This window comes from Micromonospora sp. DT43, assembly GCF_049841645.1.
Lineage (GTDB): Bacteria > Actinomycetota > Actinomycetes > Mycobacteriales > Micromonosporaceae > Micromonospora.
On record NZ_JBNCKR010000003.1, the window covers coordinates 398714 to 454156 of the forward strand.

Sequence of the window (55443 nt, forward strand, 5' to 3'; positions counted from 1 at the left end):
GGCTCGACGACGCCCGGCTGACCTTCGAGAAGATGCTCACGTACAGCACGCCGCTGGGGCTGTACTCGGAGGAGATCTCTCCCAACGGTGAGCAGATCGGCAACTTCCCGCAGGCTTTCAGCCACCTCTCGCTGATCAGCACGGCCGATCACCTCAACGACCTCCTCGACCGCGAGCGGTGACCGGGGGCGTACCTGCTCAGAAGAGGGTGAGGGGTTCGACAGGTATCGGTTCGGGCAGTGCGTCGAGGCCGGGCACGCGCGCGCGTACCTCGTCGTGGAAGCGGCGGGCGAGCCTCGGCGCGTCGGCGTTGTCCGGCGTGTGGACGAACACGGTGGGGGAGCGCCCCTCGCGCAACCAGTCGGCGGCGACCTCCACCCAGCGCTGCCAGCCCTCTACCGTCCGGTCGCTGTCGTCGCGGCCCAGGTAGCGGACGATCGGACGGTCGGTGAGCGCGACCGACCGCAGCGGCACCCGTGGTTTCTTGGTCCAGGCGTCGCGCTCCGCGTCGCTGGTCGGCGGAGTGGCGAAGAACGCCGTGGTGTCGAAGGGAATCCACTCGGCCGAGGCCGCGGTGAGGGTCTCCTCGAGCAGCCGCACCGCGCGGGGCTCGGTGAAGAACGCGGGATGGCGAACCTCCACGGCGTACCGGTGGGAGCGCGGGAGTCGGCCGAGGAACCGGCCGAGGGTGGGCACGTCGGCGGGCGAGAACGACCCCGGGAGCTGGATCCACAGAGCGTGGGCGCGTGGACCGAGAGGCTCGATCGCGTCGAGGAAGGCGCGCAGCGGGTCGTCGGCGTCGGCGAGCCGGCGTTCGTGCGTGACGACCTTGGGAAGTTTGAGGACGAACCGGAAGCCCGGGTCGGTCTGCGCCGCCCAGGACGCGACGGTGTCCCGGGCCGGCGTCGCGTAGAACGTCGTGTTCCCCTCGACGGCGTCGCACCAGCTCGCGTAGTGCCGTAGGCGTTCCTGCGGCGTACGTGGCTGCGGCCACGACCGGTGGGTCCACATCGCGCACCCGACGTGCAACCGCATGACCGCCCCTCCTCCGCTGACAACCGCGCCCACGCTATACGCGTGGTCGAAGGCACCGTGGGATCCTTCAGCTCGAGCAGCCGTCAACTCGGGGTTGACGAGGGAGAATCGTCAACTTATGGTTGACGCATGACCGAGCCTTTCCAGATGAAGAACCACGTCAAGCTCGACGACCTGATCCAGGCGATCAAGAAGGCGCACGCGGACGCGCTCGACCAGCTGACCGACGCGGTGATCGCGGCCGACCACCTCGGTGAGGTCGCCGACCACCTGATCGGGCACTTCGTCGATCAGGCCCGGCGCTCGGGCGCCTCGTGGACCGACATCGGTCGCAGCATGGGGGTCACCAAGCAGGCCGCGCAGAAGCGCTTCGTGGCGAAAAGCTCCACCGAGGCCGCGGCGCTCGACCCCAACGCCGGCTTCGCCCGGTTCACCCCCCGGGCCCGAAACGTGGTGATCGCCTCGCAGGAGGAGGCCCGCGCCGCCCGGAACGCCGAGATCGGCCCGGAGCATCTCGTGCTGGGTCTGCTCGCCGAGCCCGACGGGTTGGCCGCCAAGGCGATGGCCGGCCGGGGAGCGACAGCCGAGGCGGTCCGCGAGGCCGTCGGCGCCGTCCTTCCGCCCGCAGTCGACGCGGTCCCGGACCTCATCCCCTACAACGCGCGTGGCAAGAAGGCGTTGGAGCTGACCTTCCGGGAGGCGCTGCGTCTCGGGCACAACTACGTCGGCACCGAGCACCTCCTGCTCGCCCTGCTGGAGTTGGAGGACGGCGCGGGTGTGCTCACCGACCTCGGCCTGACCAAGGAGGCCGTCGAGGCCGACCTGGCCGTCGCCCTCGCCGCCATCGTCAAGGCGCCCGCCCCCGAGGGCGACACCCAGTAGCTCCACTGCGGACGCCGGTCCGGAGGGTGTCGACCGTCCTCCGGGCCAGGCGACCGTCCATCAGGTAGCGCGTCACATCGTCCAGACAAGTCCTACATGTCCTTGCGGGACGGTATATCGAAGACTCCTCCCCTAGCCTCGGGTAGCCGAACGGTGACGTGTCGGCACATCGATACTTGGCAACGGGGGAGTGGAATGAGACGTGCCACCAGACGGGTGATACGGCGGGCCATCGGGGCCGCCACGGTGCTGATCGTGGCATCGGGAATGCTGGCCGCGCCGGCATACGCCGACCCACCGACCCCCGCGGACCGACAGCGGTGTGTCGACCTTCTGCTGACCGGCGGTCCTGAGGTTGCCCGCGCCGCCGAGTTGGCGTTGACCGGCTCGGACGCGGATCTGCGGGCCTTCCTGGACACCGGCTTGGCCGCAGCTCAGCAGCACGACGACCGGGTCCAGGTGGCGGAATACCAGGCGGCGGGCGGCAGCACCCTCCGCAGCGCCGCGGAGGCCGCCCTGGCCGGCTCACCCGCTGATGTCCGGGCCTTCCTCGACGGTGGCTACGAGGAACCGATGGACATCGACCTGCGGATCAAGCTGGGCCAGGTCATCTCCGTCGGCGGACCACAGGTCAAGGCCGCCGGGCAGGCCGCGTTGGGTGGCGGTCCGCAGGATGTCCTGAATTTCTTCTACCTCCGGCTCAACGAGGCCCGGGAGCTCGACGACAGGCTTCGGATCGCCCAGATCATCTACGCCGGCGGCCCGGCGGTCAAAGAGGCCGGCCAGCAAGCCCTCGACGGGGGCACCGACCAGGACCTGCGGGAGTTCCTGATCTCCGGGCAGAACGTGGCGCGAGCGCGTGACCAGGAGATCAGCACGCTGTCCCTGTTGGTGAGCCGGGCCAAGGAGGCGGGTGAGCTGGCCGCGGAGGAGACCGAGGCGGCCAAGCTCGCCTCGGCCCAGGCGGTGGAAGCGTCCCGGCTCGCCAAGGAGGCGGCCGAGCGCGCGAAGGCCGAGACCCAGGCCGCGCAGAATTCCGCCGACCGGGCCTCTCGGGCTGCGGCGCGGGCAGCCGACGCGGCGGCACGCGCGGCGGACGCGGCACGGACCGCGGTCAGCGCCGCGAGGGCAGCGAACAACGCCGCCCGACTGGCCTCGAACGCGGCAGCGCGGGCCGCCTCGGCCGCGACGCTCGCCGGCCAGGCGGCGTCCAAGGCGTTCGGCGCGGCCGCCTCGGCGGCGACCGACGCGACGAAGGCGGATGCGGCACGTCAGGCCGCCACAACGGCACGGAAGGTGGCGACGGACGCGCGTAAGGCAGCCGACGCCTCGAAGGCGGCGGGTGACGCCGCGCTCGCGGCCAGCGGGGCAGCCGTGAGCGCCGCGAACGCCGGTGCGAACGCGGCCGCCGCCGCGGCTGCGGCCGCCGAGGCGGGCGGCCAGTCCAACGTGGCGGCGGCGGAGGCGGCGCGAGCCCGGGCGGCAGCCGCGGCCGCGCAGCGCAACGCGGCTGCGGCGACCCGCGCGGCCAACGAGGCCGAACGGTTCGCCCGGCAGTCGGCGCAGGCAGCCAATCAGGCATATCAGGCGGCGATGGACGCGGCGGCACACGCGACGGCCGCCGCTGCGGCCGCCGATGACGCGGCAGCACACGCCGGCGACGCCGCGACCGCTGCGGCAAAGTCGACCCAGCACGCGGCGGGAGCCCTGGCCGCCGCCAACACCGCCACGGCAGCGGCGAACCAGGCCGCAGCGGTGGAGGAGGCCGCGCGAGTCGCCGACGTGGAGCGGCTGGCGGCCCAGACCGAGCTCGGCGTACAGGACGCGACGGAGGCCCGGCTCGCCGAGCAGGCGGAGCTGTCCAAGGCAGCGGAGGACGCCGCCGAGGAAGCCCGGCTGGACGCGCAGACGCGGCAGTGGTTGGCCGAGGCCAGCGCGCCGGGCGCACCCTCGGCGACGGTCCTGTCCAGCGGCCGACTCGCGGCCGCGCGACTCGCCCGCACCGGCGGTGAGTGGACCCAGAAGGCGGCCGCGGAGGCCCTCGCGGGTTCCGAGGCAGACCTGCGGTCCTTCCTCGGCAACGGCCGAGCCCTGGCGGCGGACCAGGACGACCGTGCCCGGGTGCGGCACATCGGCGCCCTGGGCAAGCCCGCCCTTCGCGACGCGGCAAACGCGGCGCTCGCCGGTGACCACGACGACGTCGAGCAGTTCCTGCTGACCCGGGAGTACGTGGGCAAGGAGCAGGACGACCGCATCCAGATCGGTCAGCTGATCACCGCGGGCGGACCGACAATGAAGACGGCGGCGCAGGCGGCGCTCAACGGGACCGACGCCGACCGGCACACGTTCCTGATGACGGGGCAGTACGCGGCGGCCGAGGTCGACGACCGGATCAAGGTCGGCCAGATCATGTCCGCCGGTGGCCCCGAGGTGAAGTCCGCAGCCCGGGTGGCCCTGGAAGGGTCACGGGCGTACCTGAAGGATTTCCTGACCGACGGTCAGTTCCGGGCACAGCGACGTGATCTGGAGGCGGCCACCCACGTGGCGCGGGTGCGGGGGTTGGTCGCCGAGGCGGCCGGCTACGCCGCCAATGCGCGCAGGGACGCCGCCGAGGCCGCGCGGGTCGCGGCGGTGGCGCGTGCGGCGGCCGCGGATGCGGCCCGCTACGCCCAGGAGGCCCAGCAGGCGGCCAGCCAGGCCGCCGGCTACGCCACGCAGGCGCAGCAGTCGGCCCAGTCGGCGGCGGCATCGGCGATCCAGGCGGCACAGTCCGCCCAGATCGCGAAGGCCGCGGCCGCCTCCGCGAGGCAGAGCGCGGAGAATGCGGCCGCGTCGGCGGCCACCGCCACGGACGCGGCAGCACGGGCCAGTTCCTACGCCAGTGCGGCCTACGACGCCGCGGACCGGGCCCGCGCCTCGGCGCTCGCCGCCGGAAAGAGCGCCGACCAGGCCGCCGCCGAGGCGTCGGCGGCGTTGGCCGCGGCGGTCACCCTGCAGCGACAGGAGGCGGCGCAGACCCCCGCCGGCCCGCCCGACGGGCCGCCGTTGGACCAGCCCGACGGCACGTCTCCGATACGACTGACGAACGATCTGTTGGGCAACAACGCACTCGCCGGGGCCGCGCTGAAACTGTGGGGCGGCGACTGCTTCACCGGTGCCAAGCAGATCATCTGCACCGGTGTGGACACGCCGAACGACCGTCCCATGACGGTCGGCGACTACCTGCTCTATCCGGGTTCCCGCGATGACCTCACACGCCGGCTGGAGAAGGACGCCGAGGATCGGGCCAAATTGCGGGCACAGGGTGTGGACGCCAGCACCTACGGGCCCAACCTTCTCGAACATGAGGCCCGGCATTCGGATCAGTGGCAGTACCTTCCGCCCGCCGGGTTCCTTTCCCTGTATTTTCTCGGCACCGGCGCGTCGTACCTTGTGACAGGCACCGACGGGAAGGGCAACCCCTGGGAGATCGGGGCCAACCCGTACATGGGCAGGTACTGGGGATACGGTGTTCCCGTGCCCACGGTCGTGGATCCGTTGCTCAGATGCCTCCTGTCGTACTGCTGGTGATGGAGAGTCGATGACGCGACCACGTACCAGGGCGGTGAGCATCCTCGTGGTGCTTGCCGCCCTGGCGGGCTTGTCCGCCTGTAGCCCGGCGGACAAGCCGGTGCTGGCGGTGCGGGCCGTCGACGGGCAGCCGGTGCTGCTCCTGGCCGAGTGTGCCGTCTTCACGGCGGACCGGATCAGCGTCTACACCATCGACGTCACGCCAGCCGCGAGCTGGACCGTCGACCGTGACGGCGGCGCCGCAGTGGCGGGCGTCACCGTCTTCGAGCTGCCGTCTGGTTGGACGATTGACGAGCAGACGCTCGTTGCCTTCGACTCCGCTACCGAATACTCGGCCGCTGCCTACGGTACGGAGCGCAATGCCGTTCCCGTTCACTTCACGCTGGGCGAGCTGACCGGGCTCGCGCCGGGCGAGGTCCTGGTGGGGGAGGCGGCCGGCAAGCGGAAGGCGGTCACCGAGGCCGCCTTCCGCAAGCGTGCCAAGAAGGTCTGCTGACCTGGTGGCTCAGGAGACGTCGGGGAAGCCGTAGCGCAGGGCGTGCTCCGGATCGGCCGGGTCGATCTGGCGCACGCCCGCGTCGGCGAGGCGCTTGTTGACCTCGTCGAGCTGCTCGCGGACGAGTCGGGCCTCCTCCTCGGTGACCCGGCCCCGGTGCGGCTTGCCGGCGTGCTCGAGCGTGCCGTAGTCGATCTTCTCGGCGCTCTTGCGGGCCTTGGGCGGGCGGACCCGCTCGGCGGTCCTCAGCAGTTGCGCCATCGGAACGTCGGTGGCCATCGCGTCGAACTCGCTTGCGGTGAGGACCACCCGACGGGGCTCACCGCCGCCGTGCCGGTCGTGGATCTCCACCACCGCCACGTCCAGCGCGGCGTCGTCGATGCTCTCCACCTCGCCCGGGGTGGCGTCGAGCTGCACGGGCCCGGCGACCAGGTCCGGGTGCTCCAGGACGACGACACGAACCACCTCGTCGTCCTGCTGCAGAACGGTGCCGGTGAAGTCGGAGACGTGGATCGTCTTCTTGCCCATGCGCGGAGCTTCTCCTGTCGTTGGCCGGGATGCCGGACCACAAGAAATTACCCGACAGGTGTGCGAATGCCGCCGCTGGTCCTCCTGCGGTGTGTCGTCCCCGGGTCGACGTCAGAGACTTCCCTTCGGCGCCACCCACTCGGTGGGTTGGCCGGTGACGGCGCTGATCCGGTCGTAGTCGGCGTCGTAGTGCAACACGGTCGCGCCGTGCTCCTCAGCGGTCGCGGCGATGATCAGATCGGGCAGCCGGAAGTTCCGGTGCTGGCTGTCGGCGGCCAGTATGCGATGTACCGCCAGGGCGCGGTCCATCGCTGCTGCCGTCACGTCAAGCCATCGATGCCCACGCAACGCCTGCCAGAGGATCTCGTACCCCTTGGGGTGGGGTGCGTTGTTGAGAAACTCCAGGCTGGTCATCTGGCAGGCAGCCAGTCGTCCCTCGGTCAGCAGCGACTCGAAGCGCCGCCGGACCGTCGCGTGGCGGCCCTGCAGCACGTAGACCGACGTGTCCGCGAGGTAGATCTGGCCGGCCATCACGCGGCCTCGGCGTCGCGCGCCTGCTCGGTGAGCCGTTCCAGATCACGTCCGCCGCCGTAGCGCCAAGCATCGGCAGACCCGGTGAAGTCCATCTCCACCTGGTCGAATGCGGCAACGATCTCGCGGGCCTGCCGCCGTACGGCGAAGGCGTGCAGTGCGGCATTAATGGTCGCCACTTTGGAGTCGGTGCCGAGCACCTCCCGCGCGGCATCCAGCCAGTCGTCGTTCACGTCCACGGTGATGCGGGTCATGACGTGAACCATACACCAAATTGGGTGCATTGAAGGCACCACTTTTAACGGCAGGTTGGTGCGTCAGTGGGTGTTGAGACCGTGCCGGCTGGAGCTTCCAGCCGGCAGCTTGTTGAGCTTCGCCCAGGAGAGCCTGCCTGTCGCGCGGGTCGCCCGGTGACGCGGTTGGGCCGGAAGGGGGCCGGCGGCCTCCGCTGCACGCCAGAGGCGCGTGGGGTCCTGGTGGAAGCGGGTGCTCGGCTGAATGGGCATGACCAATACCGTCCCAGATAAAGGTGTCCAGATATGGAAATACCTATGACGGTCGATATCGCTACCCGGTTCCCGGATCTTGGGCAGCACGCCGGCACTTCGGCGGGGCGTTCCTGATCCCGTACCACCCGGCCTCGGTGGGAAGGCCCGCCCGCGCGGGCCTCCCGGCGTACGGTGATCCACGACGTGTGGGTGACGGAGGTGCGCATGCTCGATCGGCGGCTGCAGCTGCACCTGGCCTCCTGGCTCGGCCAGTGGCCGGCCGGCCCGGGGCTGCACGTGGTCGCCTCGCAGCGCCGGGCCAGGCCAGCCTGGGACGGTCGGCTGCGTCCGGCCCTCGCCGTCGACACCGGTCGGAGCGCGGTGCTCTCCGTCGCGCCGGACCGGGTGGCGGCGATCCGGGCGTTGGTCGGGCGAGCGCCGGACCGGCTGCTCGCGGCACTGCCGCAGGCCGTCGGCCTGCCTACCTTCTCCGTGCACGACGGCTCGTTCCGCTGGAGCAGTTCTCCCGCGCCACTGCCCGACGTGGGGGAGTGGACCGAGTCGACAGCCCCCGGCCTGCCGCCCTGGCTGCGGCTGTTCGACCGACAGGTGCTCGTGGTCCGGGATGCGGACGGCACCTATCTGGCCGGAGCCGGAATCAAACGCCACGACGCGTACGGCCACGAACTGGCCGTTGGCACCGCCCCGGCGGCCCGGGGCCGGGGCCTCGCGCGTCGGCTGGTGGCGCAGGCGGCACGGCGGGTCCTGGACGAGGGCGCGGTGCCGACGTACCTGCACGAGAAGGACAACGACGCCTCGGCCCGGGTCGCGGAGGCGGCGGGCTTCCCGGACCGGGGTTGGCGGGCGTACGGGGTCTATCCGCGGTGAGGCGGGCAGCCGTCGGGCGCGGGTCCAGTGCGCGGACCGTGGATCCCGGGCCGGATCCACGGTCCGCAACCTGCCCCCAGGTCCCGGTTCTCGGGCGATGGGCCGCGTCGCTGACGGGCCGCTTCGATGGCGATCACGCTACGTATCGAATCTGCTCGGTGCAAGATGCGAGCTGTCGGGTCGGAGTGTCGAATAACGGACTTGACCTGCGACGAAGCGGAGCGGCGACGTTGCTGCGGTCAGTGACGCAGCGTACGGATGAGGTCGAACACCTGCCGGGTCACCGGGCGGAGCACCCGCAGCCGCGACAACGCGACCAGCCGGTCGATCAACGGCACCACGCCGTCGATCAACTGTCGGGTCTTGACCTGATCGGTCGACCGGTCGTGCACCCAGTAGAGGACGACGCCCATGTACGCGAGCCAGAGCAGCTCGGGCAGCTGAGGTCGCAGCTCCGCGTCGACCTTGGCGGTCGAGCCGGTCAGCACCTCGGCGAACAGGTCGATCGCCGCCTGCCGGGGGGCGGACGACTCGGCGGAGAAGGGGCTGAGCGGGGAGGTCGGTTCGGCCGCGGTCTTGAAGAAGGTCGCCGCGAAGTCGTGCGACGGGGTCAGCACGTCGATGCCGGCGTGCAGCACCCCGGCCAGCCGCGCGCCGAACGCCTCCTCCCGGTCGAGCACCGGTTGGGCCGCCGCTCGGATCTCGACCTGGGACTGGGCGTAGAACTCCTGGATGAGGTGGTCCTTCGAGCCGAAGTAGTAGTAGGCGTTGCCCACCGCCACGCCGGCTTCCTGCGCGATCGCCCGCATCGTGGTCTGGGCGTAGCCGCGCTCGCGGAACAGCCGCAGCGCGGTGTCCCGGATCAGCTGCCGGGTCTGCTCGCCACGGGCGGTCGCGGGCTCACCCGCAGTGGTCGTCGGCGCAGGTTGTTCGGTCATCGAGGTCACGGTATCCCGCCGGTTCGTCGATCGGCTCGGCCCACGGATCGCGAACCCGTTCCCGGATCGCCGAGGCGGCCGCCACCACCTGCCGGGCCAGCGGCAGCAGATGCGGTCGGGACAACCGCTCGGCCGCCGACCGGTGGTCGGCCAACGCCCAGAGGCAGGCGAACCAGGCGCCGTCGCCCGCGTACACCTCGCCGGTGTCGGCCACGACGGTCAGGTCACGCAGCGTCGCGTCGTGGTCCAGGCCGGGGAAGCGCCGCCGGGCCTCGATCGAACCCGCCGGCACGAACTCCAGGGGTACGAGTTGGGCGCGGGACGAGAGCCACCGGCGGGCGGCCCGGCAGAGCGGGCAGTTCGCGTCGAACAGGACTGTGAACCCCCGGACCCCACCGCCCCCGAACGCGGTGGGATCCGAGGGCTCGGTGGGCCCGCCAGTCGGTGCGCCGGTCATCGGGTCGCGGGGTCGGGTCCCGGCCCGTCGGCGCCGGGCTGTGCCGCGCGGGGCTGTGCGGTGCCCGGCTGTGGGCCCACCGACTGGGGCCTGGTCGGGTAGGGCCCGACCGGCTGTGCTCCGACCGGCTGTGCTCCGACCGGGTAGGGCCCGCTCGGGTATCCGCCGTGCGGTGCGGCTGGCATGGGGAGTCGGCCGATCGGAGCGATCGGGGGGTGGGGAGCGAGCTGGCGAAGTCGGTTTCGGCGGTAGCGGCCCAGTGCGAAGACGTTGAAGAAGTGCAGCGCGCCGAGCACGAGGAGCACGAGGCCGATCTTCAGGGAGAGCTCCTCCATGGCCTGGCTGGTGGAGCGCACCGGGTCGGGATGCTTCATGGCCACCGTGACGTAACCGAGGTTGAGCAGGTAGAAGCCGACCACCAGGAGACTGTTGACCGCTCGGGCGAGTCGGTCGTCGGCGAACACCTCCTCCAGGAAGACCTGCCCGTTGCGGGACAGGGCCCGGGCCACCCAGATGGTCAGGCCGACGCTGACCGCGAGGTAGATCACGTACATCCAGACCTTGATGTCCATGCGGACGCCTTTCTTGAACGTGTTCAACTACCGACGACGTCAGCCTAGAGCGCCTGTTGAACATGTTCAATAAGGAACGACAGGTGACTGTGGACACTCTGGAGTCGAGCCGGACGGCGCCGGGACTCAGTGGGCCAGGCCGAGCGCCTCAGCCGCCGCGCGGCCGTTGGCGTGGCTCGCGCCGTAGGTGGTGACGAAGGCACGTACGCCCGCCGGGCGCCACTGTGCCGGCCAGCCCATCTCCACCACTGTCACCGGGTGCTGGGCCGCCAGGTCGGCGATCAGTTCCGGGCCGCCGGGCAGCCGGTGCAGATGCCGCCCGACAAGCACGATCTGCCGGTCGCCGGCCAACTCACGCAGCATGGCCGGATCGGCCTCGGTGGCGATCACCCGGATCTCCCGCACGCCGTCGAGGTGCGGGCCGAGGCCCCACGGCACCCGTCCCTCGGCGATTGTCGACTCGGTGTGCAACTGCACCACGAGCGGCTGGTCCAGGCCGGTGAGCGAACCCTCCACTCGGACCGCGCGGCGCGCCGCGGCGTACCCCAGCTCGGGGTCATCGGTGGTCGGTGGCCCGCCGGCGGCCCCGGTCCAGGCGGCGAGCGCGGCGGCGCGTCCGGCCGCCTCCTCGACCCGCGCGATGGGCAGCCGACCGTCGGTCATCGCCTCGACGATCTCGGCGGCCACCCGCTCGACAAGCGCCGCGTCGACCTGCGCGCCGATGCAGAGCAGGTCCGCGCCGGCCGAGAGGGCCCGGACCGCGGCCGGCCCGACACCTCCGGCGGCCACCGCGGCACCCTTCATCTCCAGCGCGTCGGTGATCACCGTGCCGGCAAAGCCGTACTCGGTGCGCAGCAGGTCGACCAGGACGGCCCGGCTGAAGGTGGCCGGATCGGCGCCGGTCAGCGCCGGCACCCGGATGTGCGCGGTCATCACGGCCCGCGCCCCGGCGGCGACGACCGCGGCGAACGGTGGCAGGTCCCGGCGGCGCAGCAGCTCCAGCGGGACGTCCACAGTGGGTAGCTCGTGGTGGGAGTCGGTGACGGTGGCGCCGTGGCCGGGGAAGTGCTTGGCGCAGGCCGCGACGCCGGCGGCCTGGAGGCCGCTCACGGCGGCGGCCGAGTGGGCGGCGACCCGGACCGGGTCGGCGCCGAACGAGCGGGTGCCGATCACGGGGTTGTCGTCGGCGGTGTTCACGTCGACCGTGGGGGCGAGGTTGACGGTGATGCCGAGCGCGGCCAGCTCGGCGCCGATCGACAGGTAGACCCGGCGGGTGAGCGCCACGTCGTCGACCGCGCCGAGGGCCGCGTTGCCGGGGTACGGGCTGCCGGTGGCGTGTGCCAACCGGGTCACGTCGCCGCCCTCCTCGTCGATGGCGATCAACACGTCCGTCCGGCCGGCCCGCAGCGCGGCGGTGCTCGCCGCCACCTGGGCGGGGTCGTGCACGTTCGTGCCGAACAGGGTGTGCCCGGCCAGCCCGTCGGCCACCAGGTCGACCGCCCAGTCCGGTGGGACCGGTCCCGGGTACGCGGCGAGCAACGTGCCCAGCGCGAGCCGGCGCAGTCCTGGATCGAGCCCCACGTGATCTCCCCTTCGGTCCTCCCGGGCACGAACGTCGTACCCGTGGTGGTCATCGCCCTGCCGGGTCGGCCGAGCACTCTGCCTCCGGGTGGCCGTTACGCTACGGCTACCCGTTCGCAGGTAGGTTTACAGTTAGCAAAGTTTACTAAAACTAGAGGACGTGGCATGAGTGCGACCCGGCTGCCCGGCACCCCCCGCCTGTTGCGGGCGCTCAACGACCGTGCGGCACTGGAACTGCTCCTCGAGCGCGGGCCGCTCACCCGGGCCCGGCTCGGTGAGCTGACCGGGCTGTCCAAGGTCACCGCCTCGCAACTGGTCGAGCGGCTGGAGGAGCGCGGCCTGGTCAGCCGGGTCGGCGAGCAGGCCGGCGGGCGAGGGCCGAACGCCCAGCTCTACGCGGTGCGTCCGAGCAGCGCCCACGTCGTCGGAGTCGATGTCGGACCGGATCGGGTGGTGGCCGCCTGCGCCGACATCACCGGTGCCGTGATCGGTCGTGTGGAGCAGTCGACGCGGGACACCGACGACCCGGTGGGCGTGGTGCACAACGCCGTGGTCCAGGCCGCCAGCAGCGCCCAGGCGCAGCTCAGCAGCGTCCGGCGGATCGTGCTCGGCACGCCGGGCCTGGTCGATCCGCACACCGGCGACATCACCTTCGCCTTCAACCTGCCGCGCTGGCACAGCGGTCTGCTCGCCGCGCTGCGCGACGACCTGCACACGCCTGTGGTCTTCGAGAACGACGTCAACCTGGCCGCGGTGGCCGAGGCGCAGTCCGGCGCCGCGCAGGGAGTGGCCGACTTCGTCCTGGTCTGGGTGGGCGCCGGCGTCGGCCTGGCGATCATGCTGGGTGGTCGACTGCACCACGGCAGCAGCGGCGCGGCAGGCGAGATCGGCTACCTGCCGGTGCCCGGAGCGCCCATCCCGCGCGACGTCTCGCGTCGCGCCAAGCCGGCCTTCCAGCAGGTGATCGGCGGAGACTCGGTACGCGCGGTCGCCCGCGAGCACGGCTACCCGGACACCGACGCCGCCGAGGCCGTCCGCGCGGCCGTCGCCGGTGGCGCCGCCGGCGGCCCGATGCTCGACGAGTTGGCCCGTCGACTCGCGCTCGGCGTGGCCAGCACCTGTGTGGTGCTCGACCCGCCGTTGGTAGTGCTGGCCGGCGAGGTGGGCCAGGCCGGCGGCGCGGCGCTCGCGGACCGGGTGCAGCGGGAGGTCGCGGCGATCACCCTGGTCCGACCGAGGGTGGTGCCCACCGGCCTCACCGAGGAGCCGATCCTGCGCGGCGCGCTGCGCACCGCGCTGGACGCCGTCCGCGACGAGGTGTTCGGCTCCACCGTCGGCTGAGCCCGCTGGGGCGGTCATGTGAAGGAATATTTCACCGCAGACCAGCAGGCTGCAAGCTCTTGCCGGTGCTCGCCGGGCCGCCGCGATGAGCGGTCGGCACGCGCCGAGGCCGCCGCGCGACGAGCGGCCGGGCCGCCCGGCTCTCGGCGGGCGGCCCGGTCCGGCCCCTCAGATCAGGTCGCGGCGACGGAACACGGCGAACGCCGCCGCGGTCAACCCGCCGGTGATCGCGAGCAGCACCACCAGCGACGGCCCCCAGGTCAGGGTGTAGAAGCCCGAGCAGGGGCCGGCGCCGGGACTGCTCACGCAGAGCTGGTTGTCCCAGAAACGGACCTCGCCGTCGAGCCATGCCGCGATGTGGCTGGAGAGCATCAACCGGTCCGGTCGCCGGGCGTCGACGATCTCCAACACCAGCCGCGCGCCCAGCTCCCACACCACCGCGTACGCGGCCGCCGCGCCGAGCGCCGCCGAGGTGTGCCGGCCCAGCGTCGCGATGGCGAAGCCCAGCGCGGTGGCCAACAGCACCAGCACCAGGCCCCGGCCGTGCACGGCGCCCAGCGACCGCCAGAAGTCGGTACTGAGCCGACCGCCCAGTCCCGCGGTCTGCCCGATCACCCAGAAGGTGGCCAGGTAGACCAGGGAGGCCACCACGGCCACGGCCAACACCATGCCGAGCAGGGTGCCCAGCTTGGTGCCGAGCACCGTCAGCCGACGCGGCCGCCACAGCAGCAGGTTCACCACCCCACCGGAGTTAAGATCCGCCCCGATGTACGAGGCGCCCACCAGGAAACCGAACAGCACCAGGAACGCGATGAGGAAGTACAGCAGCGGGCGGGCCTGCTGCTCGAAGCTGAACACCCCGGACAGGTAGTCGGCCGCGATCGGCAACCGGTCCTGCCGGATCGGATCCAACTCGGAACAGTCGGCCGGGAGGTACTCGTCCGGGTCGCCGGGCGGGATCGTGCCGTCCTTCCGGGCCAGGCACCCCTGGTGGATGGCCTCCATGTTCAGCAACGCCTCGGCGGCCTGCGCCCGCGCCCCGCTGAGCTCGGCGGCGCTCGGCCGGTGCGAGCCGGCCAGGGTGGTGGCCGCGGTGACGGCGAACGCCAGCGCCAGCAGAACGACCATGAGCTGCACGAAGCGGCGCGCGGACAGCCGCTCCAACTCGGCCCGGACCAGGTTCACGCGTCCACTCCCCGTACGTCGAGATCGATCACCGCGGCACCGTCGCCCCCCGGAAGCGCCGAGTCGTCGACCTGGCGGGGCACCGACGGATGCTCGCCGGCACCTGTCAGCTCCAGGAAGACGCTCTCCAGATCGGGCCGGAGCGGCGTCAGCTCGCCCACCCACAGTCCCTGCTCACCCAGCACCCGGCTGATGACCGTCGGATCGGTCACCCCGCTCACCACCAGCGCGGTGCCCTCGACGGCGGCCGTCAGCTCCGCGTCGAGCAGCAGATCGGCCGCACGTTCCGGCTCGGCCACCCGGACCAGGAACTCGTGCCGGTCGTGGCCCGCCAGCACCTCGTCCACCCGGCCCGCCGCGACCCGCCGCCCCCGCGAGATGATCGTGACGTGGTCGCAGATCAGTTGGATCTCGCCGAGGATGTGGCTCGACACCAGCACGGTCACCCCTGCCGCCGCGAGCGACCGCATGAGGTCGCGCATCTCGCGGATGCCCGCCGGGTCGAGACCGTTCGCCGGCTCGTCCAGGATGAGCAGCTGCGGATCCTTCAGCAGCGCGGACGCCACCGCGAGGCGCTGCTTCATGCCCAGCGAGTAACCCTTCACGCGATCGTCGCCCCGGTCGCGCAGGCCCACCAGCTCCAGCGCCTCGTCCACCCGGGAGATCGACACCCCGCCGGCGCGGGCCAGCAGCCGCAGTGTGCGACGCCCGGTGAAGTTGCCGAAGAACTGCGGACTCTCCACGATCGCGCCGACGCGACCGGCCACCCGGGGCAGCAACTCCGGCGACGGCTCGCCGAGCACCGTCATCCGCCCGCCGTCGGCCCGGACCAGCCCGAGCAGGGCGCGCAGCGTGGTGGTCTTGCCGGAGCCGTTGGGCCCGAGGAAGCCGTGGATCTGCCCGGCCTCGACCAGCAGGTCGAACCCGTCGACCGCCACCCTCTTGCCCTGGCGCACGCTGCGGAACGTCTTGCGCAGCCCCTCGATCTCGATGACCGCGCTCATCCGCGCGACTCCGTACGCCGGTCGGGCATCTGTCGTCCTCCGGTTGTGGTGATCAAGGACACGGTGCCTCACCCTATGGCCGGGGCGCCGCCCGTGGGGGGCACCCCGGCGCTGCGTGGTTGGATGGTCAGGTGACTGGTGACCTGATCCCCGGCGCTGCCGGCGCCGCGCCTGCCGCCGCACCCGTGGACCCGGATCTGGTGGTCAGCCTCGACAGCGTCGGCGTACGCCGCTCCGGCACCGCCCTGCTGCAGGACCTGACCTGGCGGGTCGAGCTGGACGAGCGCTGGGTGGTGCTCGGCCCCAACGGCGCGGGCAAGACCACGCTGCTCAACATGGCCGCCGGCCGGCTGCACCCCACCTCCGGCGTCGCACACGTGCTCGGTGAGCGGATCGGCCGCACCGACGTCAACGAGCTGCGGACCCGCATCGGGCTCTCCACCGCCGCGCTCGCCGAGCGGGTGCCCGCCGACGAGCAGGTAAGCGACGTGGTGATGACCGCCGCCTGGTCGGTGGTGGGGCGCTGGCGGGAGAGCTACGAGCGCGGCGACGAGGCGCGGGCGCGGGCGCTGCTCAGCCAACTAGGCGTGGGCAACCTCGCCGAACGCCGCTACGGCACCCTCTCCGAGGGCGAACGCAAGCGCGTCCAGATCGCCCGGGCACTGATGACCGACCCGGAGCTGCTGCTGCTCGACGAGCCCACCGCCGGGCTCGACCTGGGCGGTCGCGAGGACCTGGTCACCCGGCTGGCCGAGCTGGCGTACGACCCGGACGCCCCCGCCATGGTGCTCGTCACCCACCACGTGGAGGAGATCCCGCCCGGGTTCACCCACGCGTTGCTGCTGCGCGAGGGCGCCGTCGTCGCGCAGGGGCTGCTGGCCGAGACGTTGACCGGCGACAACCTCTCCAAGACCTTCGGTCTGCCGCTGGTGGTCGAGCGGTCCGGCGACCGCTACACCGCACGCGCCGCCTGAGCGGGTGACCGTGTCGCAGACCCGGGTGGTCGTGGTGGGCAGCGCCAACATGGACCTGGTCGCGATGGCGCCGTCACTGCCCCGGCCGGGCGAGACAATGCTCGGCACCGACTTCGTGATGGTGCCCGGAGGTAAGGGCGCCAACCAGGCCATCGCCGCCGTCCGGGCCGGTGCCTCCTGCGCCTTCCTCGGCGCGATCGGCTCCGACGCGTTCGGCGTCACGCTCCGGGCCCGGATCACGGCGGCCGGCGTGGACACCGGCCACCTGCGGGTCGTCTACGGCACCTCCGGTGTGGCGCTCGTGATGGTCAACGCGCAGGGGGAGAACGCCATCCTGGTCACCCCCGGCGCGAACGACGCGCTCGTCGGCCTCACCGACGAGGAACTGGCCACCGTACGCGGGGCGGACGTCCTGGTCGCCCAGCTGGAGATCCCGGTACCGACGGTGACCGCGGCCGCGCTTGCCGCCCGCGCCGCCGGCACCCGGGTCATCCTCAACGCCGCACCGGCCCGGGACCTCCCCCCGGAGCTGCTCGGGGCGGTGGATCTGCTGGTCGTGAACGAGGGCGAGGCGCAGGCGTTCACCGGTCGGGGCCGGGAGGAGCCGCGGGCGCTGCTCGATCTGGTGCCCCGCGCCGTGCTCACGCTCGGTGACGCGGGCGCCTGGTACGTCGACCGGGACGGCGTCGAGGCGCACGTGCCCGCGGTCCGGGTCGACGTGGTCGACTCCACGGCGGCCGGCGACGCGTTCACCGCCGCCCTCGCGGTCGGCTGGGGCGAGGGGCGGGACGTCGTCGACGCGGTGCGCTGGGCGGCGGCGGCCGGCGCGGCCTGCGTCCGCAAGCTCGGCGCGTCGGTGGCGCTGCCGCGCCGCGCCGAGATCGACGAGCTGTACGCGCCGGGCTGACCCGCCGCGCCACACCGGTTCGCCGTCGGTTCGGCGCGGGCTCAGGCGGCGGGTTCGTCGCTGAGCTTCTCGCCGCGCCGCCGCAGCATGCCGAGGCCGGGGATGCCCGCCACGGCGAGCTTGAGATCACGGGTCACGTCCAACAGGTCGTGCAGGTCGGGCCCGACCCGGTCCAGCGTCGCCAGGATCGGCAGGATGTCCGCCGTCAGGTGCTCCTTGAGCTTGGGCATCTCGTCGATCAGGTGGATCGCCGCGGTGATCTCCTCGTGGCTCAGCTCCTCGACGAACCTCCCGGTCATCGGCGCGGCCCGGCGCAGCGCCGGCTCGTACGCCGCCAGCAGCTCCGCCGCCGTGGAAGCGGCCTGCGCGGCGGTTCCCACGGTGACCGCGGCGTTGCCGGCGACCGCCTCGGCCTCGGTGACCACCGTGCCGGCGACCTGCGCGACCTTCTCGGCCTCGGTGACCACCACGGCGGCGGCCGTTGCCACCTCGGTGGCCGTGTCGATGGCGGTGGTCGCGGCGGCGCTGATCACCGCCACCTCGCGGACCGCCGCCTCGGCGTCGGTGAGTACCCGGTCGGTGCGGTCCAGAGTCGTCTCGATCCGATCCACCACGCCGTTGATCCTGTCCAGCAGCGCTTCCACCCCGTCCAACACCGCGAACGCGCGGGTGGGCACGGCGGCGAACGAGGCGGCCGAGCCGAGCGCCTGGTCGAGGGCGGAGCGGGTCAGGCCGACCACCGCGCTTGGGGTGGGAAGGGGAATCGCCATGAAACCAAGTGTGCGTCGGCCCGGCCACAACCGCTCGCGGGCGACCGCCGGTGCGGTCTGCGGCGGGGCGTCCGACGGTAGGGTGCCGGCATGCCGGCCGCCTCGCCGCACCACCCGCCGAGTACCCGCGCGGCAGTCCTGCTCGCCGTGCTCGCGGCACTGGCCGCCGCGCTCGGCACGGCGGTGCTGGTCCGCGCGGACGCCGGCCTCTCCGTGCGGCAGATCACCGTCGACGGCGTGCCGATGACCGAGGTACGCGCCGGCCCGCCGACACCTGACGTTCGACGGCCCGGCGTGGTGATCGCCCACGGCTTCGCCGGCTCGGCACGACTGATGCGCCCGCTGGCCGACACCGTGGCCCGCCGGGGAGCGGTCGCGCTGCTGTTCGACTTCGCCGGACACGGTGCCAATCCGGCCCGACTCGGCCCCGACATGTCGCCCGCGACGCTCGCCGCCGACCTGGACGCCGCAGTCGGATACCTGCGCTCCCGACCCGACGTGGACCCGGCCCAGATCATGCTTGTCGGACACTCGATGGGCGCGGGGGCCGTCACCCGGTACGCGGCCGGGCACCCGGAGATCGCCCGGACCGTGGCGATCTCACTGCCCGACGCGGGCGAACTGCCTCCGGGGCGCCCGGCGGAGCTGCTGCTCATCGTGGGCGGCGCGGAGTTCCCCGCGTTCCGGCGCGCGGCCGACGACGCCGTGGGGCGCGGCGCGGCGGTGGGCCGCCGACCAGCTGTGGTGGTGCCCGGTGTGGAGCACATCTCTGTGCTGTTCGCGCCGCGTACGCACGAGGAGATAGCCGACTGGCTGCCCAGCGTCGACGGGACCGCCTCGCCCCGGCCGCTCGTCCGGCTCGCCGGGGCGGCGCTGCTGGTGCTGGCGTTCGCCATCGGCGTCGTCCCCGTGGCGGCGCTGCTCCTGGGCCGGCGGGGTACCGGCAGCCCAGCGCCGGCGGGCAGCGCAGCGCCGGCGGGCAGCGCAGCGCCGGCGGGCAGCGCAGCGCCGGCGGGCAGCGCAGCGCCGGCGGGCAGCCCAGCGCCGGCGGGCAGCCCAGCGCCGGCCGCGGAGCGGGTGCCGCTCGGTGCTCCGGCCCTGCTCGGGCTGGCGGTCGTCGCGACCGGAGCCGGCGCGGCGGCCGCGGCGGTGCTGCCGACCAACCGACTCCCGCTCGCTGTCGGCGGCTATGTCATCGGCTTCCTGCTGGTCATCGGCCTCTTGATGATCGCCGGCCAACGCTGGCTGCCCGCCGCGACGCGAGCGCCCGGTGTGACGCCAGCGCCCGGCGCGACCCTCGGCGAGACCGGACGTCGTACGCCGGCACGGACCACCGTCGCGGCGATGGCGTTGACGGCGTACGCGGTCCTCGCCGTGAGCCTGCCGATCCACCTCGGACTGACCTCGGCGCTGCCGGTCGGCGCCCGCTGGTGGCTGCTCCCGGTGGTGGTGGGGGCGTGTTTGCTCTTCCTGCTCGGCGTCGAGCAGGTAGCGGCCGGCCTGACCTGGCGTCGCCTGCTGGTCGTCGCGGTCACCGTGCTGGTGTTGAGCACGTCGGCGGTGATCGGCCTGGCGCCCGGCTTCGTGCTGCTGGTGGTGCCGTTGTTCGCCGTGCTGCTCGGCTGGCACGTGCTGTGGGCGGCCGTGCTGCGGCGGTACGCGACTCCGCGCTGGCTGCCGGCCCTCGTGGGCGCGGCCCTGCTGGGCTGGCCGATCGCCACCACCCTGCCGTTGCGCTGACCGACTCAGCCGCGACGGGTGGTCATCAACGGTCCCCCTGCTGTTCGACGGCGCGCTGCACGGCCCGGTAGATCTGCCCGAACCGTAGCGCGTCCGGCGTGCGCAGCAGCATGTGCTCCTGGCCGTGGTGCTGCACCCACAGCTCGTGCACGTGGCTGCCGCGCTCGTAGGAGCGGTCCAGCCAGCCGAGGGGAATCTCCAGGAACGGCGCCAGTGCCAGCGCTCCCACCGCACAGGCGGCGAGGATGATCAGCGCCAACTGCCAGTTGCCCCGGTCCTGTGCGGACCAGGCCAGCGAGACCACGCAGACCAGCCCGACGAGGGGCGGCAGCGACAGTAGGAGAACCAGCACACCGCGACCCAGCACCCGGCCGCGGACGGCGAGGGTCTTCTGCCCCCGTTCGTGCCAGACGAACGTCACGTCGGGCAGGGCGATCACCTGACCACCCGCCCGGATCGACTCGGAGGTCACCTGCACCGCGTCGTCCCGGTAATAGAGGGTCATCACTAAGCCTAACCACCGGCAAGCAACCCCGCAGCGCTCGCACGTGCGGCGAGGCGGCGGGAGCGAGGCTCAGCGGCGGGCTGTGGGGCGGGTGGGCTGGGTGTGCTCCATCGCGCGCTGCACCGCCCGGTAGATCTGACCGAAGCGCAGCGCGTCGCCGGTCTGCAGCAACCGCACCGGCTGCCCCCGCCAGCGGGCCCAGATCTCCAGGTGCCGGCTGCCCTTGGCGTACGAGCGGTCCAGGTGTTCGAAGAGGAAATCGGCCACCGGACCGACGGCCAGGCCGACAAGCACCGATGCGCCGACGATCGCGATCGTCACGGTGGGGGAGCGGTGCAGCCAGACGGCCAGGCCGATCCCGAGCACGGCCGCGACCAGCGGGCCGGCCAGCGCGGCGCCGAGCGCGCCCCGCCCGACAAGCACCCGCCAGGAGCGGCTGCCCCGGCGGTGCCAGACCATCGTGATCTCGGCCAGCGAGTAGCTGCGGCCGTCGACTCGGACGGCGCTGGAGGTGACCTGCACCGACCTGTCGTCGTAATACGTGATCATGGCTGGACTCCCGCCCCCGGGGCTGACACCACACTACTTACCCCAACGAGCCGGGTCGTAAGGTTGGCACGCGACTTCGACGAGGAAGTGAGGGCAGCGTGGGCGAGTTCGTTCGGCTGGAGACCACTGACGGCATCGGCACCATCCGGCTGGAGCGGCCGCCGATGAACGCGCTCAACACCCAGGTGCAGGAGGAGTTGCGCGCCGCCGCCACGGCGGCCAGCGCCGACCCCGAGGTCCGTGCCGTCATCGTGTACGGCGGGGAGAAGGTCTTCGCCGCCGGGGCGGACATCAAGCAGATGGCCGACATGTCCTACGTGGACATGGCCGAGCGGGCCGCGAACCTGTCCAGCGCGCTCGGGGCGATCGCGCGGATCCCCAAGCCGGTGGTGGCGGCGATCACCGGGTACGCCCTCGGCGGTGGCTGCGAGCTGGCGCTGGCCTGCGACTGGCGGGTGGTCGCGGAGGACGCCAAGCTCGGCCAGCCGGAGATCAAACTGGGCGTCATCCCCGGTGCGGGTGGCACCCAGCGCCTGGCCCGCCTGGTCGGGCCGGCGCGGGCGAAGGACCTGATCATGTCCGGGAGGATGGTGGACGCGCAGGAGGCGCTGCGGATCGGCCTGGCCGACCGGGTCGCCCCGGCCGGCGAGGTGTACGACGTGGCCGTCGCGCTCGTCACGCCGTACCTGAAGGGGCCTGTGCAGGCGCTGCGCGCGGCGAAGCTGGCGGTCGACGGCGGCCTGGACATGGATCTGAACTCCGGCCTGGCCTGGGAGAGTCAGCTCTTCGCGGCGCTGTTCGCGACCGACGACAGGCGTGAGGGCATGGCGGCGTTCGTCGAGAAGCGCAAGCCGGACTTCACCGGCCGCTGACGCCCGGTCCGGCAGTGAACCGAGAACGGTTCACATTATGCCTACCGGCCAGTAGCGTGGGGCTTCGATCATGAGCGACGAAGGGGAGCGGCGAATGACGGAGCGGATCGAGGGACACGGCGGAGAGTTGGCCCTCGCGGCACTACGCGCGCACGGCGTACGGGAGATGTTCACGCTGTCCGGCGGGCACGTCTTCCCGCTGTACGACGCCGCGCACAAGGCCGACTTCCCGATCTACGACGTCCGGCACGAGCAGTCCGCGGTCTTCGCCGCCGAGGCGGTGGCCAAGCTCCAGCGCCGTCCCGGCCTCGCCGTGCTCACCGCCGGCCCCGGCGTCACCAACGGCATCTCGGGCATGACCAGCGCCTTCTTCAACGCCTCCCCGGTGCTGGTGCTCGGTGGCCGCGCGCCCGCCTTCCGCTGGGGGTCGGGCAGCCTTCAGGAGATGGACCACCTGCCGCTCGTCGCCCCGGTCACCAAGCACGCCGAGACGGTGTTCAGCACCGACGACATCCCGCGTGCCGTGGACGCCGCCCTCACCGCCGCGCTCACCCCGCACCGGGGCCCGGTCTTCCTGGACTTCCCGCTGGAGACGGTCTTCTCGGTCGCCGAGGCCGACATGCCCGCGCCGTCCGGCGTCGACTCGGTCGAACCGGACCCGGATGAGGTCAGCCGGGCCGCGACGCTTATCGCCGGCGCGCAGCGGCCGGTCATCATCGCCGGCTCGGACGTGTACGCGGGCGACGCGGTCGCCGCGCTGCGCGAGGCCGCCGAGGCGCTTCAGGTGCCGGTCTTCACCAACGGGATGGGCCGCGGCTCGCTGCCCCCGGAGCACCCGCTCGCCTTCGCCAAGGCCCGCCGCGCCGCGCTCTCCGGCGCCGACGTCGTCGTGGTGGTCGGCACGCCGCTGGACTTCCGGCTCAGCTTCGGCGACTTCGGCGACGCCAAGGTCGTGCACATCGTCGACGCGCCCAGCCAGCGCGCCACGCACGTGCAGCCGGCCGTCGCCCCCGCCGGTGACCTGCGCCTGATCCTCTCCGCGCTTGCCGACCACGCAGGTGACCGGGCCGACCACAGCGACTGGATCGCCGACCTGCGCAGCGCCGAGGACGCGGCCCGCGCCCGCGACGCGGCCGAGATGGCTGCCGAGACCGACCCGATCCGGCCGGCCCGCGTCTACGGCGAGCTGCGTCGGGCGCTCGCCCCCGACGCGATCACCATCGGCGACGGCGGCGACTTCGTCTCGTACGCCGGTCGGTACCTGGAGCCCGCGCAGCCGGGCACCTGGCTGGACCCGGGCCCGTACGGCTGCCTGGGCACCGGCATGGGCTACGCGATGGGCGCCCGGGTCAGCCACCCGGACCGGCAGATCTGCGTGCTGATGGGCGACGGCGCGGCCGGGTTCTCGCTGATGGACGTCGAGTCGCTGGTCCGGCAGAAGCTGCCTGTGGTGATCGTCGTCGGCAACAACGGCATCTGGGGGTTGGAGAAGCACCCGATGCGGGCCATGTACGGCTACGACGTCGCCGCCGACCTCCAGCCCGAGCTGCGCTACGACACGGTGGTCAGCGCGCTGGGCGGTGCGGGGGAGACGGTCGCGAAGGCCGCCGATCTTCAGCCCGCCCTACAGCGGGCGTTCGACGCAGGAGTGCCGTACCTGGTGAACGTACTCACCGACCCGACCGACGCGTACCCCCGCTCGTCGAACCTGGCCTGAGTCGCACCCGCCGCCGCCGTCGCCCCTCGCGGGCGGCGGCGGCGCGGCGTCTTCCCGCAGCTAAATAGGCCGAATGTCAGCGTCGGTCGACGTAACGTCAGCGCGGGAACGGCGGGATGTCAGCCCTGTCGCCCATGGTGGTGTCATCACCCGCAGACGACAGGAGTTGCGATGGACCACGCGATCCGCGCCGAGGGTCTGGTGCGGCGTTTCGGCGCCACCACCGCCCTCGCCGGAGTTGACCTGGCGGTCCCCACGGGGACTGTCTTCGGTCTGCTCGGGCCGAACGGCGCCGGCAAGACCACTGCGGTACGGGTGCTCGCCACCCTGCTGCGCGCCGACGAGGGACATGCCACGGTGGGCGGGTTCGACGTGGTCCGCGACGCCCACCGCGTGCGTCAGCTCATCGGCCTCACCGGCCAGTACGCCTCGGTCGACGAGACCCTGACCGGCGCGGAGAACCTGCTGCTCATCGGGCGCCTGCTGGGGCTCGGTCGGGCCGACGCCAAGCGGCGGGGCCGGCAACTGCTCGACGACTTCGGGCTCAGTGACGCCGCCGACCGGGCGGTGAAGACGTTCTCCGGCGGTATGCGGCGGCGCCTGGACCTCGCCGCCAGCCTGGTCGGTCGGCCGCAGGTGCTGTTCCTCGACGAGCCGACCACGGGCCTGGACCCGCGCAGCCGCAACGACCTGTGGGACATCGTCCGCACGCTCGTCGCGGACGGGGTGACGGTGCTGCTCACCACGCAGTATCTGGAGGAGGCCGACCAGCTCGCCGGTCAGATCGCGGTTGTCGACCACGGGCGGGTGATCGCCCAGGGCACGCCGGAGGAGCTGAAGGCCAGGACCGGCGGGCAGACCCTCACCGTGCGTCCGGCCGACATCGCCGACCTCGCCACGGTCGTCGCCATCGCCGGCGAGGTGGCCGGCGTGACCCCCGACGTCGCGCAGACCGCCGTCACCGTCGCGGTGAACGATCCTCGCGTGCTGCCCGTCATGGTGGGTCGCCTCGACGCGGCCGAGATCCCGGTCGCCGAGCTGGCGCTGCGCGGCGCCAGCCTGGACGAGGTCTTCCTCTCCCTCACCGGCCACCGGGCCGAGGACGCCCCGGCCGACACCGACCTGGAAAGGACACCGGCATGACCGCCGTGACCCTCAGCCCCGCGCTCGCCCCGGCCCGTCGACTCGGCGTCGCCGCCGGGCTGCGGCACACCTTCACGCTGGCCTGGCGCAGCCTGGTGCAGATCAAACACAACCCGATGGAGCTGCTCGACCTGAGCATCCAGCCGGTGATGTTCGTGCTGCTGTTCACCTACGTCTTCGGCACCGCCATCGCCGGCTCGTCCGGCGAGTACCTCACCTTCATGCTGCCCGGCATCATGGTGCAGAACGCGCTCTTCGCCACCATGACCACCGGTTTCGGGCTGAACAACGACCTCACCAAGGGGGTCTTCGACAGGCTGCGGGCGCTGCCCATCGCCCGGTGGGCGCCGCTGGCTGGCCGGATCCTCGCCGACACCGTCAAGCAGGCGTGGTCGATCGCGCTGCTGCTCGGCGTCGGGTCGATCCTCGGCTTCCGGGTCGGCAACGGCGTGCTCGGTGTCGTGGGGGCGTTCGCGCTGCTGCTGGCGTTCACGCTCGCCGCGTCCTGGATCTCGGTGCTGGTCGGGGTGCTGGTGAGCGAACCGGACAAGGTGCAGATCTTCGGCTTCATGGTGATCTTCCCGCTGACCTTCACCAGCAACATCTTCGTCCCGACCGACCGGATGCCGGGCTGGTTGCAGAACTGGGTGGAGGTCAACCCGGTGACAGTGGTGGCCGACGCGCTGCGCGGGCTGCTGGTCGGCGGGCCGGTGGCCGGGCCGGTCCTCCAGACGCTGCTGTGGGGCGCCGGCATCGCGGTGATCTTCGCGCCGCTGGCCGTCCGCGGTCTCAAGCGTCGAGTGTGACCCGCAGCAGCTCCGGCACCCCGTCCGACCGGATGCCCCGGCCGCCCGCGTACGCCTCGGCGAACTCCGACTCGCCGAGCGCGGCGCGGGCGGCCAACGCCACCCGGATCGCGTCCAGCGCGCCCTGGTCGTCGCCGCCGCGTACCCCGTCGGCCGCGCCGAGCAGCGTGGCCGCCGCGGCCGGCTGCCCGCCGCGCAGGGCGAGGTCCGCGTAACCGACGAGCGTGATCGCGACCACCGGCGCGTCGCCGGAGGCGAGCGCCAGCTCCAGGGCCTCATCCAGACGGGTACGGGCGACCGCCAGCTCCCCCTGGGCCGCCGCGACGTGCCCGAGCGAGGTGGCCAGCATGGCACTCCACTGCGGAGCGATGCTCCGCCGCCGGACCAGCTCCGCCGCCCGATCCGCCCAGCGGGCCGCCTGCTCCCAGTCACCGCAGTCGCGCAGCAGCTCCGACCAGACGTGGGCGATGCCGGCCCGCGGTTCGTCGGCGCCCAGCCGTTCGGCCTCCTCCTGCGCCTCGGTGAGCAGCGTGCGGGCCAGCTCGTGCTCGCCCACCTGCCAGTACAGCTGAGCCAGCCGGGACCGCATCTGCGGCACGTCCTCGGCGGCGCCCAGCTCCTCGACGTCGCCCAGGGCGGCGCGGAGCTGGTCGATGGCGAAGTTCCGATCGCCGGTCCGACCGGCCAGCTCGGCCAGGGAGAAGCGCGTGGCGGAGAGGCCCCACCGGTCTCCGACGCCGCTGAACAGCTCCAACGCGGCACGGAAGTCGTCGGTCGCGCTCTCGGCCGGCGCGCCCAGGTTGAGCTGGGTGTGGCCGTGCATCAAGCGGGCTGCCCCGGCCACCCACGGGTCCTCGTCGGTGAAGAGCCTCCGCAGGGCGGCCAGCCCCCGCACCTGCGTCGCCGGGTCGAACATCAGGGTCATCGCTCCGGCCATCCGCAGCAGGGGCGAGTCGGCGCCGCCGTCGGCGAGCGTCACCACCCGGCGCATCCAGACCTGGGCCGTCTCGAAGTCGGCGTGGGCACTGAGGGTGTTCAACGCCCCGGCCAGGTACGCGGTCGCCAGCGCGGTCGCGGTCGGTGCGCCGTCGTCGCTGCCCGGCCGCCCGACGGACCGTTCGGCCAACGCCAGCACCTCCCGGGCGAGGTCCGCGCCCTCCAGTCGGTTGCCGCGCGACCACCAGTACCACCCGAGCGCACCTGTCAGCCGGACCGCCCGGGTGACCTCGCCGGCACCGATCGCCCAGCGCAGCGCGCCGTGCAGATTGTCGTGCTCCGCGCGCAGCCGCCGGACCCAGCGCAACTGGTCCTGACCGCGCAACTCCCGGTCGGCGCGCTCGGCCAGCTGGAGGAACTCGTCGGCGTGTGCCCGCCGGACCCGCTGCTCCTCACCCGCCTCGCCCAGCCGGTCGAGCCCGTACTCCCGGATCGTCTCCAGCATCTGGTAGCGCGGTTCGCCGTCATCGCTGACGATCACCAGCGACTTCTCCACCAGGGCGAAGAGCCGGTCGAGGACCTCGGGCGCGGCCAGTTCGCCGCCGGCGCAGACCCGCTCCACGGCGGCAGCCGTCGCACCGCCGGTGAAGACGGCGAGTCGCCGCCACAACGCCCGATCGGCCTCGTCGAGCAGGTCCCAGCTCCAGTCCACCACCGCACGCAGCGTCTGGTGGCGGGGCAACGCCGTCCGGCTGCCGCCGGTGAGCAGCCGGAATCGGTCGTCCAACCGGGTCGCGACCTGCTCGGCCGTCATGGCGCGCAACCGCGCGGCGGCCAGCTCGATGGCGAGCGGCATACCGTCCAGCGACCGGCAGATGCCCACCACCGGCCCGACCGTGCGGTCGTCCACCTCGAAGTCCTGTCGCACCGCGGCGGCCCGGTCGGCGAAGAGCCGCACCGACGGGTACGTCAGCGCGGTGACCGGGTCGGCCCCGATGGGCGGCTGCTCCAGTGACTCGACGGGATGCAGCGCCTCGCCGGTGATGCCCAGCGGCTCCCGGCTGGTGACCAGCACCCGTACGTCCGGGCAGGCGGCGAGCAGGCGGTCGGCCAACTCGGCGGCGGCGTCCAGCAGGTGTTCGCAGTTGTCCAGGACCAGCAGCGCCCGCCGGCTGGCCAACGCGTCGATGGCCCGTACGGTCGGCTCGGTGGCCTCCCCGGGCGGGATCCGGGATCGGCCGCCGGCGAAGAACGCCTGCTCCCGAAGGCCGAGCGGGCCCAGCAGCGCCTGCGGCACCTCGGCCGGGTCGGTCACCGGGGCCAGCTCGACGAGGCAGACCCCGTCCGGGAACCGCGCCGCCACCTCGCGGGCGGACTCGATCGCGAGCCGGGTCTTGCCGGCGCCCCCGGGCCCGGTGAGGGTGACCAGCCGAGCCCTGTCGAGCAGGGCGCCGACCCGGTCGACTGCCGCTTCCCTGCCGACGAAGCTTGTCAACGCCGTCGGCAGGGCGCCCCGGGCGCGGGCCGCCGGTGCCGGCGCGCTGGGGGGCGCCGCGTCGACGTCGGGGTCGGCCCGCTCACCGCGCAGCACCGCCAGGTGCAGGGCTGTCAGCTCCGGCCCGGGATCGGCGCCGAGTGTCTCGGCCAGGTCGGTGCGCAGCCGCTCGTACGCGGCGAGTGCCTCGGACGGGCGGCCCGCCCGGTGCAGGGCGCGGATCAGCTGGCCGGCGAGCCGCTCCCGCAGCGGGTGGACGGTGACCAGCTCCCGCAGCCAGGGCACCAGGTGCGCGGGATCCTCCAGCGCCGAGCGGGCCTCGATCAGCTCCTCGGTGGCGGTGAGCCGCAGCTCGTCCAGCCGGGCCAGCGGGGCGCGGGTGAACGGCGCGCCGGCCACGTCGGACAACGCCGATCCGCGCCACAGCGCGAGGGCCTCCTCAAGCACCTTGCGGGCGGCTCCCGGGTCGGCGGGCAGCAGCGCCCGGCCGGCGAGCACGGCAGCCTCGAACCGGTGCAGGTCGACGGCCTCCGGGCCGAGGGTGAGCTGGTAACCGCCGGGACGCGCGTCGACTCCGAGGCCGGGTACGGCCCGGCGGAGCCGGGAGATCAGCGCCTGGAGCGCGTTGGCCGCGGCGGCCGGCGGCTCGTCTTCCCAGAGGGCGTCGACCAGGTGCGCGACGCTGACCACCCGGCCGGGCGCCAGGGCCAGCAGAATCAGCAGCCGGCGCAGCCGTGCGCCGTGGATCTCGACTGTGGTCGTCGGATCGACCCTGACCTGCAACGGGCCGAGCAGGCTGATCTGCACTCCGCCGATTGTGCCGCCCGCCGGGTCGGACGCCGGCACCGGCGCGGCCGGGCTGGTGCTCACACCTCCGGCCGGTCACCCTCACGGGGCGGCTCACCGTCGCGACGGCGCAGGTCGTCCTCACGCCGGCGCAGGTCCTCCTCCCAGCGGCGGAAGAGTTCCTGGTCCTGCTGGCGGGAGCGGTCCTGCACGGAGCGGAGGAACTCCGGGTCGTCGTCGGGAGCGAGCGGGCGGCGTGGCTGCCGTTCGCTGGAGCCACCGCCGGACGACCATGCTCCGCCTGCCGCGGGGTTGGGCTCCCGTCCGGCGACGAACCAGGCGATCGACCCGACCAGGGGGAAGAACAGGATGATCAGCACCCAGGCGATCCGGGGCAGGGCACGGATCTGGCCCTCCTCGGCGGAGAGGCAACTGATCAGCGCGCAGACGGCGAGGACAATCTGCAGCAGGAAGAGGAGAACGTACAGCCGGGCCATGCACCCATCATGGCGCACCGCGTCCCGTCACCACAGTCCGCGAACCGTCACCAGCACGCCGAGCAGCGCGAGCCCAACGGTGCCCAGCGCGACAAGTGGCAACGTCCGGCCGCCGGTGCGGGCCGCCCCGGTGCCGGTGCTCCGGGGCCAGCAGAGCACGAGCGCGCCGCCCCAGACCAGGACGGCCGCACCGGCGATCAGCGCTCCGAACGGGCCGCCGCCCGATGCCAGCCGGACGGCGAGCGCGGTCACCACGGTCAGCGTCAGCAGGGTGCGCCGCCAGGCCAGCCGGGTCCGCTCCGGTTGCAGCCCGGGATCGCGTCCGGCGCTCACCGTCCGCCGATCGCCCGCGCCAGCACCGCGATGACCAGCAGCACCGCGCCGACGCCCACGGCGAGGGCGAGGACGGCGGGGAAGCGGGAGGCGGGCAACTCCTGGCCGAGCCGGATGGCCCGCTCGGTACGCGCCCAGTGGTCCACCGCGCGGATCGCGACAGCGCCGCCGAGCAGCAGCAGCGCGACCGCGATGACCTCCCGCAGGTGACTCATCGGCAACTGCGGAAGGAACTGCGCGGCGGCCAGCCCGCCACCGACAAGCGCCAGGCTGGTGCGCAGCCAGGCCAGGAAGGTCCGCTCGTTGGCCAGGGAAAACCGGTAGTCCGGCGTCTCACCGACGGCGCGCGCCTCGGCCGGGTCGAACCATCGCCTGATCGCCTCCCACATGTTGGGAGATTATCCGCTTCCCTCGGGCCTTAGCCTGGTGTGGTGACGGATCTTGATGTGACCACCCTGCGCACCGCCTACGACAACCAGCTCCGCCCGGAGATCCCCGACCCGGTCCCGGCCGGGGTGACTGTGGAGCGGGACGGTCCACTGGTCCGCATCATCGGGCTCGACGCCGGCGGGTTCCTCACCTACCGCGACCTGGGCGGCTTGACCGGGGACGCGCTGGACGAGCTGATCGCCCGGCAGGTGGCGCTGTTCCGCGAGCGCGGCCAGTCGGTCGAGTGGAAGCTCAACGAGCACGACGAACCGGCCGACCTGGCGGACCGGCTGCGCGCCGCCGGCTTCGTGCCGGAGGACCGGGAGACCGTCGTGGTCGGGCCGGTCGCGCCGCTCGCCGCCGCGCTGCCTGTCGTCCCCGAGGGCGTACGCCTGCGTGAGGTGACCTCCCGCGCCGACCTGGAGCGGATCGCCGCCATGGAGGAGGAGGTCTGGCAGGAGGACCGCTCGCACCTCGTCACGGGTCTGGCCAAGGAGATCGACGCCGACCCGAACTCGATCACCGTCGTGGTGGCCGAGGCGGACGACACGGTGGTGAGCGCCGGCTGGGTGCGGTTCCCGGCGAACACCGGCTTCGCCACCCTCTGGGGCGGCTCGACCCTGCCGCAGTGGCGGCACCGGGGCATCTACCGGGCACTTGTCAACTATCGGGCCCGGTTGGCGGAGCAGCGGGGCCGCACGCTGATGCAGGTCGACTGTTCCGAGGACAGCAGGCCGATCCTGCAGCGACTCGGCCTCGTCCCGGTCACCACCACCACCCCGTACGTCTACACTCCGTGATCATGGAGCAGCGGTTGACGGACGAGGAGCGCCTGACCCTCAAGACGGGTGCCTTCGGCGCGGTCTTCCTGGTCTCGAACGCCGACCCGGGATTGCTGGGCGTGATCCGGGAGAGCGTCGCCGCCTCCGGTGCGTTGGCCGATGCCAGTGGGGTGGTCAAGGAGGCGCTGACCACCGGGCCGCTGCCCCGGCTGCCGCGCGACTCCCAGTTGGAGATCGAGTCGGTGGTGTTGCCGGCGCTCGGCCGGGCGGTGCGGATCCTGCGCGAGAAGTCGCCGGCCGACGTCGAGGCGTACCGGTCGGTGGTGCTCACCGCTGCGGACCGGGTGGCCCGTGCGCACGACGGGGTGGCCCCGGCGGAGGCTGCCGCCATCGACTCGATCCGGGATGCGCTGGCCGAGCCTGCCTGACGGGTGAGCTGTGTCACTCTCCGTGCCCGGGAGCCGCAACCTACTGGCAGGTAACATTGCGCTCGTGGGCAACTGCACAACAGCTCACGGTTGACCTGGCGTCGACCGACGCGCGAGGCTGCGGCCCAACCGGGCGAGCCAGTCGCAACACCACACAGGAGGGTCGTCGAAGCGCGATGAACATCGTCGTACTCGTCAAGCAGGTGCCTGATTCGGGCGCGGACCGCAACCTGCGCAATGACGACAACACCGTCGACCGCGGTTCGGCGAACAACGTGATCAACGAGATGGACGAGTACGCCATCGAGGAGGCGCTGAAGATCAAGGAGGCGCACGGTGGCGAGGTCACCATCCTGACCATGGGTCCGGACCGGGCGACCGAGTCGATCCGCAAGGCGCTCTCCATGGGCCCCGACAAGGCCGTCCACGTGCTGGACGACGCCCTGCACGGCTCCTGCGCCGTGGCCACCTCGAAGGTGCTCGCCGCCGCCCTCGGTCAGCTCAACGCCGACCTGGTGATCTGTGGCGCCGAGTCCACCGACGGCCGGGTCCAGGTCATGCCGCACATGATCGCCGAGCGGCTCGGCGTCGCGGCGCTCACCGGCGCCCGCAAGCTCACCGTCGACGGCGCCACGCTCACCGTCGAGCGGCAGACCGAGGAGGGCTACGAGGTCGTCACCGCCTCCACCCCGGCCGTGGTCTCCGTGTGGGACACCATCAACGAGCCGCGCTACCCCTCGTTCAAGGGCATCATGGCCGCCAAGAAGAAGCCGGTGCAGACGTTCTCCCTGGCCGACCTCGGCGTCGCACCGACCGAGGTGGGCTTCGACGGCGCCACGAGCGCCGTCGTCGAGCACACCAAGCGCCCGCCGCGCTCCGGCGGTGCCAAGATCACCGATGAGGGCGAGGGCGGCGTCAAGCTGGTCGAGTTCCTCGCCACCGAAAAGTTCGTGTGAGAGCGGGTCTGGACATGTCTGAGGTTCTCGTCGTCGTCGAAGCCACCAAGGAATTCGGCGTCAAGAAGGTCACCCTGGAGATGCTCACCCTCGCCCGTGAGCTGGGCACCCCGAGCGCCGTGGTGCTCGGTGGCGCCGGCGCCGCCGAGGCGCTGAGCGGCAAGCTCGGCGAGTACGGCGCGGAGAAGATCTACGCCGCCGAGGGTGACGATATTGACGGCTACCTGGTGGCCCCCAAGGCCACCGTGCTGGCCGAGCTGGTCAAGCGGGTGCAGCCGGCCGCCGTGCTGCTGGCCTCGGCCCAGGAGGGCAAGGAGATCGCCGCCCGGCTCGCCGTCAAGCTGGACAACGGCATCCTGACCGACGTGGTCGGCCTGGCCGCCGACGGCACCGCCACCCAGGTCGCCTTCGCCGGCTCGACAATCGTCAAGTCCAAGGTCACCAAGGGCCTGCCGCTGGTCACCGTCCGGCCCAACTCGGTCACCCCCGCCCCGGCGGCCGCCACCCCGGCGATCGAGCAGCTCACCGTGTCGGTCACCGACACCGACAAGCTGGCCACTGTCGTCGAGCGGGTCGCCGAGCAGAAGGGCTCCCGCCCCGAGCTGACCGAGGCCGGCGTGGTCGTCTCCGGCGGTCGAGGTGTCGGCAACGCCGACAACTTCAAGCTGGTCGAGGAGTTGGCCGACCTGCTCGGTGGCGCCGTCGGCGCGTCCCGCGCCGCTGTCGACTCCGGCTTCTACCCGCACCAGTTCCAGGTGGGCCAGACCGGCAAGACGGTCTCCCCGCAGCTCTACGTCGCGCTCGGCATCTCCGGCGCTATCCAGCACCGTGCCGGCATGCAGACCTCGAAGACGATCGTCGCGGTCAACAAGGACGGCGAGGCGCCGATCTTCGAGCTGGCCGACTTCGGCGTGGTGGGCGACCTGTTCAAGATCGTCCCGCAGGCTGCCGAGGAGATCCGCAAGCGCAAGTGATCGTGTGACAGAGAAAGTGGCCGCCCGTCTTCACGGGCGGCCACTTTCTTCGTGGGGAGCTGATCGGCGGGCCGGGGAGCTGAGCCGGCCCGCCGATCAGCCCGTCAGGGTGCCCCTCAACAGGCTGTCGCCGGAGTGGCGGGTGTTGTTGTCGTACTGCTCGGCGGACACGTCGACCACCGTGTAGCTCCTGAGGTCGACGTTCGGGGGTAGGGGCAGCAGAGCGTCCGAGTCGCCACCGAGGGTGCCGATCGAGAACATCTCCATGTTCGTCGGATTGATGAGCCAGACCTCGTAGTACCCCGGCACGCGCGGGAGATTCGCCACGTGCAGATGCAATTGGCCGCTCTGCAGGACCCGCGCGTCACCCTGGGCCGACTTCGGCGTCGAGCCGAACGCCGCCAGCGGCGCGCTGGCCAGCACCGTGGGCGGCGGAGTGGGCGCCGGCTCGTCCGGGCGCAGCACCGAGACCGTGCCCACCACGCCGATCGCCGCCGCCGCCACGGCGGTCACCGCGGTGGCCGCCCAGCGCGACCAGCCGGTACGCCGACGGGCCCGTGACCTGCTGCCCGCTCCGCGGCCTCCCGCCACACCCGACCCCGAAGGGCCGCTCGCCGAGCCGCCCGGCCGCTGCCCGATCGTTGCTTGCCCGGTCGTCGCCTGCCCGGTCGTCTCGTGCTCGGCGGCCTGCTGGCGGCGGGCCCCGGTCAGCGACGGCACGGCCTCCGCCGCGCTGATCTCGGCGGCGATGCCCTGCCAGATGTGCTCCGGCGGGTCGGGCAGGTCACCCAGGCCCTGCGTCTCCACGCCGAGCCCGGCCACCTGCCGCAGGGCCGTCAGCTCCGTGCGGCAGTGCGCGCAGGTGTCGAGGTGGGTGCTCTCCCCGTCGTCCGCATCGCTCTCACCGAGCGCCAGAAAAACCAGCCGCTCGTGCTCCAGGTGCTGCACCGTCCACCTCCCATCTGCGTTTCAAGCTCGCCATGCCGCGTCGGATGTGACTCTTCACGGTGCCCAGCGGCACCCCCGTCACCGTGGCTATCTGCTGGTGTGTCAGGTCGTCGTAGAAGGCCAGCTCCAGCATGCGTCGCTGGTCGTCAGGCAGGCGCGCCAGCTCGTCCGCGATCACCAGCCGGTCCACCACCCGGTCCGGGTCCGGCGTGGTGGGCGCCGGCTCGGGCAACTGCCGGACCGTCTCCACCACTCGGGTCTCCCGCGCGCTGGCCCGCATCCGGTCGATCACCTTGCGCCTGCCGATGCCGAGCAGCCAGCCGATCAACGAGCCCTTGGCCGGATCGAAGGTGTCCCTGCCCAGCCAGGCGGCCACGAATGTCGCCTGGGTCACGTCCTCGGCGTCGGCGCGATTGGCAAGCATGGAGGTGGCCAGGTGGAGCACGGCGCGGCCGTAGCGGTCGTACGCCTCGCGCAGCGCCACCTCGTCGCCGGATCGGAACCGGGGCGCGAGGTCGTCCACCGGGGGGTCCGGTTGCTGCGGTAACGCCGTCATCGGGCGGCCAGCCTTCGATGGGGCATGCCCGACTGTAGCTGCCACAGCCTCCGCCCCACTCTCCCGGTCGATGTCATCTCACCAGCTCTTCGTCCGCCGGGCCCGGTCCGGATGCGGTCGTGGCCGGAAAAAGAAATCGCGTCGCGGACGCATCCACCCGTCGCGGAGCCGGCGTAACCCGTTCTGCAAGCCAGGCCTGACGAATCAGCACCAATCAGCAGGAGGCAGACATGCAGCTCTCGTACTTCCGTCGGGTCGCCGCGGGCGGCGCCGTCGCCGCGTTGGCCTTCGCCGGCGTCGCCGCGTTCACCGCCACCCCCGCGTATGCCGCCACCTCGAAGGTCTCGGTCGTGCACGGCATCCCGGACACTCCTGTCGACGTCTACGTCAACGGCAAGAAGACGCTCGACAACTTCAAGCCCGGTGACGTGGCCGGCCCGCTGAGCCTGGCCGAGGGCGAGTACGACATCGCCCTCACCAAGCCGGGTGAGCCGGTCGGGAGCGCGATCCTCACTGTCGACAACGCCGAGGTGCCGGGCGGGGCGAACATCAGCCTCGCCGCCCACCTCGACGCCGCCGGCAAGCCGAAGATCACGCCGTTCGTGAACGACGTCTCGAAGGTCGACGCCGGCAAGGCTCGGCTGATCGTCCGGCACACCGCCGCCGCCCCTGCTGTCGACGTGCGCGCCGGTGGCACCCCGGTCTTCAAGGGCCTGACCAACCCGAAGGAGGCGAAGGCCGACGTCGACGCCGGCACGGTGAAGGCGGACGTGGTGCTTGCCGGCACCGACACCGTGGCCATCGGCCCGGCGGACCTCAACCTCAAGGAGGGCACCGCGACGATCGTCTACGCCATCGGCTCCGCCGAGGGCAAGAGCCTCGACGTGGTGGCCCAGACGATCACCGGCCTGCACTCCGCCCCGGGCGGCGTGCCCAGCGGTGACGGCGGCCAGGCGGGCACCGGCGTGCAGACCTGGTGGTACGCGCTGACCGGTGCCGGCGTACTCCTGCTGCTCGGTGGTGGGGTGCGGATGGCGACCGCGCGGACCGGTCGCAAGTGACGGTGCGCAACCGCGGCGCGCTGGCGGCCCTGGCCGCCGGCGTTGCCGCGCTCACCGTCGCCACCCTGGTGGCGTGCAACTCCCAGCCGGCGGAGAACGTCGGCGCCGAGGAGGCGAGCACGCTGGCCGCCAGCGCGACCCCCTCGGCCGTCGCCGGCGATCCGTCGGTGCCGGTGACCGCGGGTGAGCTGCCCTCCGGCGCCCGGATCGTCCCGCCGGTCCGGCTGGTCATCCCCGAGATCGACGTCACCGCCACGGTCAACGCGGTAGGCATCAACGAACGGACAAACGAGTTCGAGGTGCCGCCGAGCGTCGACGAGATCGGCTGGTACCGCTACGGCCCCGGCCTGGAGGCGAGCGCCGGATCGGTGGTCATCGCCGGTCACGTGGACAGCGCCAAGCAGGGCAGGGGTGCGTTCTTCCGGCTGCGCGAGCTGGACCAGGGCGACACCCTGACCACGACCGGCAGCGACGGCAAGGTACGGAAGTACCGGGTCGTCGCCCGGGAGGAGTACGCCAAGACCAGGATCCCGCTGGAGCGGTACTTCGCTCGCGACGGCAAGCCGCGACTGACTCTGATCACCTGCGGCGGGCCGTTCGACGCCAAGGCCCGCAAGTACCGCGACAACATCGTCGTCACGGCGGTGCCAGCCTGACCAGGCGCGTCGGGGTGGGCGGAGCCGCTGCCCACCCCGGCCCGCATCCCGCCGGGCGTTGTGGTCCCCTCCGGCATTCGGCCCCCGACCCCTCGGCCGTACGCTGAAGGTGATGGCTTACCTGGATCACGCGGCGACGACTCCGATGCTCGACGAGGCATTGGAGGCGTACGTCGCTACCGCCCGCGAGGTCGGCAACGCGTCCTCCCTGCACGCGGCGGGTCGTCGTGCCCGTCGCCGGGTCGAGGAGTCGCGCGAGCGGGTGGCCGCCGTGCTCGGCGCCCGACCGTCCGAGGTGATCTTCACCGGTGGGGGCACGGAGAGCGACAACCTCGCGGTCAAGGGCATCTTCTGGGCCCGCCGGGGCGCCGGCCCCGACCGCCGCCGGGTGATCTCCAGTGCCGTCGAGCACCACGCCGTGCTGGACTCGGTCGACTGGCTGGTCGAGCACGAGAACGCCGAGGTCGGCTGGCTGCCGGTGGATTCCACGGGCCGCCTCGACCCGGAGGACCTGCGCGCCGAGTTGACCGCGCACGCCGATCAGGTGGCAGTGGTCACCGCGATGTGGGCCAACAACGAGGTCGGCACCGTACAGCCGGTGGCCGAGCTGGCCGCCGTCGCCGCCGAGCACGGTGTGCCCTTCCACACCGACGCCATCCAGGCCGTCGGGCAGGTGCCCGTCGACTTCGCCGCCAGCGGGGCCGCCGCGCTTACCGTCACCGGCCACAAGCTGGGCGGTCCGACCGGGGTCGGCGCGCTGCTTCTCGGCCGGGACGTGGCGGCCGTACCGCTGCTGCACGGCGGCGGCCAGGAACGCGACGTCCGTTCCGGCACGCTGGACACCGCCGGCATCGTCGCCTTCGCGGTCGCCGTCGAGACGGCCGTGAAGGGCCAGCAGGAGTACGCGGCCCGGGTGGCCGCGCTCCGCGACGACCTGATCGAGCGGGTCCGCCGGGCGGTGCCCGAGGTGGTCTACAACGGTGATCCGACCGAACGGCTGCCCGGCAACGCGCACTTCTCCTTCCCGGGGTGTGAGGGCGACGCCCTGCTGCTCCTGCTGGACGCCCAGGGCATCGCCTGCTCGACGGGTTCGGCCTGCTCGGCCGGGGTGGCCCAGCCCTCGCACGTACTGCTGGCGATGGGTGCCGACGACGACCGCGCCCGTTCCTCGCTGCGTTTCACCCTCGGCCACACCAGCAGTCAGGCCGACGTGGACGCCCTCGTCGCGGCCCTGCCGGCAGCAGTGGAACGCGCCCGCCGCGCAGCAGCCCCCCGCACCCCCCGCTGATCCCTCTTTTCTCCCGCCCCCCGCCCCCGCCCCCCCGCCCCCCCCGCCCCGTCGATCATGAAGTTATTGCCCCGTGGATCGGCGTGTCGTGGCGATAACTTCATGATCGACGGGGTGTGCCGGGGGTTTGGACGGGGTGTGTCGGGAGGGCGTGCGCGGGTTGGCGGGGGCGCGGGGATGGGGGTTGGGGTGGCGTGGTGGATAGGGTTGGGGTTGGCCTGTGGGCAGGGGGGTAGCTGGTGAGGGTTCTGGCGGCGATGTCGGGCGGGGTGGACTCGGCCGTGGCGGCGGCGCGGGCGGTGGCGGCCGGGCATGACGTGACAGGCGTGCACCTGGCGTTGGCCCGCAACCCGCAGACGTACCGGACCGGGGCGCGCGGCTGCTGCACCCTGGAGGACTCCCGGGACGCCCGCCGGGCAGCTGACGTGATCGGCATCCCGTTCTACGTGTGGGACATGGCCGACCGCTTCCACGAGGACGTCGTCGACGACTTCGTGGCCGAGTACGCCGCTGGTCGTACACCGAATCCGTGCCTGCGCTGCAACGAGAAGATCAAGTTCGCGGCGGTTTTGGACCGGGCTGTCGCCCTGGGCTTCGACGCGGTGGTCACCGGCCACCACGCCCGCCTCGGCCCGGACGGGTTGCTGCGCCGCAGCGTCGACATCGCCAAGGACCAGTCGTACGTGCTTGCGGTCCTCACCCGCGAGCAGCTGGACCGGTCGATGTTCCCGCTCGGCGACTCGACCAAGGCGCAGGTCCGCGCGGAGGCCGCCGAGCGTGGCCTGGCGGTGGCCGACAAGCCGGATTCGCACGACATCTGCTTCATCGCCGACGGCGACACCCGCGGCTTCCTGGCCGGTCGGCTCGGTGAGGCGCCCGGCGACGTCGTCGACGCGAGCACCGGCGCGGTGGTCGGCAGCCACACCGGCGCGTACGCCTACACGGTGGGTCAGCGGCGCGGTCTGCACCTGGACCGACCCGCCCCCGACGGTCGGCCACGCTACGTGCTCTCGATCACGCCCAAGACCAACACGGTGACGGTCGGTCCGGCCGAGGCGCTGGAGGTGTCCAGGGTTCGGGCCACCCGGCCGGTGTGGACCGGTGGCCCCCGCCCGGGCGCGCCTGTCGAGTGCGAGGTGCAGCTACGCGCGCACGGCGACGTGGTGCCGGCGACCGTCGACCTCGACGGCGACACGCTGCACGCCGAGCTGCGTCGGCCGGTCCGCGGTGTCGCCGCCGGTCAGGCCGTGGTGGCGTACCGCCCGGACCCGGCCGGCGACATCGTCCTCGGCTCCGCGACCATCACCGGCTGACCGCGCGGCCGCCGATCGGCAGGATCACGGTCGTCGCGCCGACGGATCGCTGTCGTCGCCGGGCTGGCGCGCCGGCGGCGCGCGGTCGCCGAGCGGTCGGCGCGTCCAGCGGGATAGCCTTCGGCCGTGACAGATCAGGCGTGGCCCTGGCCGGCCGGCGCGGCGACAGGTATCGGCTCGCTGCCCGGCACCGACATCGCCGAGGCCCAGCGGGTGGTCCTCGGTGAGCTTCCCGAGCTGCCGCACCTGCCCGAGCTGCCGGCGCGCGGCCCCGGAGCCGACCTGATCGGTCGCAGCGCCGGGCTGCTGGTCGAGCTGCCAGTCGAGCTCTACACCGGGCGGTGGCGGGTCGCCCCCCGCCCCGGGCGTGACCTGCGCCGGGCCCGCGACCTGATGGAACGCGACCTGGACCAGCTCGCCGAGCAGGCCGAGGGGTACGCCGGCCCGATCAAGGTGCAGGCCGGCGGACCACTCACCCTGGCCGCCTCCCTGGAGCTGCCGATCGGCGGCCGGCTGCTGCGTGACCCCGGCGCCGTCCGCGACCTCACCGGCTCCCTCGCCGAAGGGCTGCGCGGGCACGTCGCGGCGGTCGCCCGGCGGCTGCCCGGGGCATCGGTGCTGCTGCAACTGGACGAGCCGTCGCTGCCGACAGTGCTGGCCGGGCGGGTGCCCACCGAGAGTGGCCTGGGTGCGTACCGGGCTGTGGACGCGGCGGACGCGGCCGCCCTGCTGCGCACGGTCGTCGACGCGGTGGGCGTACCCACGATCGTGCACTGCTGCGCACCGCAGGTGCCGCTGGAGCTGATCCGCTCCACCGGCGCCGTCGCTGTCGCCCTCGACCTCGATCTGGTCACCGACCTGGACCCGCTGGGCGAGGCCATCGACGCGGGCCTCGGACTGCTGGCCGGCGCCGCGCCGACCCGGCCGCCGTCGGCCGGTGGCGCACCGACCTCCGCACAGATCGCCGATCGGGTACGCCAGATCTGGGACCGCCTCGGCTTTCCCCGCCGGCAGCTCGCCGAGCAGGTGGTCGTCACCCCGGCCTGCGGCCTCGCCGGCGCCACCCCGCAGTACGCCCGGTCGGTTCTCGCAGGCTGTCGGGACGCCGGCCGTCGGTTCACCGAGGAGTGACGTTTTCCTGTCGTACCGGCGGGGCAGGATGACGGTCATGATTGGACAGCTTCGTTCAGTGGTGATCGACTGCCCCGATCCGCGGGCGTTGGCGGCGTTCTACTCCGAGCTGCTCGGCGTGCCCTTCGCCGAGGGTGACTTCGAGGACGACTGGGTCGTGCTGGGCGGCCCACCCGGCCACCAGCCGCGTCTCGCCTTCCAGCAGGCGCTCAACCTGCGGCCGCCGGCCTGGCCCGACCCGGAGCGCCCGCAGCAGTTCCACCTGGACGTGACGGTGGACGACATCGAGAGCGCGGAGAAGGCGGCGCTCGCACTCGGTGCTCGGCGGCTGCCCGGCGAGGGTGAGGGCTTCCGGGTCTACGCCGATCCGGCCGGTCACCCGTTCTGCCTCTGCTGGGACTGACCATGGCGTGGGTTGCGGCGGCCGGGCATCATGGCCGCCGTGATCGACTCCATCCCGCTGCGCGCCACCGGCTCGCTCTTTGGTCTCGCCTACGGCGACGCCCTGGGCAAGCCCACCGAGTTCCTGACCGTCGCCGAGATTCAGCGCCGCTACGGCCCGACCGGCCCAACTGAGCTGACCGGGGAGCCGGCGCTGGTCACGGACGACACCCAGATGGCGCTGGCGGTGGGCTGGGCGCTGCACGAGGCGTCGTCGCTGACTCCGGAGGTGGTCGAGCCGCTGCTGCGGCGGCGTTTCGTGGCCTGGTCGGTCAGCCCGGACAACAACCGCGCTCCCGGGATGACCTGCCTGCGCGCCTGCGCCGACCTGGGCCGAGGGCTGCGCTGGCAGGAGGCGACCGTCGCCGACTCGAAGGGCTGCGGCGCAAACATGCGCGTGACGCCTGTGGGCTTGCTGGACGCCGACCCCGACACGCTGGCCGGGTTGGCCCAGTTGCAGGCCGGGCTGACCCACGGCCACCCGACCGGGCTGGCGGCCAGCGAACTCACCGCGTACGCGGTCTTCGCCGTGCGTGGTGGTGCCGCGCTGGCGGAGCTTCCCGCGCTCCTCACCGAGCGGGCGCGATCCCAGCGCCGGGTCTACCGGGAGCGGTGGCTGGGTGATCTCTGGCAGCGCGCCGGCTCGTCTTCTCCAGCCGACTTCATCGCCCCAGGCTGGGACGAGTGCCTCGGGGCGCTGCGCCGCCTGACCGCCGCCCTCGGCGAGCCGGACGACGGCGGCGACCCGTGTCGGGCCACCGGTGAGGGCTGGGTGGCCGAGGAGGCGCTGGCCACCGCGCTGTTCTGCGCCGTACGCCACGCCGATGACCCGGTCGCGGCCCTGGCCAGGGGAGCGACCACCGCCGGCGACTCCGACTCGATCGCCGCCCTGGCCGGCGCCTTCGTGGGCGCGGCCACCGGGACGGCCGCCTGGCCGCGCGAATGGGCCGACCGGATCGAGTACGCCGACCAGCTCGCCACCCTCGGCGCGGCCTGGGACTGACCCACCGTCCCCGGCCCGGCCGCCGGTCGGGGTGATCCACTCGGATTCCTGGAAGTCGCGGTGTTGCTGTTGGGCGGATGCCCCGGATTCCTGGAAGCCGAGTGGATCACGGCCCCGGCGCCGGTGGCTCGCTGTCAGCTGGTGGGTAGGTGGCGCAGGTTGCGGACCTTTCGCCACAGGTCGGCGTCGCAGCGGCCGGCGCGGTCGGCGAAGTCGGCCGAGCTGATCCGGATCGGCTCGACCAGGCTCAGGTAGCTGTCGTGCTCGGCGTCGGAGTCCCAGTCTCGGGTGGGAATCCGGACATGGTCGTCCCGGTCGCTCTTGTCCTGGCTGGTGATCTTCAAGACCTCGGCGCCCCGGGAGTCGGCGCGCAGCACCAGGCAGGGCCGGACCTTCGAGCCGCTGCCGTCGGCGTACGGGACGTCGGCCCACCAGATCTCGCCGGCCGCCGGCGTGCCGGCCGCTCGATCGGTGTCGCGGGAGCGCGGCGTGGTGGCCGGCCGATCGGTGCCGCGTGGCCTCGGCGGCGCGGGACGGCGACCACTCGTGCGGGTCGGGGCGCCGCGCCCAGGTCGGTCGGCTGGACGCCGGCTGGTCACCCGATGCCGCCAGTTGTTCCACGCCCAGCCGGCGGCCACCGCCAGCAGGATCGCCGCCGCCCAGAGCAACGCCTCGGTCATCGCCACCTCCGCGTCAGTGCGGCACGGGGGCCGCTTCGTCCGGCGATCGTCGCAGCGGCACCTGGGCCGCTCCGTCCGGCGATCCTCGCAGCGGCACCTGGGCCGCTCCGTCCGGCGATCCTCGCATGCCACGGCCCGCGCCGCCCGAGGACCACACCGTGACCGTCGACGCCTCCGTGGTGATCATTTCCGGCTCGGCGCCATTGCGGCATCCCGGCGTCCGGACACCCCGATCTCGCCGACCTGGAGTCGATCAGGTGCGCGGCCGACCGGTTCGGACGTCGCTGCGGACGCAGGTGGGCGTCGGATTGTCACCCCGGACCGATACCGTGCCTTAAGTAACGTGATTCAGGGGGGTCGCAGGCGTGTCCGAAGGTGGCGGGGTGTCCGAGGAGCAGATCGGTCAGCAGGTCAGCCCGGCTCAGGAGGCGGCGGCCGGCGCGGAGCCGACGCCACAGGCGCGGGAGCGGCACGCCACCCTCAGCCGGGAGCTGACCGAGCATCAGTACCGCTACTACGTGCTGGACTCGCCGATCATCACCGACGCCGAGTTCGACAAGCAGTTGCGCGAGCTGGAGGCGTTGGAGGAGGAGTTCCCGGCACTACGCACGCCGGATTCGCCGACCCAGCGGGTGGGTGGCACGTTCTCCACCGACTTCACCCCTGTCACGCACGCCGAGCGGATGCTCTCGCTCGACAACGCCTTCGCCGACGAGGAGCTGGCGGCCTGGGCCGAGCGTGTCGAGCGGGACGCGGGAGGGCCGGTGCCCTACCTCTGCGAGCTGAAGGTCGACGGTCTGGCGATCAACCTGACCTACGAGGCCGGCCGGCTGATTCGGGCCGCCACCCGGGGCGACGGCCGCACCGGCGAGGACGTCACCGCCAACGTGCGCAGCATTCGAGGCGTGCCCGGCCAGCTCGCGCCGTCCGCCGAGTTCCCGACGCTGCCCGAGCTGCTGGAGGTCCGGGGCGAGATCTACTTCCCGGTGGCCGCGTTCGCCGACCTCAACGCGAGTCTGGTCGAGCAGGGGCGGGCGCCGTTCGCCAACCCGCGCAACGCCGCCGCCGGCAGCCTGCGGCAGAAGGACCCCCGGGTCACCGCCTCCCGGCCGCTGCGCCTCGTCGTGCACGGCATCGGCGCCCGCCGGGGCTTCCAGCCCACCGCGCAGTCCGAGTCGTACGCGGCGCTGAAGGCGTGGGGGCTGCCGACGAGCGACAGGTGGCGGGTCGTCCCGGACCTGTCCGGCGTGGCGGAATACATCGCCTACTACGCCGAGCACCGGCACGACGTCGAGCACGAGATCGACGGTGTGGTGGTCAAGGTCGACCCGGTCTCCATCCAGGGTCGCCTGGGCTCGACCAGCCGTGCCCCACGCTGGGCGATCGCCTTCAAGTACCCGCCGGAGGAGGTCACCACCAAGCTGCTCGACATCGACGTCAACGTGGGGCGTACGGGTCGGGTCACCCCGTTCGCCGTCCTCGAACCGGTGCGGGTGGCCGGTTCCACAGTCGCGCTCGCCACCCTGCACAACGCCCGCGAGGTCGAGCGCAAGGGCGTGCTGATCGGCGACACGGTCGTGCTGCGCAAGGCCGGCGACGTGATTCCCGAGGTGCTCGGCCCGGTGGTCGACCTGCGGCCCGCCGACGCCCGCCCGTTCGTCATGCCGACCACCTGTCCGGCCTGCGGCACCCCGCTCGCGCCGTCGAAGGAGGGCGATGTCGACATCCGGTGCCCCAACACCCGCAGTTGCCCGGCCCAGCTCCGCGAGCGGGTGTTCCACCTCGCCGGTCGTGGCGCGTTCGACATCGAGGTCCTGGGCTACAAGGGCGCGGCGGCTCTGCTGGACGCGGAGATCATCGCCGACGAGGGTGACCTCTTCCAGCTCGACGCCGACCAGCTGATCCGGTCACCGTTCTTCGTCAACAAGGACGGCAGCCTCGGCAGCAACGCGGTCAAGCTGCTCGACAATCTGGCGGTCGCCCGGGAACGGGACCTGTGGCGGGTGCTGGTGGCGCTCTCCATCCGGCATGTCGGCCCCACCGCTGCGCAGGCGCTGGCCCGACACTTCCGCTCGATGGAGGCCATCGACGCCGCCAGCGAGGAGGAGTTGTCCTCGGTCGACGGGGTCGGGCCGACCATCGCGGCCAGCATCCGGGAGTGGTTCGCCGTGGACTGGCACCGCGAGGTGGTCCGCAAGTGGGCCGAGGCGGGCGTACGGATGGCCGAGGAGGCCGTCGACGAGGGTCCGCGCCCGCTGGAGGGGTTGACAGTCGTGGTGACCGGCACCCTCGCCGGCTTCTCGCGGGACCAGGCAGCCGAGGCCGTCCAGACCAGGGGCGGCAAGGTCAGCGGGTCGGTCTCCAAGAAGACGAGCTTCGTGGTCGTGGGGGACAACCCAGGGTCCAAGGCCGACAAGGCGGCAAGCCTCAAGGTGCCCGTGCTCGACGAGGACGGGTTCCGGGTGCTGCTGGACGCGGGTCCGGAGGCCGCGCGGGAGGTCGCCCGGGTGGAGGGCTGACCGCGGCGGCGAACCCCCGCGATGGCCGTCGCGTATACCAACTTAATTACGACTACGACCGATTCGTGACTGTCATACCGGGAAACCCGGGGCTGAGGGCGTTTCATTGGGTCACGGCGTGCTCATCGGCACGTCGACCGTCGGTCGGGAGGTGTGATGGAGGTCGCCGACCCGCGTAACTCCGTCCCACCGGGGCGGGTGACGCCGTTCGCCGCCTTCGTCGTCGGCATCCTGGTGGTCGCGACGCTGACCGCCACGGGTCCACTCACGACGCTCCCCGAGGAGCTGCCCCGCCTTCCGGTGGCGTTCTGGACGATGGCCGCCCTCGCGGTGGTCTGCGACGCGCGCCCCTTCGTTCCGCCCGGGCGACGGCAGACCTCGGCGGTCTTCCCGTCCACCTGCTTCACCTTCGCGATCCTGCTCGGTTGGGGGCTCGGTCCGGCTGTGGCGGTGCAGGCGGTGGGGGTGATCGTCTCTGGTTGGCGGATGCGTCATGCCGCCTGGCGGACCGCGTTCAACGTCGGCCAGTACGCTTGCGCGCTCGCCGCCGCGTACGGCGTCATCCAGCTCGGGCCGAGCACCCTCTTCTCCGGCGGCCGCCTGCACCCGACGGACGTGGTCGCCGTCGGCGGGGCGACGCTGGCCTGGTTCGTCGTGAACTACGGCTTGGTGAGCTGGGCGGTGCGGCTGCGCTTCGGTGACCGCTGGTGGCCCACCGTTCGCCAGGGCGTCGGTTTCGAACTGCTCTCCACCGGCTCGCTGCTGCTGCTCGCGCCGGTTCTGGTCGCCGCCGCCCGTCTCAGCGCGGCGCTGATCCCCCTGGTGCTGGTGCCGCTCTTCGCCGTGTACCGGATGGCTCGGCTGACCGTCGAGCAGCAGCACCTCGCCGCCGCCGACCCGCTGACCGGCTTGCCCAACCGCAAGGCGCTGCTGGCCGAGGTGGCGGAGCAGGTGCATCTGCACGCCGGGCGGACCGCCCGCGGTGAGCCCGGCGGGCACCTGGCGCTGCTGCTCATCGACCTGGACCGCTTCAAGAACGTCAACGACGCTCTGGGACACGCGGTGGGTGACCGGCTGCTGGTCGAGGTCAGCGCCCGGCTCACCGACGTGGAACCCCGGCCGCAGATGATCGCCCGGCTGGGTGGCGACGAGTTCGCCATCGTGATGACCGGCCTGACCGACGTCGGCCAGGCGCGTGAGCTGGCCGACCGGGTCGTCGGGGCGTTGGCCGAGCCGGTGCCGTTGGACGGCCTGCCGTTGGACGTGGGCGGCTCCATCGGGATCGCCCTCTTCCCGGAGCACGGCGAGGACTTCGCCACCCTGATGCGGCACGCCGACGTGGCGATGTACGACGCCAAGCACCGCAACGACACGGTCGCCGTGTACGCCCCCGAATCCGACCACAACTCGGCCGAGCGTCTCGGTCTCCTCGCCGACCTCCGCCGGGTGCTGGAATCCGGCCCGTCGGCCGCCGGCCCGCTCGACGCCGCTCCGCCGCAGATCCACGCCGAGCATGCCGGCAGGGCCGAGCACGCCGAGCATGCCGGCAGGGCCGAGCACGCCGAGCACGCCGGCCGGGCCGGGCATGTCGAGCACGCCGGCCGGGTCGAGCACGCCGGCCGGGTCGAGCACGCCGGCCGGGTCGAGCACGCCGGCCAAGCCGAGCACGCCGGCCAAGCCAACCGGGTCAACGCTGGCCACGCCGAGGAAGCCGGCCGGGCCAACGCTGGCCACGCCGAGGAAGCCGGCCGGGCCAACGCCGGCCACGCCGACGAAGCCGGCCGGACCAACGCTGGTCGTGGCGAGCCGGGTGGGTCCGAGCGGACGGCAGACGTACCCCTTGCCGTGGAGGCCGAGGTGCGCGGTGGTGACGGTGCGGCGCTGCCCGCCGGGGCGGCGGCCGAGGTTGCACCGCAGCCGGGCGGCGCGCCGGTGATCGCCGCGGCGCCCCCGACGGGCGGGCGGTGGTGGGGTCGTCGGCGGCGGGCCGGCGGCGAGTTGGCGCACGCCGATGAGCTCATCAACCGGATCGCCACCGGCGCCGACCCGATCCGGGGGCGCAACAACCGCGCGACGATCCCTGGCACTCGCCCTGGCCCGTCGCGGGACCGGCGTGCCGGCGGCCAGGGTTGGCGATCGCCGAACGGCGGGGCGGTGCCCCCGCCGAGCGTCGGCCGTCCGGGGCGCGCGGGCGTGTCGGTTCCCGAGGGCCAGGCGATCGAGCCGACCGGGTGGGTACACGACGATGGTCAGCCGGTCGAGGACGCCGGTGAGATCACCATGTACTACCAGCCGCAGATCGCCATCGCGACCGGCGAGGTCGTGGGCGTCGAGGCCCTGCTGCGGTGGCGGCACCCGCGCCGGGGGATGGTCGACCCGGAGGAGCTGATCCGGGTCGCCGAGCAGAGCGCGGTGATGCGGTTGCTCACCCGGCGGGTGGTGGACGACGTGGTGGAGCAGCTCGCCAAGTGGTCGGCGGCCGGCATCGGGCTGCGTGCGGCGCTCAACGTCAGCGTGCGGGACCTGCACACCGGCGAGATCGCCGACCAGATCGCCGACCGGCTGACCCGGTACGGGGTGCCGGCCGAGCGACTGCAACTGGAGATCACCGAGGGCGCCCTGATGGCCGATCCGCGTCGGGTGCTGGCCACCATCTCCCGGCTGCACCGCATCGGGGTGGCGATCGCGCTTGACGATTTCGGCACCGGGTACTCGTCGCTGCAACATCTGCGCCGGCTGCCGCTGTCCGAGGTGAAGGTGGACCGGTCGTTCGTGCTCGGCATGGCCGAGGACGCCGACGACGCGGCGATCGTCCGATCGATGATCGAGTTGGCGGGCGCGCTGGGGCTGCGGGTGGTCGCCGAGGGCGTGGAGGACGAGCGGACGTGGCGGATGTTGTACGCCGCCGGCTGCGACGCCGCCCAGGGCTGGTTCTACGCCCGACCGATGCCCGCCGAGCAACTCGTCACCTGGCTGGCCCGCTACCGGCCGGTCCGCCCGACGGGTGGTCCGGAGCCCGAGGCCGGCGGCCGTTCGACCCGCTGACCCACGGCCCAAGCCGCCGGAGGGGGAGTCGGGGACGCGGCACGGGAGCGGAACAATAGACTCGCTCCGGTCACCGCGCGTCACACCGCAACCGTCGCGCGGCCGGCACACCGCCCGACCAGCAGGACATCAGAAGGGGGCACGGATGGCCGCCATCTCCCGCGAGGAGGTCGCGCACCTGGCGCGCCTGTCGCGGCTCGCCGTCACCGAGGAGGAGCTGGACACCTTCGCCGGCCAGCTCGACGTGATCCTCCAGGCGGTCGCCCAGGTCGGCGAGGTCGCCGCCGCGGACATCCCGCCGACCTCGCACTCGGTGCCGCTGACCAACATCTTCCGCGAGGATGTCGTCACGCCGTGCCTGACGCCGCAGGAGGCGCTGTCGGGCGCGCCGGACGCCGAGGACCAGCGGTTCCGCGTACCGCGGATCCTGACCGAGGATGTGGCCTCATGACCGATTTAACCAGAATGACCGCGACGGAGATCGCCGCGCTTGTCGCCGGCGGCGAGACCTCCGCCGTCGAGGTGACCCGGGCGCACCTGGACCGGATCGCTGCCGTCGACGAGCAGGTGCACGCCTTCCTGCACGTCGACACCGACGGCGCGCTCGCCGCGGCCCGCTCGGTCGACGAGCGCCGGGCTGCCGGCGAGGAGCTGGGCCCCCTGGCCGGTGTGCCGGTCGCGGTGAAGGACGTGCTCGCCACCCGTGGTGTGCCGACCACCGTCGGCTCGAAGATCCTCGAAGGCTGGCGCCCGCCGTACGACGCGACGATCGTGCAGCGGTTGCGCGAGGCCGGCACGGTGATGCTCGGCAAGACGAACATGGACGAGTTCGCCATGGGCTCCTCCACCGAATACTCGGCGTACGGTCCGACGCACAACCCGTGGGACCTCAGCCGGATCCCGGGTGGCTCGGGCGGTGGCAGCGCGGCGGCGCTGGCCGCGTACGAGGCGCCGCTGGCGATCGGCTCGGACACCGGCGGCTCGATCCGCCAGCCCGGAGCGGTCACCGGCACCGTCGGCGCGAAGCCCACCTACGGCGGAACCTCCCGCTATGGGCTTGTCGCCTTCTCGTCGTCGCTGGACACGCCCGGTCCGTGTGCCCGTACGGTGCTCGACGCGGCCCTGCTGCACCAGGTGATCGCCGGGCACGACCCGCGGGACTCCACCTCGATTCCGCAGCCGGTGCCGGACGTGGTGGCGGCGGCGAAGCTCGGCGCGACCGGTGACCTGACCGGCGTGCGGCTCGGCATCGTCAGCGAGTTCGTCGGCGAGGGCGCCGAGCCGGGCGTGATGGCCGCGTTCCGCGAGTCGGTGGACGCGCTCACCAAGATGGGCGCCGAGGTCGTGGAGATCTCCTGCCCGACGTTCGCGTACGCGCTGCCGGCGTACTACCTGATCGCCCCGAGCGAGTGCTCCTCCAACCTGGCCCGGTTCGACGGTGTCCGGTTCGGCCTGCGGGTCGGCGACGACGGCAACCGGTCGCTGGAGGAGGTCATGTCGCTGACCCGCGAGGCCGGCTTCGGCCCGGAGGTCAAGCGCCGGATCATGATCGGGACGTACGCGCTGTCGTCGGGTTACTACGACGCGTACTACGGGCAGGCGCAGAAGGTCCGGACCCTCATCACCCGGGACTTCACTGCCGCGTTCGAGCGGGTCGACGCGTTGATCTCGCCGACCACCCCGTTCACGGCCTTCCCGATCGGCGCCCGCACCGCGGATCCGTACCAGATGTACCTGGCCGACCTGTTCACCATTCCGACCAACCTGTACGGCGGGCCGGGCATCTCGGTGCCCTGCGGTCTCTCCGAGGGGCTGCCCGTCGGCCTGCAGGTGATGGCCCCGACGTTGGCCGACGACCGGATGTACCGGGTCGCCGCCGCGTTGGAGTCCGCCGTCGGCACGTTCACCCCGCCGACGCTGTAGCGCGATCGCGACCGGCCCCGACGGACCTGTCCGTCGGGGCCGGTCGTCGTCCCGGGGTGGGGGCTCTCAGGCGTTGTGGTCGTCGGCGAGATAGCGGCGGGCCTCCCGCAGGTCACGCCATCGCATCCAGCCCTGAATCGCCCAGAAGACACCGAGCACCACCGCGATCACCCGGGTCGAGGGGCGGGACGCGCCGACGACCAGCAGCGCCTCGAGCAGCACGGCGAAGGCGAGTATCCACAGCACCCAGCGGCCACCCTGCCGGCGTTCGGCCTCCTGGCGGGCGAGGGCGTCGATGCGAGGGTCGTCGGTATGCCCGACGCGCAGGGCCTGGCGGGCCGCCGGGCTGGCGGTCCGGGGGGTGGGTGGCCGGTGGCTGGCCAGGAGGGCCACTGCCGCGCCGAGCGCCGCGAGGACGAGCGCGATCAGGAAAATCTTGAGGAGGGCACCCGGCGAGGTGTCCCGCCCGTCGAGGGCGATCACCGCCACCGTCACCGCCGGGAGTCCCACCGCCAGGCCCGCGGCGACCAGCACGGCGCGGCGGCCGATCGGCTGTCGCCGCGGGGACGGCCCCGCTGCCCGGTCGGGTCCGGCGGAGGTCGGGCCGTGACCCGTCGACGGGAGGGGCGTTGAACGGGACCCCGGGTCAGAGCCGGTCGGGTCGGACATCGGGGCCGGCGGCGAGGTCACGAGCCGGCCCGGACGCGCTCGCGCGAGGCCGTCAACCTGCCCGTCCCCCAGGCGACGGCCAGCCCGATCAGGCCTGGGATGGCGAGCAGGACCACCAGCAGCAGAAGGTCGTCCGGCTGCCGCTCGCCGCCGGCGACAGTCCAGCCAATCAGGGCTACCACGGCCCCCACCGCCCACGCGGCCAGCACCACCAGCAGGACCTGCTTCGTGTTGTACCGGCGCCCCGGCATGGTCTGGTTGACAGATCGATCATTCCCCGTATTTGTCATGGTCGACAGGTACCCCCGTGTCGTCGCGAACACACCCGGTCACGGTGATTGCCGGTGCGTCGGGAAACCCGGGCGAAGCGTGGCCGGACAACCCCATTAGGCTGGACGGGTTCTGTCCGGATCGCGTCTGGAGCGTCTCATGACCACGACACTGCCCGCGTACGACGAGGTCGTCGCGCGCTTCGAACCGGTGATCGGCCTGGAGACCCACGTCGAGCTGGGCACGAACACCAAGATGTTCTGCGGCTGCCCGACGGACTTCGGTGGCGAGCCGAACACCCGGGTCTGCCCGGTGTGCCTGGGGCTGCCCGGGTCGCTGCCGGTGGCCAACAAGGCCGCCATCGAGGCGATCATCCGGATCGGCCTGGCGCTGAACTGCTCGATCGCCGAGTGGTGCCGGTTCGCCCGGAAGAACTACTTCTACCCGGACATGCCGAAGAACTTCCAGATCAGCCAGTACGACGAGCCGATCTGCGTCGACGGTTACCTGGACGTCGAGGTGGGCGGCGAGACGGTACGCATCGAGATCGAGCGGGTGCACCTGGAGGAGGACACCGGCAAGACGCTGCACGTCGGTGGCGCCACCGGCCGCATCCACGGTGCGACCGAGTCGCTCGTCGACTACAACCGGGCCGGCATTCCGCTTGTCGAGATCGTGACCAAGCCGATCACGGGCACCGGTGCGCTCGCCCCCGAGGTGGCGAAGGCGTACGTCGCCGAGCTGCGCGACGTGATCCGTACCCTCGGCGTCTCCGACGTGCGGATGGAGGAGGGTTCGCTGCGCTGTGACGTGAACACCTCGCTCAACCTGCCGGGTCAGGAGTGGGGCACCCGCACCGAGACCAAGAACGTCAACTCGCTGCGGTCGGTGGAGCGGGCGGTCCGCTCGGAGATGCTGCGCCAGGCGTCGGTGCTGGACGCGGGCGGCCGGATCACCCAGGAGACGCGCCACTTCCACGAGGACACCGGTGACACCACCCCGGGGCGCTCGAAGGAGACGGCCACCGACTACAGGTACTTCCCCGAGCCGGACCTGGTGCCTATCGCACCGGACCCGGCCTGGGTCGCCGAGCTGAAGGCCGCCCTGCCGGAGCTGCCCCGGGTGCACAGGCGTCGGCTCCAGCAGCAGTGGGGCCTGTCCGACCTGGACATGCAGTCGGTGCTCAACGCCGGTGCGGTCGAGCTGATCGAGGCCACCGTGGCCGCCGGCACCACCCCGGCGGCGGCCCGCAAGTGGTGGCTGGGTGAGCTGTCCCGTCGGGCCAACGAGAGCGGCGTGGAGCTGGCCGACATCGGCGCCACCCCCGCGCAGGTCGCCGAGCTGCAGGGCCTGGTCGACGCGGGCAAGCTCAACGACAAGATGGCCCGTACGGTGCTGGAGGGCGTGGTCGACGGCGAGGGTTCGCCCACCGAGATCATGACCAGTCGGGGCCTGGAGGTCGTGTCGGACACCGGCGCGCTCACCGCCGCCGTGGACGAGGCGATCGCCGCCAACCCCGGCATCGCCGACAAGATCCGTAGCGGCAAGGTCGCGGCGGTCGGCGCCCTCGTCGGCGCGGTCATGAAGACCACCCGTGGTCAGGCCGACGCGAAGACCCTGCGTGAGCTGATCCTGGAGCGCCTCGGCGTCCAGGGCTGATCCGCCCGATCGAACACCGCTGGCGCGTGCTGCGCCAGCGGTGTTCGCCGTGCACACCGCAACCCCCTCGCGAGGGCGTCAACGGCGACGCCCGGATGGAGCCACCGTGAACCAGCACGACCTCGATGTCCTCGACGAGATCCAGCGGCGGGTGCTCTGGCTCGCCACCCGGATCGTGGACGCCGCCAACCACGACCGGGCCACCGGTGACGGGGTGAAGGTCGGCGGCCACCAGGCGTCCAGCGCCTCCCTCGTCACGGCGATGACCGCCCTGTGGTTCGCGCACCTGGACGCCGAGGACCGCGTCGCCGTCAAGCCGCACGCCTCGCCGGTGTTCCACGCCATCCAGTACCTGCTGGGCAACCTGGACCGCTCCTACCTGCCCCGGCTGCGGGCCCGAGGCGGTCTCCAGTCGTACCCGTCGCGCACCAAGGACCCCGACGAGGTGGACTTCTCCACCGGCTCGGTGGGTCTGGGCGCGGCGGCGCCGCTCTTCGCCGCCGCCACCCGCCGCTACGTCGACGCGCACTTCGGGGCCCGCCCGCACTCCCGGTTCGTGGCGCTGATCGGCGACGCCGAGTTGGACGAGGGCAACATCTGGGAGGCGGTCGCCGACCCGGCCACCACCGGCCTGGGCAACGTCATGTGGCTCGTCGACTTCAACAGGCAGTCGCTGGACCGGGTGGTGCCCGGCATCCGGATCAAGCAGTGGCGCGGTCAGTTCGAGGCGGCCGGCTGGCACGTCGTGGAGGTCAAGTACGGTCGCCGGCTCGCCGAGGCGTACGCCCGGCCGGGTGGCGAGGCGCTGCGCGACTGGATCGACCTGATGCCCAACGAGCAGTACCAGTCGCTGTTCGGGCTGGCCGGGCCGGCGCTGCGCAAGCAGTTCCTGGACGGCGCTCCGGCCGGCATCGACGAGCTGATCGCCCACGTGAGCGACGAGAACCTCGGCCCGCTCGTCACCGACCTGGGCGGGCACGACCTTCAGGCGATGCTCGACGCGTACGCCCAGTGCGACGCGGTCACGGACCGGCCCAGCGTCGTCTTCGCGTACACCGTGAAGGGGTGGGGGTTGCCCATCGCCGGCAATCCGCGCAACCACTCGGCGCTGCTCAGCACCGAGCAGGTCGACGCGTTGCGGGCCGCGCAGGGTCTGACGGCCGAGACCGAGTGGGACCGCCTCGACCCGGCGTCACCCGCCGGCATCCGGGCCGGCGCCCGCCGGGAGGCGCTGTCCCGCGCGCCGCGCGAGCGCGCGCTCGGGGTCACCGTTCCGGAGAGCACGGGAGTACGCGCCAACAAGCCGATCTCCACGCAGGAGGTCTTCGGTCGGGTGCTCGTGGACCTGGCTCGCGATCGGGAGGTGGGCCGCTACCTGGTGACCACCGCCCCGGACGTGGCCACCTCCACCAACCTGGCCGGGTTCATCAACAAGACCGGGGTGTTCGCCCCCACCGAGCAGCGTTCCTGGACCGAGGACCGGATGCTGCGCTGGACCGAGAGCCCCTCCGGGCAGCACATCGAGCTGGGCATCTCGGAGATGAACCTGTTCCTGCTGCTGGGCCAGCTCGGCCTGTCCTGGGATCTGTCCGGGCAGCCGCTGCTGCCGGTGGGCACCGTCTACGACCCGTTCGTGCTGCGTGGCCTCGACGCGTTCCTGTACGGCACGTACTCCGGTTCGCGGTTCGTGGTGGCCGGCACCCCGTCGGGCATCACCCTCGCCCCCGAGGGCGGCGCCCACCAGTCCACCATCACCGCGTCGGTAGGCCTGGAACTGCCCGGGGTGACGTTCCTCGAACCTGCGTACGCGGGCAGCCTCGACTGGCTGCTCTGCGACGCGCTGGGGCAGATCGCGGGTGGGGCGGCCCCGGCCGCTACCGCCGCGCCGACCGAGGACGGCGCGTACTACTTCCGGCTGAGCACCCGACCGCTGGACCAGGCGCCGTTCGAGGCGGCGCGGGCCCGGCTCGGCGACGCGGTGCTGCGCAGGCAGGTGGTCGCCGGGGCGTACCGGCTCGTCGACGCGCACCAGGCGTACCCGCACCTGGCCGACGCCCCGGTGGTGCAGCTGGCCGCCTCCGGCGCGGTGCTGCCCGAGACGTTGGCCGCCGCCGCGGAGTTGGCCGAGGAGGGCATCGCCGCGCACGTGGTGGACGTGACCTCGCTGGACCGGCTGTACCGGGCGTGGCAGCGCACCCTGCGCCAGGGCGTACGCACGGCGACCGTGCCCAGCGTGCCGGGCGCGCTGCGGTCCGCGTTCGTCGACCGGGTGCCGGTGGTGACCGTGCACGACGCGGCGTCGCACGCGATGGCCTGGCTCGGGTCGGCGCTCGGCGCCCCGGCGGTGCCGCTCGGGGTGGACGAGTTCGGCCAGTCCGGCAGTGTGGCCGACCTGTACGAGCTGCACGACCTGCTGCCGGGCAGCATCGTCAACGCCGCCCTGGCCGCGCTCGCGCTGCGCTGACCGCCCCGGACGCCCCGGCCCGCGCTCAGCGGGTCGGGGTGGGGGTGACCGAGGCGGGCGCGCCGGCGCTCGGGTCCTGCACGATGTGGCGTTCCAGGTTGACCTGGGCCTGGCCGGTGCCGCCGACGGTGATGTCGTCGTACGCCTGGAGCATCTTCTGCTGGTCGAAGTAGAGCACTGTCATCGACAGCGGCGTCGGCTTCTCGCCCTCCAGGCCGCGCAGCCCGGCCCCGCCTGTCGAGCCCTCCACGAAGAGGGCGGTGGGCTGCTGGCCGGGCGCCTGCGGCAGCTTGGAGACCTGCCGGGCGTGGGTGTGCCCGGCCAGCACCAGCGGGCAGGTTCCGGCGAGCGGCCCGGCCGACGCCGGGTCGTGCACAAGCGCGATGTTTACCGGCCGGGGCGAGCTGCGCACTGTCGCGGCGAGCTGCTCGCCGACGCCGATCACCTGGTCGGCCACCTCCTGGGTCAGGCCGCTGCCGGCCGGGGAGGTGTTCTTGTCCGGGGTGAAACGGGGGTCGCCGATGCCGGCGATGGTCAGCCCGGCGACAGTGGCGGTCGAGTTGTTCAGCACTATCGCGTTCGGCTGGCGGGCCACCGCGGCGCCGGTCTTGCCCGAGTCGTGGTTGCCGCGGATGAACACGTACGGCTTCTTGAGCAGGCTGATCGAGCCGACGAAGGACGCCTCCGGCTCGCTGCCCCAGTCGGTGATGTCCCCGGTGTCG

53 protein-coding genes (2 of these 53 only partly in view) are annotated in these 55443 nt (G+C 72.7%); 30 read left to right on the plus strand and 23 right to left on the minus strand.

Annotation, left to right across the window (positions count from 1 at the left end; genetic code table 11):
* Nucleotides 1-182, plus strand: partial view of a glycoside hydrolase family 15 protein gene (locus ACLQ26_RS09595; RefSeq protein WP_425744098.1) — the 3' portion only. Its footprint begins 1648 nt before the window's first position; the window shows 182 of its 1830 coding nt (coding positions 1649-1830); its start codon lies beyond the left edge, outside the window; the stop codon is at nt 180-182.
* Nucleotides 183-198: 16 nt separating this feature from the next.
* Here the strand turns inward: ACLQ26_RS09595 and ACLQ26_RS09600 are convergent, their stop codons facing one another.
* Nucleotides 199-1011: a DUF72 domain-containing protein gene (locus ACLQ26_RS09600; protein WP_425744397.1), complete on the minus strand. Its 813-nt coding sequence runs from the start codon at nt 1009-1011 to the stop codon at nt 199-201.
* 153 nt (nt 1012-1164) lie between these two features.
* Between ACLQ26_RS09600 and ACLQ26_RS09605 the strand changes: the two genes are divergently transcribed.
* From ACLQ26_RS09605 to ACLQ26_RS09615, 3 genes are all read left to right on the plus strand, one after another.
* A complete protein-coding gene (locus ACLQ26_RS09605) occupies nt 1165-1917 on the plus strand; it encodes a Clp protease N-terminal domain-containing protein (protein ID WP_425744099.1) in 753 nt (250 codons plus the stop codon).
* 195 nt (nt 1918-2112) lie between these two features.
* Complete coding sequence (locus ACLQ26_RS09610) at nt 2113-5487, plus strand: ALF repeat-containing protein (protein WP_425744100.1); 3375 nt, start codon at nt 2113-2115, stop codon at nt 5485-5487.
* A 10-nt stretch (nt 5488-5497) separates the two neighbouring features.
* Nucleotides 5498-5983, plus strand: a complete 486-nt coding sequence (locus ACLQ26_RS09615) for a hypothetical protein (RefSeq protein WP_425744101.1) — start codon at nt 5498-5500, stop codon at nt 5981-5983.
* 9 nt (nt 5984-5992) lie between these two features.
* Here ACLQ26_RS09615 and ACLQ26_RS09620 read toward each other — a convergent pair whose 3' ends face one another.
* From ACLQ26_RS09620 to ACLQ26_RS09630, 3 genes are all read right to left on the minus strand, one after another.
* On the minus strand, nt 5993-6511 hold the full coding sequence (locus ACLQ26_RS09620; RefSeq protein ID WP_363679160.1) for a hypothetical protein: 519 nt from the start codon (nt 6509-6511) through the stop codon (nt 5993-5995).
* Between the two features lie 111 nt (nt 6512-6622).
* Nucleotides 6623-7042 (minus strand): PIN domain nuclease, encoded by a 420-nt coding sequence (locus tag ACLQ26_RS09625; RefSeq protein ID WP_425744102.1) that lies wholly within the window; start codon nt 7040-7042, stop codon nt 6623-6625.
* Nucleotides 7042-7296, minus strand: a complete 255-nt coding sequence (locus ACLQ26_RS09630; RefSeq protein WP_425744103.1) for a type II toxin-antitoxin system VapB family antitoxin — start codon at nt 7294-7296, stop codon at nt 7042-7044. The genes ACLQ26_RS09625 and ACLQ26_RS09630 overlap by 1 nt, the downstream gene beginning before the upstream one ends.
* 459 nt (nt 7297-7755) lie before the next feature.
* Here ACLQ26_RS09630 and ACLQ26_RS09635 point away from each other — a divergent pair, with 459 nt between their 5' ends.
* Nucleotides 7756-8418, plus strand: coding sequence for a GNAT family N-acetyltransferase (locus ACLQ26_RS09635; protein WP_425744104.1), 663 nt, complete (start codon nt 7756-7758; stop codon nt 8416-8418).
* A gap of 239 nt (nt 8419-8657) precedes the next feature.
* Here ACLQ26_RS09635 and ACLQ26_RS09640 read toward each other — a convergent pair whose 3' ends face one another.
* The 4 genes from ACLQ26_RS09640 to ACLQ26_RS09655 form a co-directional block, all read right to left on the minus strand.
* Entirely contained in the window at nt 8658-9356 is a 699-nt protein-coding gene (locus ACLQ26_RS09640; RefSeq protein ID WP_425744105.1) for a TetR family transcriptional regulator, read from the minus strand.
* Complete coding sequence (locus tag ACLQ26_RS09645; protein WP_425744106.1) at nt 9319-9813, minus strand: thiol-disulfide oxidoreductase DCC family protein; 495 nt, start codon at nt 9811-9813, stop codon at nt 9319-9321. Before ACLQ26_RS09645 ends, ACLQ26_RS09640 begins: the two co-directional genes overlap by 38 nt.
* Nucleotides 9810-10385, minus strand: a complete 576-nt coding sequence (locus ACLQ26_RS09650; protein WP_425744107.1) for a hypothetical protein — start codon at nt 10383-10385, stop codon at nt 9810-9812. Before ACLQ26_RS09650 ends, ACLQ26_RS09645 begins: the two co-directional genes overlap by 4 nt.
* Nucleotides 10386-10511: 126 nt before the next feature.
* Nucleotides 10512-11966 (minus strand): glycoside hydrolase family 3 N-terminal domain-containing protein, encoded by a 1455-nt coding sequence (locus ACLQ26_RS09655; RefSeq protein WP_425744108.1) that lies wholly within the window; start codon nt 11964-11966, stop codon nt 10512-10514.
* A 165-nt stretch (nt 11967-12131) separates the two neighbouring features.
* Between ACLQ26_RS09655 and ACLQ26_RS09660 the strand changes: the two genes are divergently transcribed.
* Nucleotides 12132-13307 carry an ROK family transcriptional regulator gene (locus ACLQ26_RS09660; RefSeq protein ID WP_007456242.1) on the plus strand — a complete coding sequence of 392 codons (1176 nt, stop codon included), beginning with the start codon at nt 12132-12134 and terminating at the stop codon, nt 13305-13307.
* Nucleotides 13308-13475: 168 nt separating this feature from the next.
* Here ACLQ26_RS09660 and ACLQ26_RS09665 read toward each other — a convergent pair whose 3' ends face one another.
* Nucleotides 13476-14492: an ABC transporter permease subunit gene (locus ACLQ26_RS09665; RefSeq protein ID WP_425744109.1), complete on the minus strand. Its 1017-nt coding sequence runs from the start codon at nt 14490-14492 to the stop codon at nt 13476-13478.
* On the minus strand, nt 14489-15496 hold the full coding sequence (locus ACLQ26_RS09670; RefSeq protein ID WP_425744110.1) for an ABC transporter ATP-binding protein: 1008 nt from the start codon (nt 15494-15496) through the stop codon (nt 14489-14491). The genes ACLQ26_RS09665 and ACLQ26_RS09670 overlap by 4 nt, the downstream gene beginning before the upstream one ends.
* Before the next feature lie 131 nt (nt 15497-15627).
* Between ACLQ26_RS09670 and ACLQ26_RS09675 the strand changes: the two genes are divergently transcribed.
* Both ACLQ26_RS09675 and ACLQ26_RS09680 read left to right on the plus strand, forming a co-directional pair.
* Nucleotides 15628-16470 (plus strand): ABC transporter ATP-binding protein, encoded by an 843-nt coding sequence (locus ACLQ26_RS09675; RefSeq protein WP_425744111.1) that lies wholly within the window; start codon nt 15628-15630, stop codon nt 16468-16470.
* A 10-nt stretch (nt 16471-16480) separates the two neighbouring features.
* Nucleotides 16481-17377 carry a ribokinase gene (locus tag ACLQ26_RS09680; RefSeq protein ID WP_425744398.1) on the plus strand — a complete coding sequence of 299 codons (897 nt, stop codon included), beginning with the start codon at nt 16481-16483 and terminating at the stop codon, nt 17375-17377.
* 41 nt (nt 17378-17418) lie between these two features.
* On the opposite strand, the gene ACLQ26_RS09685 is transcribed toward ACLQ26_RS09680, so the two are convergent.
* Entirely contained in the window at nt 17419-18147 is a 729-nt protein-coding gene (locus ACLQ26_RS09685; protein WP_425744112.1) for a hypothetical protein, read from the minus strand.
* A 90-nt stretch (nt 18148-18237) separates the two neighbouring features.
* On the opposite strand from ACLQ26_RS09685, the gene ACLQ26_RS09690 reads away from it, so the two are divergent.
* On the plus strand, nt 18238-19887 hold the full coding sequence (locus ACLQ26_RS09690; RefSeq protein WP_425744113.1) for a dienelactone hydrolase family protein: 1650 nt from the start codon (nt 18238-18240) through the stop codon (nt 19885-19887).
* A 25-nt stretch (nt 19888-19912) separates the two neighbouring features.
* Here the strand turns inward: ACLQ26_RS09690 and ACLQ26_RS09695 are convergent, their stop codons facing one another.
* Together ACLQ26_RS09695 and ACLQ26_RS09700 are read right to left on the minus strand one after the other, a co-directional pair.
* Nucleotides 19913-20392 carry a DUF6232 family protein gene (locus ACLQ26_RS09695; protein ID WP_425744114.1) on the minus strand — a complete coding sequence of 160 codons (480 nt, stop codon included), beginning with the start codon at nt 20390-20392 and terminating at the stop codon, nt 19913-19915.
* A gap of 69 nt (nt 20393-20461) precedes the next feature.
* Nucleotides 20462-20941 carry a DUF6232 family protein gene (locus ACLQ26_RS09700; protein WP_425744115.1) on the minus strand — a complete coding sequence of 160 codons (480 nt, stop codon included), beginning with the start codon at nt 20939-20941 and terminating at the stop codon, nt 20462-20464.
* Between the two features lie 98 nt (nt 20942-21039).
* On the opposite strand from ACLQ26_RS09700, the gene ACLQ26_RS09705 reads away from it, so the two are divergent.
* The 4 genes from ACLQ26_RS09705 (at nt 21040) to ACLQ26_RS09720 (ending at nt 25479) form a co-directional block, all read left to right on the plus strand.
* The gene (locus ACLQ26_RS09705; protein ID WP_425744116.1) at nt 21040-21813 is read left to right on the plus strand and encodes an enoyl-CoA hydratase-related protein; all 774 of its coding nucleotides are present in this window, start codon (nt 21040-21042) and stop codon (nt 21811-21813) included.
* A gap of 94 nt (nt 21814-21907) precedes the next feature.
* Nucleotides 21908-23530 carry an acetolactate synthase gene (locus ACLQ26_RS09710; RefSeq protein ID WP_425744117.1) on the plus strand — a complete coding sequence of 541 codons (1623 nt, stop codon included), beginning with the start codon at nt 21908-21910 and terminating at the stop codon, nt 23528-23530.
* A gap of 171 nt (nt 23531-23701) precedes the next feature.
* Nucleotides 23702-24673 carry an ATP-binding cassette domain-containing protein gene (locus tag ACLQ26_RS09715; RefSeq protein WP_425744118.1) on the plus strand — a complete coding sequence of 324 codons (972 nt, stop codon included), beginning with the start codon at nt 23702-23704 and terminating at the stop codon, nt 24671-24673.
* Complete coding sequence (locus tag ACLQ26_RS09720; protein WP_425744119.1) at nt 24670-25479, plus strand: ABC transporter permease; 810 nt, start codon at nt 24670-24672, stop codon at nt 25477-25479. Before ACLQ26_RS09715 ends, ACLQ26_RS09720 begins: the two co-directional genes overlap by 4 nt.
* Here the strand turns inward: ACLQ26_RS09720 and ACLQ26_RS09725 are convergent.
* Genes ACLQ26_RS09725 through ACLQ26_RS09740 form a run of 4 tightly spaced genes read right to left on the minus strand, consistent with a single transcriptional unit; the run spans nt 25463 to nt 29915 of the window.
* Entirely contained in the window at nt 25463-28780 is a 3318-nt protein-coding gene (locus ACLQ26_RS09725; RefSeq protein ID WP_425744120.1) for an ATP-binding protein, read from the minus strand. The two genes, ACLQ26_RS09720 and ACLQ26_RS09725, sit on opposite strands and share 17 nt — an antisense overlap.
* Nucleotides 28777-29193 carry a PLD nuclease N-terminal domain-containing protein gene (locus ACLQ26_RS09730; protein ID WP_425744121.1) on the minus strand — a complete coding sequence of 139 codons (417 nt, stop codon included), beginning with the start codon at nt 29191-29193 and terminating at the stop codon, nt 28777-28779. The genes ACLQ26_RS09725 and ACLQ26_RS09730 overlap by 4 nt, the downstream gene beginning before the upstream one ends.
* Before the next feature lie 27 nt (nt 29194-29220).
* Nucleotides 29221-29526: a DUF202 domain-containing protein gene (locus tag ACLQ26_RS09735; RefSeq protein WP_425744122.1), complete on the minus strand. Its 306-nt coding sequence runs from the start codon at nt 29524-29526 to the stop codon at nt 29221-29223.
* Entirely contained in the window at nt 29523-29915 is a 393-nt protein-coding gene (locus ACLQ26_RS09740; protein WP_266249499.1) for a YidH family protein, read from the minus strand. The genes ACLQ26_RS09735 and ACLQ26_RS09740 overlap by 4 nt, the downstream gene beginning before the upstream one ends.
* 42 nt (nt 29916-29957) lie before the next feature.
* On the opposite strand from ACLQ26_RS09740, the gene ACLQ26_RS09745 reads away from it, so the two are divergent.
* The 4 genes from ACLQ26_RS09745 (at nt 29958) to ACLQ26_RS09760 (ending at nt 33095) form a co-directional block, all read left to right on the plus strand.
* On the plus strand, nt 29958-30755 hold the full coding sequence (locus ACLQ26_RS09745) for a GNAT family N-acetyltransferase (protein WP_363679207.1): 798 nt from the start codon (nt 29958-29960) through the stop codon (nt 30753-30755).
* Complete coding sequence (locus tag ACLQ26_RS09750) at nt 30752-31165, plus strand: hypothetical protein (protein ID WP_363679209.1); 414 nt, start codon at nt 30752-30754, stop codon at nt 31163-31165. The genes ACLQ26_RS09745 and ACLQ26_RS09750 overlap by 4 nt, the downstream gene beginning before the upstream one ends.
* A 176-nt stretch (nt 31166-31341) precedes the next feature.
* On the plus strand, nt 31342-32121 hold the full coding sequence (locus ACLQ26_RS09755; RefSeq protein WP_007456284.1) for an electron transfer flavoprotein subunit beta/FixA family protein: 780 nt from the start codon (nt 31342-31344) through the stop codon (nt 32119-32121).
* A gap of 14 nt (nt 32122-32135) precedes the next feature.
* A complete protein-coding gene (locus ACLQ26_RS09760; RefSeq protein WP_425744123.1) occupies nt 32136-33095 on the plus strand; it encodes an electron transfer flavoprotein subunit alpha/FixB family protein in 960 nt (319 codons plus the stop codon).
* Nucleotides 33096-33191: 96 nt separating this feature from the next.
* Here ACLQ26_RS09760 and ACLQ26_RS09765 read toward each other — a convergent pair whose 3' ends face one another.
* Entirely contained in the window at nt 33192-34043 is an 852-nt protein-coding gene (locus ACLQ26_RS09765) for an anti-sigma factor (RefSeq protein ID WP_425744124.1), read from the minus strand.
* Nucleotides 33997-34599: an RNA polymerase sigma factor gene (locus tag ACLQ26_RS09770; protein WP_425744125.1), complete on the minus strand. Its 603-nt coding sequence runs from the start codon at nt 34597-34599 to the stop codon at nt 33997-33999. Before ACLQ26_RS09770 ends, ACLQ26_RS09765 begins: the two co-directional genes overlap by 47 nt.
* A gap of 230 nt (nt 34600-34829) precedes the next feature.
* Here ACLQ26_RS09770 and ACLQ26_RS09775 point away from each other — a divergent pair, with 230 nt between their 5' ends.
* The 7 genes from ACLQ26_RS09775 to ACLQ26_RS09805 all read left to right on the plus strand — a co-directional run bounded on the left by ACLQ26_RS09775 (nt 34830) and on the right by ACLQ26_RS09805 (nt 41492).
* The gene (locus tag ACLQ26_RS09775) at nt 34830-35660 is read left to right on the plus strand and encodes a DUF4397 domain-containing protein (protein ID WP_425744126.1); all 831 of its coding nucleotides are present in this window, start codon (nt 34830-34832) and stop codon (nt 35658-35660) included.
* Entirely contained in the window at nt 35657-36316 is a 660-nt protein-coding gene (locus ACLQ26_RS09780; RefSeq protein ID WP_425744127.1) for a class F sortase, read from the plus strand. The genes ACLQ26_RS09775 and ACLQ26_RS09780 overlap by 4 nt, the downstream gene beginning before the upstream one ends.
* Nucleotides 36317-36428: 112 nt before the next feature.
* On the plus strand, nt 36429-37604 hold the full coding sequence (locus ACLQ26_RS09785) for a cysteine desulfurase family protein (RefSeq protein WP_425744128.1): 1176 nt from the start codon (nt 36429-36431) through the stop codon (nt 37602-37604).
* 239 nt (nt 37605-37843) lie between these two features.
* Complete coding sequence (mnmA, locus tag ACLQ26_RS09790) at nt 37844-38917, plus strand: tRNA 2-thiouridine(34) synthase MnmA (RefSeq protein WP_425744129.1); 1074 nt, start codon at nt 37844-37846, stop codon at nt 38915-38917.
* Nucleotides 38918-39043: 126 nt separating this feature from the next.
* On the plus strand, nt 39044-40048 hold the full coding sequence (locus ACLQ26_RS09795) for a methionine synthase (protein ID WP_425744130.1): 1005 nt from the start codon (nt 39044-39046) through the stop codon (nt 40046-40048).
* A gap of 37 nt (nt 40049-40085) precedes the next feature.
* Entirely contained in the window at nt 40086-40451 is a 366-nt protein-coding gene (locus ACLQ26_RS09800; RefSeq protein ID WP_425744131.1) for a VOC family protein, read from the plus strand.
* A 30-nt stretch (nt 40452-40481) separates the two neighbouring features.
* Nucleotides 40482-41492 carry an ADP-ribosylglycohydrolase family protein gene (locus ACLQ26_RS09805; RefSeq protein WP_425744132.1) on the plus strand — a complete coding sequence of 337 codons (1011 nt, stop codon included), beginning with the start codon at nt 40482-40484 and terminating at the stop codon, nt 41490-41492.
* Nucleotides 41493-41626: 134 nt separating this feature from the next.
* On the opposite strand, the gene ACLQ26_RS09810 is transcribed toward ACLQ26_RS09805, so the two are convergent.
* On the minus strand, nt 41627-42172 hold the full coding sequence (locus tag ACLQ26_RS09810) for a type II toxin-antitoxin system PemK/MazF family toxin (protein ID WP_425744133.1): 546 nt from the start codon (nt 42170-42172) through the stop codon (nt 41627-41629).
* Between the two features lie 383 nt (nt 42173-42555).
* Here ACLQ26_RS09810 and ligA point away from each other — a divergent pair, with 383 nt between their 5' ends.
* From ligA to gatA, 4 genes are all read left to right on the plus strand, one after another.
* Complete coding sequence (gene ligA, locus ACLQ26_RS09815) at nt 42556-44691, plus strand: NAD-dependent DNA ligase LigA (protein ID WP_425744134.1); 2136 nt, start codon at nt 42556-42558, stop codon at nt 44689-44691.
* Between the two features lie 156 nt (nt 44692-44847).
* Nucleotides 44848-47736 carry an EAL domain-containing protein gene (locus ACLQ26_RS09820; RefSeq protein WP_425744135.1) on the plus strand — a complete coding sequence of 963 codons (2889 nt, stop codon included), beginning with the start codon at nt 44848-44850 and terminating at the stop codon, nt 47734-47736.
* A gap of 145 nt (nt 47737-47881) precedes the next feature.
* Nucleotides 47882-48187 (plus strand): Asp-tRNA(Asn)/Glu-tRNA(Gln) amidotransferase subunit GatC, encoded by a 306-nt coding sequence (gene gatC / locus ACLQ26_RS09825; protein ID WP_007456314.1) that lies wholly within the window; start codon nt 47882-47884, stop codon nt 48185-48187.
* Nucleotides 48184-49659, plus strand: a complete 1476-nt coding sequence (gene gatA / locus ACLQ26_RS09830; protein ID WP_425744136.1) for an Asp-tRNA(Asn)/Glu-tRNA(Gln) amidotransferase subunit GatA — start codon at nt 48184-48186, stop codon at nt 49657-49659. Before gatC ends, gatA begins: the two co-directional genes overlap by 4 nt.
* Before the next feature lie 66 nt (nt 49660-49725).
* Here the strand turns inward: gatA and ACLQ26_RS09835 are convergent, their stop codons facing one another.
* Entirely contained in the window at nt 49726-50154 is a 429-nt protein-coding gene (locus ACLQ26_RS09835) for a hypothetical protein (protein ID WP_425744137.1), read from the minus strand.
* Nucleotides 50155-50345: 191 nt separating this feature from the next.
* The gene (locus tag ACLQ26_RS09840; RefSeq protein WP_425744138.1) at nt 50346-50579 is read right to left on the minus strand and encodes a hypothetical protein; all 234 of its coding nucleotides are present in this window, start codon (nt 50577-50579) and stop codon (nt 50346-50348) included.
* A 178-nt stretch (nt 50580-50757) separates the two neighbouring features.
* Here ACLQ26_RS09840 and gatB point away from each other — a divergent pair, with 178 nt between their 5' ends.
* Nucleotides 50758-52257, plus strand: coding sequence for an Asp-tRNA(Asn)/Glu-tRNA(Gln) amidotransferase subunit GatB (gene gatB, locus ACLQ26_RS09845; RefSeq protein ID WP_425744139.1), 1500 nt, complete (start codon nt 50758-50760; stop codon nt 52255-52257).
* A 106-nt stretch (nt 52258-52363) separates the two neighbouring features.
* Nucleotides 52364-54721, plus strand: coding sequence for a transketolase-like TK C-terminal-containing protein (locus ACLQ26_RS09850; protein ID WP_425744140.1), 2358 nt, complete (start codon nt 52364-52366; stop codon nt 54719-54721).
* 25 nt (nt 54722-54746) lie between these two features.
* On the opposite strand, the gene ACLQ26_RS09855 is transcribed toward ACLQ26_RS09850, so the two are convergent.
* Nucleotides 54747-55443: the 3' portion of a metallophosphoesterase gene (locus ACLQ26_RS09855; protein ID WP_425744141.1), read on the minus strand. Its footprint extends 875 nt past the window's final position; only the last 697 of its 1572 coding nucleotides appear in the window; its start codon lies beyond the right edge, outside the window; its stop codon occupies nt 54747-54749.

What these genes read in the sequence shown, in the direction of transcription:
- ACLQ26_RS09605 (WP_425744099.1), top strand. Translation starts at nt 1,165, where the DNA reads ATGACCGAGCCTTTCCAGATGAAGAACCACGTCAAGCTCGACGACCTG.
- ACLQ26_RS09710 (WP_425744117.1), top strand. Translation starts at nt 21,908, where the DNA reads ATGACGGAGCGGATCGAGGGACACGGCGGAGAGTTGGCCCTCGCGGCA.
- ACLQ26_RS09650 (WP_425744107.1), bottom strand. Translation starts at nt 10,385, where the DNA reads ATGGACATCAAGGTCTGGATGTACGTGATCTACCTCGCGGTCAGCGTC.
- ACLQ26_RS09755 (WP_007456284.1), top strand. Translation starts at nt 31,342, where the DNA reads ATGAACATCGTCGTACTCGTCAAGCAGGTGCCTGATTCGGGCGCGGAC.
- gatB (WP_425744139.1), top strand. Translation starts at nt 50,758, where the DNA reads ATGACCACGACACTGCCCGCGTACGACGAGGTCGTCGCGCGCTTCGAA.
- ACLQ26_RS09625 (WP_425744102.1), bottom strand. Translation starts at nt 7,042, where the DNA reads ATGGCCGGCCAGATCTACCTCGCGGACACGTCGGTCTACGTGCTGCAG.
- gatA (WP_425744136.1), top strand. Translation starts at nt 48,184, where the DNA reads ATGACCGATTTAACCAGAATGACCGCGACGGAGATCGCCGCGCTTGTC.
- ACLQ26_RS09685 (WP_425744112.1), bottom strand. Translation starts at nt 18,147, where the DNA reads ATGGCGATTCCCCTTCCCACCCCAAGCGCGGTGGTCGGCCTGACCCGC.
- ACLQ26_RS09760 (WP_425744123.1), top strand. Translation starts at nt 32,136, where the DNA reads ATGTCTGAGGTTCTCGTCGTCGTCGAAGCCACCAAGGAATTCGGCGTC.
- ACLQ26_RS09700 (WP_425744115.1), bottom strand. Translation starts at nt 20,941, where the DNA reads ATGATCACGTATTACGACGACAGGTCGGTGCAGGTCACCTCCAGCGCC.
- ACLQ26_RS09610 (WP_425744100.1), top strand. Translation starts at nt 2,113, where the DNA reads ATGAGACGTGCCACCAGACGGGTGATACGGCGGGCCATCGGGGCCGCC.
- ACLQ26_RS09820 (WP_425744135.1), top strand. Translation starts at nt 44,848, where the DNA reads ATGGAGGTCGCCGACCCGCGTAACTCCGTCCCACCGGGGCGGGTGACG.
- ACLQ26_RS09770 (WP_425744125.1), bottom strand. Translation starts at nt 34,599, where the DNA reads ATGACGGCGTTACCGCAGCAACCGGACCCCCCGGTGGACGACCTCGCG.
- ACLQ26_RS09670 (WP_425744110.1), bottom strand. Translation starts at nt 15,496, where the DNA reads ATGAGCGCGGTCATCGAGATCGAGGGGCTGCGCAAGACGTTCCGCAGC.
- ACLQ26_RS09660 (WP_007456242.1), top strand. Translation starts at nt 12,132, where the DNA reads ATGAGTGCGACCCGGCTGCCCGGCACCCCCCGCCTGTTGCGGGCGCTC.
- ACLQ26_RS09715 (WP_425744118.1), top strand. Translation starts at nt 23,702, where the DNA reads ATGGACCACGCGATCCGCGCCGAGGGTCTGGTGCGGCGTTTCGGCGCC.
- ACLQ26_RS09730 (WP_425744121.1), bottom strand. Translation starts at nt 29,193, where the DNA reads ATGGCCCGGCTGTACGTTCTCCTCTTCCTGCTGCAGATTGTCCTCGCC.
- ACLQ26_RS09720 (WP_425744119.1), top strand. Translation starts at nt 24,670, where the DNA reads ATGACCGCCGTGACCCTCAGCCCCGCGCTCGCCCCGGCCCGTCGACTC.
- ACLQ26_RS09640 (WP_425744105.1), bottom strand. Translation starts at nt 9,356, where the DNA reads ATGACCGAACAACCTGCGCCGACGACCACTGCGGGTGAGCCCGCGACC.
- ACLQ26_RS09800 (WP_425744131.1), top strand. Translation starts at nt 40,086, where the DNA reads ATGATTGGACAGCTTCGTTCAGTGGTGATCGACTGCCCCGATCCGCGG.
- ACLQ26_RS09600 (WP_425744397.1), bottom strand. Translation starts at nt 1,011, where the DNA reads ATGTGGACCCACCGGTCGTGGCCGCAGCCACGTACGCCGCAGGAACGC.
- ACLQ26_RS09645 (WP_425744106.1), bottom strand. Translation starts at nt 9,813, where the DNA reads ATGACCGGCGCACCGACTGGCGGGCCCACCGAGCCCTCGGATCCCACC.
- ACLQ26_RS09635 (WP_425744104.1), top strand. Translation starts at nt 7,756, where the DNA reads ATGCTCGATCGGCGGCTGCAGCTGCACCTGGCCTCCTGGCTCGGCCAG.
- ACLQ26_RS09620 (WP_363679160.1), bottom strand. Translation starts at nt 6,511, where the DNA reads ATGGGCAAGAAGACGATCCACGTCTCCGACTTCACCGGCACCGTTCTG.
- ACLQ26_RS09740 (WP_266249499.1), bottom strand. Translation starts at nt 29,915, where the DNA reads ATGTGGGAGGCGATCAGGCGATGGTTCGACCCGGCCGAGGCGCGCGCC.
- ACLQ26_RS09805 (WP_425744132.1), top strand. Translation starts at nt 40,482, where the DNA reads ATGGCCGCCGTGATCGACTCCATCCCGCTGCGCGCCACCGGCTCGCTC.
- ACLQ26_RS09810 (WP_425744133.1), bottom strand. Translation starts at nt 42,172, where the DNA reads ATGACCGAGGCGTTGCTCTGGGCGGCGGCGATCCTGCTGGCGGTGGCC.
- ACLQ26_RS09775 (WP_425744126.1), top strand. Translation starts at nt 34,830, where the DNA reads ATGCAGCTCTCGTACTTCCGTCGGGTCGCCGCGGGCGGCGCCGTCGCC.
- ACLQ26_RS09840 (WP_425744138.1), bottom strand. Translation starts at nt 50,579, where the DNA reads ATGCCGGGGCGCCGGTACAACACGAAGCAGGTCCTGCTGGTGGTGCTG.
- ACLQ26_RS09615 (WP_425744101.1), top strand. Translation starts at nt 5,498, where the DNA reads ATGACGCGACCACGTACCAGGGCGGTGAGCATCCTCGTGGTGCTTGCC.
- gatC (WP_007456314.1), top strand. Translation starts at nt 47,882, where the DNA reads ATGGCCGCCATCTCCCGCGAGGAGGTCGCGCACCTGGCGCGCCTGTCG.
- ACLQ26_RS09785 (WP_425744128.1), top strand. Translation starts at nt 36,429, where the DNA reads ATGGCTTACCTGGATCACGCGGCGACGACTCCGATGCTCGACGAGGCA.
- ACLQ26_RS09630 (WP_425744103.1), bottom strand. Translation starts at nt 7,296, where the DNA reads ATGACCCGCATCACCGTGGACGTGAACGACGACTGGCTGGATGCCGCG.
- ACLQ26_RS09690 (WP_425744113.1), top strand. Translation starts at nt 18,238, where the DNA reads ATGCCGGCCGCCTCGCCGCACCACCCGCCGAGTACCCGCGCGGCAGTC.
- ACLQ26_RS09695 (WP_425744114.1), bottom strand. Translation starts at nt 20,392, where the DNA reads ATGACCCTCTATTACCGGGACGACGCGGTGCAGGTGACCTCCGAGTCG.